38 protein-coding genes are annotated in these 52,175 nt (G+C 66.5%); 13 read left to right on the top strand and 25 right to left on the bottom strand.

The window, feature by feature from the left end:
• Window positions 1–60: 60 nt before the first annotated feature.
• Window positions 61–3,168 (bottom strand): HYR domain-containing protein, encoded by a 3,108-nt coding sequence (locus OEX18_10640; GenBank protein ID MDH4337715.1) that lies wholly within the window; start codon window positions 3,166–3,168, stop codon window positions 61–63.
• A gap of 241 nt (window positions 3,169–3,409) precedes the next feature.
• Between OEX18_10640 and OEX18_10635 the strand changes: the two genes are divergently transcribed.
• On the top strand, window positions 3,410–3,943 hold the full coding sequence (locus tag OEX18_10635; protein ID MDH4337714.1) for a hypothetical protein: 534 nt from the start codon (window positions 3,410–3,412) through the stop codon (window positions 3,941–3,943).
• Window positions 3,944–3,948: 5 nt separating this feature from the next.
• On the opposite strand, the gene OEX18_10630 is transcribed toward OEX18_10635, so the two are convergent.
• Together OEX18_10630 and OEX18_10625 are read right to left on the bottom strand one after the other, a co-directional pair.
• Window positions 3,949–4,632, bottom strand: coding sequence for an MtnX-like HAD-IB family phosphatase (locus OEX18_10630; protein ID MDH4337713.1), 684 nt, complete (start codon window positions 4,630–4,632; stop codon window positions 3,949–3,951).
• A 33-nt stretch (window positions 4,633–4,665) separates the two neighbouring features.
• Window positions 4,666–6,333, bottom strand: coding sequence for a S41 family peptidase (locus tag OEX18_10625; GenBank protein ID MDH4337712.1), 1,668 nt, complete (start codon window positions 6,331–6,333; stop codon window positions 4,666–4,668).
• Between the two features lie 247 nt (window positions 6,334–6,580).
• On the opposite strand from OEX18_10625, the gene tmk reads away from it, so the two are divergent.
• Entirely contained in the window at window positions 6,581–7,213 is a 633-nt protein-coding gene (gene tmk, locus OEX18_10620; protein ID MDH4337711.1) for a dTMP kinase, read from the top strand.
• 1 nt (window position 7,214) lies between these two features.
• On the opposite strand, the gene OEX18_10615 is transcribed toward tmk, so the two are convergent.
• From OEX18_10615 to OEX18_10600, 4 genes are all read right to left on the bottom strand, one after another.
• On the bottom strand, window positions 7,215–7,841 hold the full coding sequence (locus OEX18_10615) for a CDP-alcohol phosphatidyltransferase family protein (GenBank protein ID MDH4337710.1): 627 nt from the start codon (window positions 7,839–7,841) through the stop codon (window positions 7,215–7,217).
• Window positions 7,842–7,889: 48 nt separating this feature from the next.
• Complete coding sequence (rsmI, locus tag OEX18_10610) at window positions 7,890–8,636, bottom strand: 16S rRNA (cytidine(1402)-2'-O)-methyltransferase (GenBank protein ID MDH4337709.1); 747 nt, start codon at window positions 8,634–8,636, stop codon at window positions 7,890–7,892.
• 37 nt (window positions 8,637–8,673) lie between these two features.
• Window positions 8,674–9,699 carry an aminotransferase class I/II-fold pyridoxal phosphate-dependent enzyme gene (locus OEX18_10605; GenBank protein MDH4337708.1) on the bottom strand — a complete coding sequence of 342 codons (1,026 nt, stop codon included), beginning with the start codon at window positions 9,697–9,699 and terminating at the stop codon, window positions 8,674–8,676.
• Window positions 9,700–9,782: 83 nt separating this feature from the next.
• A complete protein-coding gene (locus tag OEX18_10600; GenBank protein ID MDH4337707.1) occupies window positions 9,783–10,061 on the bottom strand; it encodes an integration host factor subunit beta in 279 nt (92 codons plus the stop codon).
• Window positions 10,062–10,509: 448 nt separating this feature from the next.
• Here OEX18_10600 and OEX18_10595 point away from each other — a divergent pair, with 448 nt between their 5' ends.
• Entirely contained in the window at window positions 10,510–10,944 is a 435-nt protein-coding gene (locus tag OEX18_10595) for a fibronectin type III domain-containing protein (GenBank protein MDH4337706.1), read from the top strand.
• An 85-nt stretch (window positions 10,945–11,029) separates the two neighbouring features.
• Here OEX18_10595 and OEX18_10590 read toward each other — a convergent pair whose 3' ends face one another.
• The 15 genes from OEX18_10590 to OEX18_10520 all read right to left on the bottom strand — a co-directional run bounded on the left by OEX18_10590 (window position 11,030) and on the right by OEX18_10520 (window position 32,672).
• Window positions 11,030–12,988 carry a carboxypeptidase regulatory-like domain-containing protein gene (locus tag OEX18_10590; protein MDH4337705.1) on the bottom strand — a complete coding sequence of 653 codons (1,959 nt, stop codon included), beginning with the start codon at window positions 12,986–12,988 and terminating at the stop codon, window positions 11,030–11,032.
• A 35-nt stretch (window positions 12,989–13,023) separates the two neighbouring features.
• On the bottom strand, window positions 13,024–14,979 hold the full coding sequence (locus OEX18_10585; protein ID MDH4337704.1) for a T9SS type A sorting domain-containing protein: 1,956 nt from the start codon (window positions 14,977–14,979) through the stop codon (window positions 13,024–13,026).
• Window positions 14,980–15,005: 26 nt separating this feature from the next.
• On the bottom strand, window positions 15,006–16,796 hold the full coding sequence (locus tag OEX18_10580; protein MDH4337703.1) for an alginate export family protein: 1,791 nt from the start codon (window positions 16,794–16,796) through the stop codon (window positions 15,006–15,008).
• Window positions 16,793–18,043, bottom strand: a complete 1,251-nt coding sequence (locus tag OEX18_10575) for a phosphotransferase (GenBank protein MDH4337702.1) — start codon at window positions 18,041–18,043, stop codon at window positions 16,793–16,795. The genes OEX18_10580 and OEX18_10575 overlap by 4 nt, the downstream gene beginning before the upstream one ends.
• Window positions 18,040–19,377: a phosphotransferase gene (locus tag OEX18_10570; GenBank protein ID MDH4337701.1), complete on the bottom strand. Its 1,338-nt coding sequence runs from the start codon at window positions 19,375–19,377 to the stop codon at window positions 18,040–18,042. The genes OEX18_10575 and OEX18_10570 overlap by 4 nt, the downstream gene beginning before the upstream one ends.
• 2 nt (window positions 19,378–19,379) lie before the next feature.
• Window positions 19,380–21,188 carry an ABC transporter ATP-binding protein/permease gene (locus OEX18_10565; GenBank protein ID MDH4337700.1) on the bottom strand — a complete coding sequence of 603 codons (1,809 nt, stop codon included), beginning with the start codon at window positions 21,186–21,188 and terminating at the stop codon, window positions 19,380–19,382.
• 38 nt (window positions 21,189–21,226) lie between these two features.
• On the bottom strand, window positions 21,227–23,716 hold the full coding sequence (locus OEX18_10560) for a glycosyltransferase family 4 protein (protein ID MDH4337699.1): 2,490 nt from the start codon (window positions 23,714–23,716) through the stop codon (window positions 21,227–21,229).
• A 14-nt stretch (window positions 23,717–23,730) separates the two neighbouring features.
• Window positions 23,731–25,713, bottom strand: coding sequence for a response regulator (locus OEX18_10555; GenBank protein MDH4337698.1), 1,983 nt, complete (start codon window positions 25,711–25,713; stop codon window positions 23,731–23,733).
• A 205-nt stretch (window positions 25,714–25,918) separates the two neighbouring features.
• Window positions 25,919–27,628, bottom strand: a complete 1,710-nt coding sequence (locus OEX18_10550) for a sigma 54-interacting transcriptional regulator (GenBank protein MDH4337697.1) — start codon at window positions 27,626–27,628, stop codon at window positions 25,919–25,921.
• Window positions 27,625–29,481: a HAMP domain-containing protein gene (locus OEX18_10545; protein MDH4337696.1), complete on the bottom strand. Its 1,857-nt coding sequence runs from the start codon at window positions 29,479–29,481 to the stop codon at window positions 27,625–27,627. Before OEX18_10545 ends, OEX18_10550 begins: the two co-directional genes overlap by 4 nt.
• A gap of 6 nt (window positions 29,482–29,487) precedes the next feature.
• Window positions 29,488–30,171, bottom strand: a complete 684-nt coding sequence (locus OEX18_10540; protein MDH4337695.1) for a site-2 protease family protein — start codon at window positions 30,169–30,171, stop codon at window positions 29,488–29,490.
• Window positions 30,168–30,971, bottom strand: a complete 804-nt coding sequence (locus OEX18_10535) for a 7-carboxy-7-deazaguanine synthase QueE (protein ID MDH4337694.1) — start codon at window positions 30,969–30,971, stop codon at window positions 30,168–30,170. Before OEX18_10535 ends, OEX18_10540 begins: the two co-directional genes overlap by 4 nt.
• Window positions 30,971–31,522, bottom strand: a complete 552-nt coding sequence (locus OEX18_10530) for a DUF366 family protein (protein MDH4337693.1) — start codon at window positions 31,520–31,522, stop codon at window positions 30,971–30,973. The genes OEX18_10535 and OEX18_10530 overlap by 1 nt, the downstream gene beginning before the upstream one ends.
• Window positions 31,519–32,181: a 7-cyano-7-deazaguanine synthase gene (locus OEX18_10525; GenBank protein MDH4337692.1), complete on the bottom strand. Its 663-nt coding sequence runs from the start codon at window positions 32,179–32,181 to the stop codon at window positions 31,519–31,521. The genes OEX18_10530 and OEX18_10525 overlap by 4 nt, the downstream gene beginning before the upstream one ends.
• Window positions 32,178–32,672, bottom strand: coding sequence for a 6-carboxytetrahydropterin synthase (locus OEX18_10520; protein MDH4337691.1), 495 nt, complete (start codon window positions 32,670–32,672; stop codon window positions 32,178–32,180). The genes OEX18_10525 and OEX18_10520 overlap by 4 nt, the downstream gene beginning before the upstream one ends.
• A 244-nt stretch (window positions 32,673–32,916) precedes the next feature.
• Between OEX18_10520 and OEX18_10515 the strand changes: the two genes are divergently transcribed.
• Together OEX18_10515 and OEX18_10510 are read left to right on the top strand one after the other, a co-directional pair.
• Window positions 32,917–35,331 carry a tetratricopeptide repeat protein gene (locus OEX18_10515; GenBank protein ID MDH4337690.1) on the top strand — a complete coding sequence of 805 codons (2,415 nt, stop codon included), beginning with the start codon at window positions 32,917–32,919 and terminating at the stop codon, window positions 35,329–35,331.
• Window positions 35,332–35,467: 136 nt separating this feature from the next.
• Entirely contained in the window at window positions 35,468–36,871 is a 1,404-nt protein-coding gene (locus OEX18_10510) for a tetratricopeptide repeat protein (GenBank protein ID MDH4337689.1), read from the top strand.
• 99 nt (window positions 36,872–36,970) lie between these two features.
• Here the strand turns inward: OEX18_10510 and OEX18_10505 are convergent, their stop codons facing one another.
• Window positions 36,971–37,210 (bottom strand): cold shock domain-containing protein, encoded by a 240-nt coding sequence (locus OEX18_10505; GenBank protein MDH4337688.1) that lies wholly within the window; start codon window positions 37,208–37,210, stop codon window positions 36,971–36,973.
• Window positions 37,211–37,643: 433 nt separating this feature from the next.
• Between OEX18_10505 and OEX18_10500 the strand changes: the two genes are divergently transcribed.
• The 3 genes from OEX18_10500 to OEX18_10490 are packed head-to-tail and all read left to right on the top strand — an operon-like array spanning window position 37,644 to window position 41,641.
• Window positions 37,644–39,029 carry an FHA domain-containing protein gene (locus tag OEX18_10500; GenBank protein MDH4337687.1) on the top strand — a complete coding sequence of 462 codons (1,386 nt, stop codon included), beginning with the start codon at window positions 37,644–37,646 and terminating at the stop codon, window positions 39,027–39,029.
• A gap of 17 nt (window positions 39,030–39,046) precedes the next feature.
• The gene (locus tag OEX18_10495) at window positions 39,047–39,778 is read left to right on the top strand and encodes a metallophosphoesterase family protein (protein MDH4337686.1); all 732 of its coding nucleotides are present in this window, start codon (window positions 39,047–39,049) and stop codon (window positions 39,776–39,778) included.
• Window positions 39,779–39,796: 18 nt separating this feature from the next.
• Window positions 39,797–41,641: a protein kinase gene (locus OEX18_10490; GenBank protein MDH4337685.1), complete on the top strand. Its 1,845-nt coding sequence runs from the start codon at window positions 39,797–39,799 to the stop codon at window positions 41,639–41,641.
• On the opposite strand, the gene OEX18_10485 is transcribed toward OEX18_10490, so the two are convergent.
• Entirely contained in the window at window positions 41,619–42,737 is a 1,119-nt protein-coding gene (locus OEX18_10485) for a glycosyltransferase family 9 protein (GenBank protein ID MDH4337684.1), read from the bottom strand. The genes OEX18_10490 and OEX18_10485 overlap by 23 nt on opposite strands.
• A gap of 13 nt (window positions 42,738–42,750) precedes the next feature.
• Complete coding sequence (gene rsgA / locus OEX18_10480) at window positions 42,751–43,674, bottom strand: ribosome small subunit-dependent GTPase A (protein ID MDH4337683.1); 924 nt, start codon at window positions 43,672–43,674, stop codon at window positions 42,751–42,753.
• 143 nt (window positions 43,675–43,817) lie between these two features.
• On the opposite strand from rsgA, the gene OEX18_10475 reads away from it, so the two are divergent.
• The 5 genes from OEX18_10475 to OEX18_10455 all read left to right on the top strand — a co-directional run bounded on the left by OEX18_10475 (window position 43,818) and on the right by OEX18_10455 (window position 52,166).
• Window positions 43,818–44,285: a PTS sugar transporter subunit IIA gene (locus tag OEX18_10475; protein ID MDH4337682.1), complete on the top strand. Its 468-nt coding sequence runs from the start codon at window positions 43,818–43,820 to the stop codon at window positions 44,283–44,285.
• Window positions 44,282–44,641: a hypothetical protein gene (locus tag OEX18_10470; protein ID MDH4337681.1), complete on the top strand. Its 360-nt coding sequence runs from the start codon at window positions 44,282–44,284 to the stop codon at window positions 44,639–44,641. The genes OEX18_10475 and OEX18_10470 overlap by 4 nt, the downstream gene beginning before the upstream one ends.
• Before the next feature lie 126 nt (window positions 44,642–44,767).
• Window positions 44,768–49,213 carry a sigma 54-interacting transcriptional regulator gene (locus OEX18_10465; protein MDH4337680.1) on the top strand — a complete coding sequence of 1,482 codons (4,446 nt, stop codon included), beginning with the start codon at window positions 44,768–44,770 and terminating at the stop codon, window positions 49,211–49,213.
• A 12-nt stretch (window positions 49,214–49,225) separates the two neighbouring features.
• Window positions 49,226–49,990, top strand: coding sequence for a Nif3-like dinuclear metal center hexameric protein (locus OEX18_10460; GenBank protein ID MDH4337679.1), 765 nt, complete (start codon window positions 49,226–49,228; stop codon window positions 49,988–49,990).
• Window positions 49,991–50,012: 22 nt separating this feature from the next.
• On the top strand, window positions 50,013–52,166 hold the full coding sequence (locus OEX18_10455) for a tetratricopeptide repeat protein (protein MDH4337678.1): 2,154 nt from the start codon (window positions 50,013–50,015) through the stop codon (window positions 52,164–52,166).
• Window positions 52,167–52,175: the final 9 nt, after the last annotated feature.

Genomic DNA, 52,175 nt, shown 5'->3' with positions numbered 1-52,175 from the left:
AAGCGGGCCCCCCGCAGGGGGCCCGCTTGTTCTCTTCGAGATGCCGGAGCAGACGGTCGTCTACTTCAGCATGACGATCTTACGCGTTTCGACGTATGACCCCGCGATCATGCGCACGAAGTAGATGCCCGACGTCAACGAACGTCCCGAGTCATCCACCCCGTTCCAGACCGCGTTGTGCGACCCCGCCGGCTGCGACGCGTCCACCAGCAGCCGCACCAGAGAACCCCGCACGTCGTAGATGGCAATCCGCACCCGTGCGGGCCCGGCCAACGTGTAACCCACCGTCGTCTGCGGGTTGAACGGGTTGGGATGCACCGACGAGAACGCCGTCTCCTTTGCAATCACCGGCTCCGGTTGCACATCCGGTGCACCCGGCAGCGGCACGATGCCTCCGCCGCCCGGAACAACCACCGGCGTGCCCAGCGCGAAGATGTCGCTCACCAGGTAGTCGACCCCCGAAACGGAGGTGTAGTGCAGACCCTGCGGGCCGTCACCACGATCGCGTTTGATGGCCGAGTCGGAACCGTCCATGTTGTAGCTGCTCGAACTCGCCGTGAGCGCCTCGGTGGAATAGAACAGCGCCAGATCGGGACGCCCGTCGTCGGTCACGTCCACCACCCGCGCTTCGTTCGCCTTGATGACACCGGCCGTGTTCCCCAGGTAGATCCGCGACACATCCAGCAGCGCCGCGTCCACGTTGTCGGTGGTGGGGATCACCAGCGCGAACTTGTCGCTGTTGCTGCTCAGCGAGCGGCCGTCAGGGCTGTAGCCCAGTGCCGCCAGCGCCGACGCCGACTGGTCGTGCGGCACCCGCACGCACACCGTGTCATAGGCAACGTTGCCCGACATGTCCATCGCCTGGTAGTAGATGGTGTACTTGCGGCCATCGCCGCCACCCTGACGCTCCGAACGCAGATCCAGGCACGGATCCGGCGTTCCGGTCACGTCTCCCTGGATGTCATCGTTGCTGTTGCCATCGCCCTTGCCGTTGTCGGGTTCGTCCGACTCCGCGTTCCACAGCACCCAGGTCGGGTTGGGGTCGCAGATATCGGTCACCGAGATCGTCTCGATGCACACCTCCACCAGCTTGTGGTTGGGCGGCCACAGCACGTCGCGATCCAGCACCACGTCGATCTCCGGCGGCGTGGTGTCCTCCACCGTGATCGTGGCCTGGCACTGTGCAAAATTGCCGGACTCGTCGGTTGCGGTGAACGTCACCACCGTCGGGCCCAGCGGGAAGCAATCCGGGGCGTCGTTGGTCAGGTCCGGATCCGCGTCGCAGAGGTCCTCCGCCGCGAACCCCGCCAGCCACGCGGCCAGCTCGGCCTTCGGAACACCGCAGTGGCTCGTGCACTCCACCGTCATGTCCACCGGACAGTAGGTGATGGTCGGATCCGTGGTGTCCTCGATGGTAACGTCGGCGGTGCAGGTTTCCGTGTTGCCGGCATCGTCGGTGGCCATGAAGGTCACCGTGGTGGTTCCCAGCGGGAACAACGCGGGAGCGTTGTTCGTCACCGGCACGTTGGTGTCGCAATTGTCGGTCGCAGTGACGTTGAGGAAGGCCACGATGGCCGGGTTCGTCTTGGGTACGCCACCGTGCTGTGTGCACTCGAGCGAGATGTCTGAGGGGCAGGTCATGGCCGGTTTCATGCTGTCGAACGCAAACCGGTCGAAAATGGTCTGCTGGCCAATTGCGTTCCCGCCGCCGTCGAAGGTATTTCCGCCCCAGACCGCAAAGCCGACACCGTTGGCCGTGGCCACACCGTTGTATTCGCCGATGCGCAACGTATTGACGGTGTCGAAGTCGCCGCAGCCCACCGGGCCGTAGCGGCAACGCGCCCCTGCGACGGGATCGAAGGGAACGTCGTTGAGCTTGATGCTCGGTCCCCAGGTGACACCGCCGTCACCACTGGCGCGCGCGTAGACGTCCAGCAGGAAGTCTCCCCCGGCGTTGGTGGCACCGCTGCGATTGTCGTACCAGTGCACGACCATGCAGCCGTTCCCCGTGTCGATGCCCGCGCTGGGCATGACCTGGAAGGTATTGCCCGGGCCATCGTCGATCCTCACCGGCGCGCCGAAGTTGACGCCGAAGTTGTTCGATGTGGCGATGTACACATTGGAGGGATCACCCGTGGTGTGGTCGTTGTCCGGATCGTCCGAGGCAACCACGTAAATACGCCCGGCCACGTTGGGGTCGGCCAGCACGTAGGCCTGACCGTTGCCCTGCAGCCAGAACTGGGTGCCCGGAATGGCGCCGGCCTGACTCTGCACGTTGAAGGTCACGTCCGCCTGACCGGCCCCGTACGGGTTGGTCTTCTGCGGGAACGACACGCCGCCGTCGGTCGAGCGAAGCAGGTACACGCGGCCGGCCGTCCCGTTGGAGGCGGGCGCGTGGTAGCTCACGTACACGTCGCCATTGGGCGCAACCGTGTTGTGAACCGGCCACACGAAACCTTCTCCGCCGCCCGAGAGGGTCACCGGAGCACTCCAGTTGAGTCCCTGGTCGGTAGAGGTCACCACGCGGATGGCGGACGCGCCGGTGAGATCGCTCCACGCGACGTACAGGTTGTCTCGGTATGGGCTTCCCGCCCAGTGGTCCACCGCGAGCCATTCCTTGTCATGCGCGTTGGCAGGCGCCGGCAGGCCGATCGCCGCCGTGATGTTGACGGGATAGCCCGGCAGGATCGCGCCCGTCGTGGGGCTGATCTGCGCGATGAACATGTCGATGCCACCGCCGCGGCAACCGAGGTAGGTCCAGAACAGGCGCCCCTGGCTGTCGTAGCCCACCGAGGGGTCACCGCACAGGCCGTGGGTCGCCGGCACCTGCGCCGCCACCGTTGGCTGGAACGTCACACCGCCGTCGGTGGAGACGCGGATGGAGAAGAGCGACGCCGCGGCGACGCGCAGCGGGTTGTTGGGATCAACGGCAACCGTCGGTTCGACCGTGGCGCCAAGAGGGATGTTCGCGCCCGGCGGCGCAAACAGGACCTGAGAATTGAGGGGTTCGTCGGGATTGTAGAAACTGGCCTCCATCGGCCAGTGGCTTCCACCCGCGAAAGCAGGGGCTTCCGCGCGCGTCGGGATTACGAGCGTGCTCGCCAGAGCCAGCACCGGGAGAACTACAAGTAATCGCGTGCGCGGTAGCAAACGCATCCGTGAAGGCATGGCATGCCCTCCTTGGTGGTTCGGGGGACAGGATACTGCTCGCTGATTGAGCGCCGGCGCGCCTGGGGAATGATGAAGCGGGACGCCCTCCGATCAGGCAAGACCTCGGAGGCGTGTATTCTAGCATGTCAACGGGGCGGAATGACAGGAGGGACCACCGCGACAGGTTCCGCGGGATCGCACGCCGGCGGCGGGGTTCATTATTGACGCGCGGGGCTCAATTGGGTTCATTGGAGGCAGCATGAAACACCGCCTTTCCGCCGTCGTCTTCTTTCTCGTCATGACCACGATCGCGCTGGGCCTCGCCTGCCAGAAGGGTAATCCCGACACGAACCGGCGCGGCCGGCTGGTGCGCGGCTTTGTCGCCATCCTGCCCGACAGCATCGACTCCGAACGCCGGCTGGAGGTCGAGCAGCTCTTCAACATGTTCTACCAGCGCGCGGACCGCGGCCTGGTCGCCCCGGCCGACGTGGAACGCATCGACGCGGAGCTGGCTCGATACGTCGATCGTGGCCGCATCATCCCCACCGACCTCGTGCACTTCATGGCCGACGTCGGTTACACCACCTACAAGGGCGACCCGCGCTACAACCTCCCGGACAGTTCGGTGGACCATCCCATCCTGAATCCGTCGTCGGCGATGTACTCGATGCGCTTCAACACGAACGACTACGATTCGGCGTTCTGGGCCGACTTCGACAAGTGGCGGGCCCAGTATCCGGACATGACGGACTCGATGTTGCTGGAAGAGCTGGCGCGGCCGCCGCGGGAGTAAGGGCGCTACAGCTCGCGTGCGGAGGGAGCGTCGCCGTTGAGCACGAGACGCTTCAGGACTTCACGTTCGACGTCACGAAAATTCTTGAACTCCACGTGCGCGATGTTCTGCTTCCGGCAGTGCGCGAGGAGATCCCCCTTGGCGAACACGAGATCCGCGCTCTGGCACGGGCAGCGGTCGGAGAGACCGTCGCCGACGTACACGATGAAGTAGCCCTCTTCCCGGTAGCGCAGCAGGTGGTGGGTCTTGCAGCAACCGCAGTCGGTGCACTCGAGCAGGTTGTACCAGGGGAACTCCACCCGCATCTTCTGCCCTTCGAGGCGCAGCGCATTGGCAAAGAACTCAATCTGTCCCAGGCCGTTGCGAATCAGAATCTGCTCGATGTAGAAATCGAGCCCGTCGCTGAGCACGACGACCTCGATGCCGCGCTGGCGGGCAAAGTCATGAAAGTCTTTGAAGTAGGGATCGAGCGGGCGGGCGTGAACGAACTTTTGCAGTTCCTCGGCGCAACATCTGGCCAGCGAGGCCTCCCGTTCGAGACACTCGCGAGAGGAAATCTCCCCGCGCTCCCACTTCGACACCACCTCCGCCGCGTCGCCATGCGCGGCAAAGGTGCGAAACAGCAGGTTGCCCACGTCGTCCTGGGCAACCGTGCCGTCGAAATCGCAGAGGACGGCGATCTTGCGCATCTCACTCACCAGGGGAAAGGAACCTGACCGCCATTAGCGTTCGACGGCGGCCTTCTTGACGCTCTTCTCCTGCTCCGCGTAGCGGAACATGTCCTTGAGCGTCGGGTTCTTGTCTATCATCTTCAGCGTTTCCTGGATCTCGGGGTCGTGATCCAGCACCACGCGGTACATGGCGGAGCGGCCATAACGTGCGTTCACGGCCTCGCGCGCGATCATGGTGCGGATGTAATCCACATTCTCCTCGGTCAGGTCTTCCTTCTTGTACTCAAAATTCTTGCTCGCAAGGTACTTGTAGAACTCGTTGAGAATCCCGTCCGTGGTACGGAAGTTCTCCGCGATCTCGTGGTCCTTCAGATAGTCGATCGCAAACGAGAATCCCAGCCCATCGCGCTCGAGGCGGCGCATGAGCTCCGTGTAGTCGCGCGGCGCATACTCGACATCGGGCGTGATGCCCCCGCCGCCGTACACGATGCGTCCGCTGGACGTGTAGTAGACCGGCTTCTCCTTGGCCGCCGCGAGCCCCTTGACCTCGGTGGTCTCGGTCTCGTCGGGGGTCAGATCCGAGACATCATCCACGTCCATGCCGCCATCGTTCATCGCCGTCACGCTGTCTTCGCCGTGACGGGCGCGATCGTCCTTGTGGATGCTGCGGCCCGACGGGGTGTAATACTTGGCGGTGGTCAGCTTGACCGCTTCCGTGTCCGAAAGCTGGAATACCGTCTGCACGGTTCCCTTTCCAAATGACGTCTGCCCCACCACGATGGCCTGGTCCCAGTCCTGCATGGCGCCGGCAAAGATCTCGGAAGCGCTGGCGCTGTTGCCATTGACCATCACCACCACCGGGTATCCGCTGTGCACGTGCCGGTTGGATGAGTAGTACTTGCGGTTGGAGTTGGAAAGCCGGCCCTTGGTGTAGACGAGCAGCTTGTCCTTGTCGAGGAACAGCTCGCTCACCTCGGTTGCCGTCTGCAGCAACCCGCCCGGATTGGAACGGAAGTCCAGTACCAGTGCGCGCATCCCCTGGCCCTCGAGATCGGCGAGTGCATCTTCCATCTCCTGCGCGGTCTTCTTGGCAAAGTTGGACACGCGCATGTAGCCAACACCCTCCTCCAGCATGCCGTGGTAGGGCACGCTGGTGACGTTGATGACCTCGCGCGTGAGCACATACTCGATGGCTTCGGTCTGTCCGGGGCGGCTCACCTTGAAGCGGACCTTGGAGCCCGGCTCTCCGCGCAGGTAGCCGACCGCCTTGTCGACCGCCCAGCCCTCGGTGACGATGCCCTCGATTTCGATGATCTGGTCTCCGCCGCGGATTCCCGCGCGCTCGGCCGGCGTGCCGTCGATGGGCGACATGACCGTCGGATAATTGTCGCGGAACGAAATCAGGATGCCCAGCCCGCCGAATTCGCCCCGGGTACTGACCATGAGGTCCTCGTACTCCAGATCGGACAGGTACTGGCTGTGTGGATCGAGGTCGCCGAGCATGCCTTCGATGGCCTTCTGAATAAGCTCGTGCGTGTCGACCTCGTCGACATAGTTCAACGAGACCTTTTCGAGGATCTTGGTGAAGATCTCCAGGTCGTGGTAGACGTCGTTCTGCTTTTCCCGGGCCTTGCTTTGTCCGAAGGAGCCGGCCGCAACCAGCCCAACCGCGAGAAACGCGATGGCGATGACGAGATGACGTGGGGTGATGCGCTTCAAGGTGACCCTCCTAAACTCGGGCAAAACGAGGCCTAACCGGTTTCTTTTCCGTCGTTTGCAACATGTATTCCAGTTCCCCGCGCTCGGGTTCCCGGCGCCACTCCGGGGCACCGCTGCCCCACGCCGTAACCCGCCTAAGCGGGCGAAATATAAATGAATCGCCCCGGGGCGGCAACCGGCCCTTTTCCCGGCGGCGGGGGGCTGTTAGACTCCGGGGACCGCTCGAAGCCGGGCGGTATCACCCAACATGCCGCGGCACGCACGCTTTATCGTCTTCGAGGGCCTGGACGGCGCCGGAACCACCACCCAGGCCGCCAAGCTTCAAGCATTGTTTACGCGCAAGGGAACGCCGAGTTTCCTGACAAACGAACCAACTCCGGATCCGGTGGGGGCATTCATCCGTCGGTTGCTCACTGCCAGCGAGCGCGCGGGAGATGGATCTCCGTATCGGCCGGGCGAGCGCGTCATGGGACTCCTGTTCGCCGCCGACCGCCTGGCGCATTCGGCGGTCATCGAGGCGCGCAGGCGCGCGGGCGAACACGTCGTGTGCGACCGCTACATCTTCTCCTCCATGGCCTATCAGACACTCGACCCCGCGATTCGCGCCGAGTGGGTGCTCGATGTCAACCAGGGGTGCGCCGCGCCCGACGTGACGCTCTTTCTCGCCGTTCCGGTGGATGTATGCCTGGAGCGCCTGGCGGCGCGCCGCGGCGACACCACCATCTATGAGAACCGCTCCCATCTGGAGACGATTGCGCGCAACTACGAGAAGCTGATGCCGCAGTACGAGGCGAGCTTTGGGAGCGTCGTGCGTATCGACGGCACCATGGCCGTGGACGACGTGCACGCGGCGGTGGTGGCGGCTATCGGAATAGACTGAATCAACGGGAATCGCGCGCGGCCGACGAACGGTGGACGTGGCTGATGCGCTGCACGACGGTGACCAGCGACGTTGCCGCCAGCAGAATCATGACCGCCATCAGAAAGCGGTGGCCCGCGATAAGACCGATCGCGAGCAACACGATCCTCTCCGGCCGCTCCATCAATCCCACCTTGCAGTCCACCCCGATTCCCTCCGCGCGTGCGCGCGCGTAGCTGGTCAGCATGGAACCCATCAGCGCGAGCAGAATGACAATCGGTTCCCACAGGGCATAGCCTTCGGGTCGCCCCACCACGTACAGCAGGATACCGCCGAAGAAGACGAACTCGCTGACGCGGTCCAGCGTGGAATCGATGAATGCCCCGAAGGGCGATGCCTTGCCGGCGCGGCGCGCGAGGTCGCCGTCGAGCACGTCGCACAGGCCCGCGATGAGCAGGAAGATCCCCCCGCCCAGCAACGATCCGCGCCCCACCACCACGGCTCCCCATACGCTGAACACAACCCCGAACAGACTGACGAGCAGGGGTGCGACGCCCAGCGACGCGAGCAGCGCGACGATCGGGTCGAGCACCTTTCGCGCGCCCGCCTGCAGCGCGCGCTTGTCCATTCGGGTGGAGGCAGTGTTCATGGTTGATCCGGTGGCGCGCGGGACGCTACCACCCGCCCTTGCCGGACGTCAAGCGTCCGGCGCTGCGGGCGCCTCCGGCGCGTCTTCATCCGGGTGTTTGCGGCCCCGTTTGCGCCAGCCAACACCCTTCACCACCAGCACGAACTCGCCCTGCTCCTTGCGCGGCCCCAGCCGGTCGCGAACCTCCTGCGCGGAGCCACGCACGACCTCTTCGTGCAGTTTCGTCAACTCGCGCGCCACCGCGATCTCGCGTTCCGGGAAGCGCGCCGCGATCTTCTCCAGCACCTTGCGAAACTGGTGTGGCGACACGTAGAACACCGTGGTGCGGGGCTCCTCCGCCAGGGCCTCGATGGTCCTGGCCAGTTCGCCGGGCTTGCGCGGCGTAAACCCAACGAACACGAATGACTCGCACGGGAATCCCGACAGCACCAGCGCGGGCAGCACGGCGTTGGCGCCCGGCGCCATGGTGACCGCGATGCCGGCGGCCAGCGCGGCGCGTACCAGGTAGAAGCCGGGGTCCGAGATCCCCGGTGTCCCGGCATCCGTGACCAGCGCCATGCTGGCGCCACCCAGCATGCGTTCCACCAGCGCGGGCGTGATGCGGGCCTCGTTGTGGTCGTGGTAGCTCTCGAGCGGCGTGGTGATGTCGAGGTGCTTGAGCAGACGGCCGGTGTGCCGGGTGTCCTCGGCCAGAACCACGTCGACCCCCTTGAGCACCTCGATGGCGCGCAAGGTGATGTCGCCCAGGTTGCCGATGGGTGTTGCGACCAGGGTGAGGGTGCCGGGTTGGGACATGGGAAGTCTCCGGGGGACGGGTGGAAACCGTGCCGCTTCAGCGGCCCGCGATCTCGAGCAACGCTTCGCCGGCGTGGTCGACGTCGGCGGCGGACACGTCCAGGTGGGTCACCATGCGCACGCGTCCCGCACCAAAGGCCACCGCCAGCACGTCGTGCTCGCGCAGCCGCGCGAGGAGGTCTTCCACCGTCCATGCCTTCGCGTCCACGCGGAACACCACGATGTTGGTTTCCACGGGAAAGTCCAGCGAGAAGGCCGGGACGCGGCGGATGTACGATTCGAGCCGCTTCGCGTTGTCGTGGTCGTCGCGCAGGCGGGTCACGTGGTGCTCCAGCGCGTACAGCGCGCCCGCGGCCAGGATCCCCGCCTGGCGCATACCGCCACCCAGGCGCTTGCGCAGCCGGCGCGCGCGCGCGATCACGTCGGCGCGCGACACCAGGATGGACCCCACCGGCGCGCCGAGGCCCTTCGAGAAGCACATGCTCACGGTGTCCGCGCAGGCGGCGTAATCGGCGATGGACACGCCCGTGGCCGCGTGCGCATTCCACAGTCGGGCGCCGTCCAGGTGGACGCTGATGCCGCGCGCCGACGCCAGTTCCCGCACCCGCTTCATCTCCTCGAACGGATAGATGCACCCGCCGGCGCGGTTGTGGGTGTTCTCCATGGCGATGATCCGCGTGCCCGGCGTGTGCAACGACTCCACCTTTATGTGCGGCTCGATCATCTCCGCGCGCAGCGCACCGCGTTCGCCGTCGAGCGCGTTGAGTTGCAGGCCGTGCAGCACGGCCACCGAAGACACCTCGTAGTTCATGATGTGGCACTGGCGGTCGAGGATCACCTCGTCGCCCGGGGACGCGGTGGCGGCCAGACCGAGGAAGTTGCCCATGGTGCCCGAGGGCACGAACAGCGCGGCTTCCTTGCCAGCCAGTTCCGCCACGCGCTCTTCCAGCGCGATCACGGTGGGGTCGTCACCAAAGACGTCGTCGCCCACCGGCGCTTCCGAGATGGCGCGGCGCATGGCCGCGGTGGGACGGGTGACGGTGTCGCTACGCAGGTCGATCATTGCTGGCCTGACTTCGTGGTGGAAAGTCCGGCACCGCCCGCGCGGGCGGTGCCGGTTCATTCATAACGGAGGGACGGAAACGCTCAGGCGTTGGCGACGAGGTCCTTCAGTTCCTTGGAAACCTTGAACACGGGAACCTTCCGGTCCGGAACCGGCACCGCATCACCGGTGCGCGGGTTGCGCGCCATGCGCGACTTGCGCTGCTTGACCTTGAAGGTCCCGAATCCGCGGATCTCGTAGTGCTTCCCCTCGGAAAGGGCTTTCGAGATGGACTCGAGAAACATGTCCATCGCCGTGGCGACGTCCTTCTTGGTGAGACCCGTCTTGCTGGCGATGTCTTCTACGATTTCGGCTTTGGTCATCGGGCGAGCCTCCTTCTCGAGAGCCCAGTCTGGAAAATGCCCGCGGGGGGCGAAACCGTCGCGGGCCATATTGCCCCATAACTCGTGACAGGTCAAGGGGTTTTTGACGGAAGCCCGAAACGCGACACCGGGCCTCATTGTGAGAGACCACGCACGCCGCGACGCGCCACCATGGGGATGATCCGGGACGTTTGCGCGCGCGGCACGCCGCGGCGGCCAGGCGGACGCCGCGACGCGGCCGAGAAGTCGGCGTCCTTATGCGGCAGTACGGGCATTGGTACGTCAGTTGCTGCACGAAGCAACCGTGCTGCGGGATAGTCGCCGCACAAGCATCTGTTGTACGTAGTACACCGCACTATCCCGCAGCCATGAGCAATCGCAGGCAAGCAAGAGACGCGATCGGGACGGTCGCCCCGTTTCGCGGCAGCAGACTCAGGAGGCACTCATTATGGCGTTTCGCAAGCGCATCACGCTCGCGTTCGCGCTGCTCGCCCTGACCGCGCTGCTCGCCGGCTGCGCCGATGAAACGGTTGCACCCGTCGTGCAGAACGAAGCGCCGGTCCTCGCACCGACGAACGTCCGGGCCGAGATCGTGAACGGTGGGGACATTCGTGTCAGCTGGGATCCAAGCACGCAGTTGAACGTGCGCGGATACAATGTCTACCGTCTGGATACCGAGAACAGCAACATCGCGCGGCTCAACCCGTCGGTGGTTTCGCAGTCCTCGTTCACGGACGGAAGCGCTGCCTTCTCGCACGAGTACGAGTATCGTGTGACCTCGGTCAGCGTAAAGAACGCGGAGAGCAACTACGCGGCGGTGGTCATCACCAACCGCACACCCGTCCCCAATCGCAAGGGGCAGACTCCCGGGCTGCAGGACTAGTCCTCTCCCGAGAGCGTACGCAGCAGAGAGTCCTCCCGGTCACCCGGGAGGACTTTCTGTTTTTGGGAATACAGTCACTTCCATATCACTTGAGGAGCACCATCTTGATGGTTGCCCTCCCGCCGCCCGCCTCGAGCCGGCAGAAGTAGATCCCGCTGCTCGCCGGGACGCCGTCCTGGCCGCGGCCGTCCCAGGCAACCACGTGGTCGCCTGCCGGAAGCACCCCGCTTTCCAGCACGCGGACCAGCGTCCCCCGGGCATCGTACACGCGCAGGTCCAAGCGTCCGGCGTGTTCCAGACGGAAACGCACGTGCGTGAGCGGATTGAACGGGTTCGGGTGGTTCTGCAGCAGAAGGAACGAGGAACGGGGCGACGCCGCGCCCGTCGCGAGCGAACCGGCCACCATTGCATTCACCACGGTGCGGATCGACACGAAGCTTTCATCGACCACGAGTGTATCCGTGACCCCGCTGGTCGGACCCGGACGGAATGTGAATCGATAGGTGCGCAGCCTCCGCACCACCATTGCGTAGGCGCCGGTTGCATCCGTCACCGCGGACGGCGCAAAGACCGTGGTGGCCGCGTTGATGTCGAACGCCTCGACGCGGTAGTCGGGGATCCCCAGGTAGTGGGAGTCCGTCACGTTGCCGTGCACGACAACGCCGGTATCGAGCTGGACGGCGACGGCCACGTCACCCGCCACGACCTGGCTGAAGCGTTTCGCCACGAGGAGGCTGGCCACGGCAGGCTCCACCTCCACCGTGTAGGTTCCCGGCAGTACCGTCATCACGAAGCTGCCGGCGGCGTCCGTCACGTCGCCGCCTACCGGCAACGAGGCCCCCGTGACCGGGTCCTTCAGGTCGAGGTTCACGCCGGGTGCGGGAACCAGCGAGGTGTTCGTCACCGTGCCGGAAAGCCAGACACCGGCTGGCACGGTGACATTGATCGTCTGATCGACAGCGTAGGCCGCCGGACCCACCCGGACGGGCGCGCGCTTCGTCGGGACCGGCGGGATGTAGTCGATCGTGAGCGACACTCCTGCGGGCACCACGATCGAGTAAGCGCCGGCGAGATCCGTGGTCGAAAACGGCGTGTAGCGCTTCGACCCGCCCGCTTCTCTCACCTCGATCTCGACCTCGGGCTCCGGAGCCGCACCCACCCCCGTGACAACGCCCGACACCGCGACGCCAGGTTCGAGCGAGACGTCCAGCAGCCGGTCGGCCGCCACGGGCACGCTCAACAATTCGACACCGAGCAGGTGGTCGAGCGGCGCGGGTTTCACCCTCACCTCGTAGTCGGCGATGGGAACGTGCACCTGGTAGAAGCCGGTTAGGTCGGTGACGTCTCCCGGCGTGTCGAGCTTGAGGCCGCTGGTGGCGTCTATGAAGTCCAGGTTCACCTCCGCCACCGGAATTCCGCCCGGCCGCGTCACGTGCCCGCTGACGAACACGCCTATCACCATCTGGATGTCAATGACCGTATCGGTTGAGATGATTTCGCGGCGGATCACGCGGATCCAGGGCAGCGCCCCGGGCGCGACCGCCCGCCACGTGATATCGAACTCCCCCGCGGGGATCACGATGTCATAGAAGCCATTGACATCCGTGTTGTCCCCTACCGTGTAGACAACCTCGTTGGTGGCGCGATCCTCCACCTTGAGGTCGACGTTGGGAATGGGCACGCCGGTCGTGTCCGTCACCGTCCCGGAAAGCAGAACGCCCGCGGCCAGATTGGCGTTGAGCGTCGTGTTCGCGCCGCCCACCGTCACCGGCAGGCGGGCGGGCACAAGATGCGTGGCGCTGGGTGGCTCGAACCCGACGATGTAGTTGTCGGGAGGCAGGGGGGATATGGTGTAGAAGCCCGCCGCGTTGGTCAGAATCAGCGGCGTCCCGATCGGGTTCCCGTTGCCGTCCGAGAGCACCACCTGGACGCCCGCCACGGGCGCCAGAGCCGGGTTGCGGACGATTCCAGAAATCGAGAACTGCGCCCACGCCGGCGATGAGACCGCCAACAGAACCATCATACCTGCAAGACCGCGCTTCATGGCCACCCCCGTCTCGTTGTCGTGCAAATCGGCTGCTAGCGAAGTACCAGAACCTTGCGAGTCGCGTCTCCCAGCGAGGTCCGCAGCCTGATGAAATAGACCCCCGTGGGCACGCCGCGCCCGCGATCGTCCGTTCCGTCCCACGAAGCCTCGAACCGGCCCGAAACCGCCTCCTGTCTGCGGAGCACCCGCACCCTGCTCCCGCGAACGTCGAATACATCGAGCGTGACGTCGGTCGTTGCTCCGACTTCGTAGCCGACGGTGGCGAGGTCACGGAACGGGTTCGGAAACGCAGCACCCAGGGACACGGCCGGAGGGCTCGAAGAAATCCGCTGACGCAACACGATCGTGATCGTGGTGTCGTTGAACACCGCCGCCGGTCCCGCCGTCAGCGACTCATAACCGCTTCCCGAGGGCGGCTTCACGCGGATTCGCCACTCGCCCGGCAGCAGCGCAACCACCGTGCTGCCAGCCGCGTCCGTGCGATCGTGCGGAACGAACTCGCGCGAGCTGCTGGCGCCGACGTAGAAATCGAGGTTTGCATTCGCAACCGCGCGGCCGTCCGGACTATTCACCACGATCGTCACCAGCAGCCCGTCCTGCAACGGGATGTTTCCCCACGAGGAGTCGCCGGCAACGGCCACGTTCGCGATCTCGATGCCGACGGACCGCGAACCCCTGGGCGGGGAGAAGTGGACGTTGTAGAGCCCGCCGGGAATGGAGAGGTCCAGGTCTCCGGCCGCGTCCGAGAACGGAGACGGAATGAACACGGATTGCCCGGATGGGCTCAGCCTGGCGTCCACCTGCACGCCTGGGAGCCCGGTGCCGGCAGGATCGGTCAAACGCCCCGTCACGCGCCACCGCGCCACCTCGGGCAGCACGACCGTGATGGTGGTGTCGGCGTCGATTGCGACGCCGGTCAGTTCCACGCGGTCCAGCGTCGTGCCCGCGGGCGGATCGATCCTGAGGTCGTAGGATCCGGACACGAGCGCGAGTTCCGCGGCGCCGGCGGAGTCCGTTCGGTCGTGGGGCGTGAACACCTTGGCCCCGCCGGGGTTCTCCTTGACGTCGATATCGGCCAGGACCACGAACTCCCCGTTGAAGTCCCTGACGATGACCGTCACGCGATGACCGTCCTGGAGCACCTGGTCGCGCTGCGTGTCCGCGCCGATCTGGAACCCGGCAATCGAAACAGCCACGTATGGAGCGCCACGGGGCGGCACGTAACGCAGTTCGAAGGTTCCCGCCGGCACCGCGACGGAGTAGTCACCCGCCGCATCGGTGTCGTTGTTCGCCACGAACACCTTCTCGCCGGTCACCCCGTCGCGCAGGTCGACGGTGACACCGGCCAGCGCCGCCCCGGATCCCGAGCGCACGCGCCCGAAGAGCAGCAGGCCGTCCTCGAGCACCACGTCGATCAACTGGTCCCCCGCCACCGCCACCGAGTCCATCTCGAGGCCGCGCAGCCGCGACCCCGGCACGGGTTCGTAGCGGAAACGGAAGAGGCCGGCCGGAACGACCACGCGGTAATCGCCGTTGGCATCCGTGTTGTCGTCGGGAGTGAATAGGCGGCCACCGCCAACGACGTCGGCGTCGAAGTCCACACCCTCGACCCCCTGTCCGCTCGAGGCCGAGGTGACAGACCCCGACATGACGAAGCCGGTCTCGAGGGTAACGTTGAGTTCGCGACCCACGTTGGCCGTCAGGTCGAGCTGCGGAAACACTCTTCCCAGCAGCCGGGTCCCGGGCGGTGGCGCAAACGTGACGTCGTACACGCCGGGTAGCACGCAGACGTTGTAGAAGCCGGTGGCATCCGTGTTGTCGCCGGGCGTGATGAGCTTCTCGCCGGTGCCGGAGACGAAGAAATCGAGATCGGCCCCCGCCACCGGAGATCCACCGCTCGTGCGCACGAAACCGGACAGACACGGGATGAGCCGCGCGTATACGCGCGGAGCCGCATCCGGCAGGATTCCCGCCAGCAGCGCGGCCAACAGCAATCGTGCGGAAACCCGGTGCATCATAGTTCGAAACGGAGCTCGATGCGGTTGAGGAACGCAGTCTGCTCGCGCGGCGCAAAGGCCGCCCCCGGCAGGAACCACGCGAGGGTCCATACCGCGGAAACATGGTTCCATACATTATACAGGCCCGTCACGACATCCACGCCGTCGCCCAGTTGCGGATCGACGCCGTTGGGGCGTGCCGGCGGGTCAACCAGCCGGCCGCGGACTTCGTCCGCGGGATGATGCTGGACATAATGGTGGTAGATCGCCTCGATGGAAAGGTACGGAAGCGGGCAGAAGCCGGCGCCGGCGGTGAAGATCGTGATGTTGGAGAGCTCGGGGTCCAAACCGGCACCGTAGTATCTGACCAGGCCCAGCCCGTTCATTCGCGCCGTGTTGTCCTCGAAGCCGGACTGCCGGAAGCGGTGGTCGTCCGCGTCGCCGTCGATCGGGTTGCCGGAGCCCACGGCGTAGCCCACGGTGACGGACGGCTGCAGCGGCACCGTTCTGGCCCGGGCGGTGGCCCCCACGTCGAACGCCCACGCGTCGAGGTTGCGGTGCTTGTCTTCGCCGCGCATGGCGGCCAATTCTCCCCACGGCTGCAGCCACCGCGATGAACCGCCCCGGTAGCGCACCCCGGCCCACAGCGGCTCACGTTTGCGCGCCTCGTCGCTGTCCCATCGCTTCCACACGTAGGCCGACGCGAGACCGCCGTAGACACCGGCCGTCAGCATGCCGAGCGCATCCGTCCAGGTCTGGAACTTGTCCTTGTAGGAGTTCCGCCCATCGATCACCGAGGCTTCGAAGGAGAACCGTTGCCAGGGATAGACGCTCACCCGGACGGCATCGAGGTAGTCGTCGTAGAGCCACTCGCGCGGTTCCTTGTAGCGCTGCCTCCCCGCCTGCACGGCGACGGGGGCGCCACCGATGTCACGCGCCAGGGCCACGAGCTGCAACACCTCCAGCTTGATCTCCTCCGAGTCTCCACCACCCTCCGGGGAGTCGACGACGAAGTTCTGCCGCGCGCGCAACTGGCCCAGGAAGCGGAAACGCTGTGACGGGAGAAACGCGGCCATCAGCCGGAGCTGCGGCTCGGTGTCCTCGGTGTCCGATTCGAACGACGGGGACAGATCCTGGTCGGAGTTCGATTCCCACTTGTGCCGGTACTCCGCCGCCAGATGCACGCGGCGATGCGCCAGCGGAACGCCGTGGTCGAAGCTCCCGGCGTCGTCGTGCGCGAGGTCGCGAAAGAGCCGCCGTTCCCTCGAATCGGGGCGGCGGGACTCCTCGTTCACGTCGGCTTCCTCGGTGAGGAGTATCAGGAAGCCGGAACAATCGAGCGTGTCCGGCGGGACCCCGTCGGCCAAAACACGGGTCACAGTCACCTTCACCTTGACGCCGGGCTTCACGTTCAGCGTCTCGATGGATGACGCCTTCCAGCCGCCTTCCCGCACGGAAATCTTGACCTCGATGTGCTGCCCGGTCTTCAGGTCATCGAAGGAACCGCCGTCGAACTCCGTGTCGTCCCTGACCTGGATGGTCATTCCCAGCACCTGGATCGTGCGAGCGCCACGGTCGATCGCCTGGATGGGCGCCCGCAACTTCGGCTTGCGCGCCTCCTCGAGCGGCGTCAGGTCTTCGGCGACAAAGAGTCCGGCCTCGTTCAACTGGCCCTCCACCTCGAGACTCATGCCCGCCTGGAGCTTCAGCTTCTGGTACTCGGGTTCGGGCTTCTTCTTTGCCGCCGTGGCGGTCCCCGCGGAAACCACCAGCGCCACCAGCGTCATGCAGACCAGTCCGGTCCTCATCTGTAGCCACCTCGGTCGAGGGCCTCGTCGGCCTTCGCAACGATCGCGGGAAACAGATGCCTCCATCGTGGTCTCCAGCGATACAGGACCGCGAGCCGCGTCAGAGACGCAGCCCGCCACCAACGTTCCCCTTCGCTGCAACCCGCCAGCGTGGCCAGCAGCCGCAGCCTTCCCGCCTCGATGCCGTCGCCCGCAGCCGGATGCTGCAGCTCCCTGAGCTCGAGGTGCGCCAGAAAGTTGCCCGCATCCATGGCCGGGTCGCCAGCGCATGCGAGGTCCCAGTCGATCATGACCATGCCTCCGGAAGAGAGGATGAGTTGCTTGTCGTAGAAATCACCGTGTGCGACGCGCGGGACCGGCGTCGGCGGGGGGAATCGCTTCAGCCTGGTGATCAGCCGTTCCACCGGCCCCGTGTCCGCCGGGCACGTGCGTGCCATGAGCCCGCCGCATCGATCGAGCGACCTCAACTCATCCGCGGCAGAACGCGCGGGCAGGCCGTTCGGAACGGACCGGGCGTACAGCGCGTTGAGCACCTCGCCCGCGGCCTCACACGCGTCGGCAAAACCGACGTCACCGATACAGTCGTGCAACGAACGGCCCGCAACATGCTCCATCCCGACCGCTCCGGACGCCTCGTTGACGGCCAGGAGGCGGGGCAGGCGGACGTCCGCGGGCCCCGCGCCGGAGAGCGCACGCCAGGTCGACGCCATCGCCCCGCCGCGGCGCGGGCGCACGAGCTTGGTCACGATTCGTTCGATCCTCCCGTCCGCACCGCGCACGGTGTGCTTCAGCACGCATCGGCGCAGCAGGCGGTATCCCAGCAGCTTCGTCTCCACCGCACCCGCATCGGTGACGCCCACGCCGCACTCCCGCAGCCAGGCCACCAGACCTTCGCCGGAGAGCATCCCGCGCAGCGCGGGAAGCCCCGGGTCGAACGGAAACGCGGGAACCACGAGTCCCGAGCCCGGCATGCGGAAGGCCGTGCCCTGACCGGCCCAGTCCGGGAAGGCGTCCTCTTCAAAGGGGAGGAACCCGCACAGGATGACGCGCACCGGCCCGCCGGGCGACTTCCGTTCCGCGACGTACTGGATGCACATCCCGTCGCCCGAAGGGAAGACGCGGGTCACGCGCAGCGATTCGTTGGACGGCGGCAGCGCCATCGCGTCGAGCGCAAAGTCCACCACCGTCCGCGCATGCTCGACATCAACCGCGAGTTCGAAACGTTCCGATGCCGTCAGCAGGCTCATCGCAGTATCGCCTCGCAAAGTGAAAGGCGCGCCGACATCTGTTCGTGCCACGCCGGCTCCTGGGTGCGGAAAGGCTGCACCGCCAGGTTGATCAGACCCGTCGCCGTCCAGAAGCCCGTGGCGCGGGAATCCCGCCTCCACCCGCGGCCGTGTGCGGCGAACATCGCCTCCATGACCGCGTCACAGGCGCCGGCGTCCATTCCACCGGCCGCCAGCAGGTGGGCCCGGAAGTTGCCGAGATCCTCGTCGACTTCACCGAGATGGGCCCGGTCGAAATCAAGCAGCCCGACGTCTTCGCCGTCGGCGAGGATCTGCCCCGGGTGAAAGTCCCCGTGCACGAGGCCTTCCTCCCCGGCCGGAACACGGGCGGAGAGTCGCCGCAGAGTTTCGGTCACGCGGCGCGCGGGTCCTGCCAGTCCCGGCGCCACGGCTGCTATCGAGGCCGCGGTGGCGGCACAGCCGTCCATGATCTTCGCCCGCGCCAACCGCTCGACGCCGCGCGGACGGCACTGGTGCACCCGGTGCAGGGCGGCACCGATTCGTGCCGGCAGCGATCCATCGGCACCCAGAACAGGAACGGTCACCGGCGCGCCCGCCAGACAGTCGACGAGGATCACGCCTTCGGAGGGCAGGCACGCCAGCGCGGTCGGGACGCGTACACCCCGGACGGAGGCCTGCTCTTCGAGAGAACGCATCGCATCGAAGCGGCCCGCGGCCAGACCGGCCGTGTAGGCCCGTCCGTACACGACGAGGTTCCGGCGCTCTTCACCATCGCGCTCGATTGCCTTCGTCTCCACACGCAGCACCGCCCGCTTCTCCGGCTTGTACCGAACCAGGCTCACGCGAAGCCTGCTGTCGGAGATCCGCCAGCGGTCCTCCGGGAAGCGATGGCGCACGTGGGCATACAGGGCGCGCTGCATGCCCTTGGGATTCGCAAAGAGCCGCAGCCCGGGCAGCTCGGCGTCGTGCGGATAAAAGAACAGGATCAAGCGCTCCCGCTCGAGCACCAGATATGCCGGGAGCCCACGCTCGCCCTGCCAGCGCCGGTCCGCAACCTTGGCCAGCGCGATCTCGAAGTCGGAGTCACCGTAGACCTTCGCGTAGCCGGCAAGGGGCGGCTCCGCGCCGCGGAAGGCGAAGGCGTACGCGACGACGCAGCTCGTGCCGGGCTTGTAGCGCACGTATGTGATCCGGACCTTCTCCGGAGGATCCGCACCCGTCGCTCTTCCCGCAAGCGCGTCCATGACGCCATCGGGATCGAACGCCAGCTCCAGACCGGGAAGTCCCGGATCGGCGGGGATGAGTTGCGGGGAGCGGGATCCATCCGACTGCATGGTCAAGCGCCCCTCCCTTCAACCGCAGGGCCGTCGCGCCGCACGACGTCACCGTGCCGCACAAATTCCCAGAACGCGCCCCTGCGACCGGCGAGTTCCTGCGGGTCTCCCTGCTCGAGCACTTCGCCGTCCCGCACGTACACCACCCAGTCGGCCAGTTCCAGGAAATGCAGGCGGTGCGTAATGACGATCAGCGTCCGCCCCTCGCGGGTGCGGGCGAGCAACTCCTTGGCGGCGGCCTCCGCGTGCACGTCCAGCCCCGTTGCCGGCTCATCGAAGATCATCAATGGGGAGTTTCGCAGGAGCGCCCGGGCGAAACTCACGCGCTGCCTCTGCCCACCCGACAGGGTCGCGCCTCCCTCGCCCACCAGCGTGTCGTAGCCATGCGGAAGCGTCTGGATGAAATCATCCGCCCCCACGCGCGCGGCCACCTCCTGGATCTCCTCGGCCGTGGCGTTTCTGGCCCCGAACGCTATGTTCTCCGCAATCGAGCTCCGAAACAGGAAGGATTCCTGGGTGAGGGGCGAAATGCGCTTGCGCAGGCTGTCGATGCGATAGTCACGGATATCGTGTCCGTCGAGCAAAATGCGCCCGCCCACCGGCTCGTACAGCCGCAGGATGAGCTTTGCGATGGTCGACTTGCCGGCGCCGGTCGCGCCGACGATCATCGTCGTCCGGCCCGCCGGAATCCGGAAGGTCACATCGCGCAGCGCCTGCTTCCCTCCGGAATACTGGAACCGCACGTTCTCGAAGGCGATGTCCCCGCGGATCTCCCGCGCCGACAAGGCCGATTCCATGTCCTGCGTTTCCGGCGCGATGTCCAGCAGTTCAATGATCTTGTCGGCACGGACGACCGCCTTGGCCGCGTGCGCGGTGAGCTTGGCGAAGTCGCGCAGCGGCCGGTACATGCTGCGCAGGTACGACATCACCACGAGCACGTCTCCCGGTGTTATCAGGCCCGCCATGGCGCGGTAGCTGCCCACGATCAGGACGGCGCAGGTCCCGGCGGCGCTGATCATATCCACCGTGCGCGCGTAGTTCTCCGTCAGCCGCGCGGTGCGCACGTTCGCCTTGGCGTCCCTTCCCACCGATCTACCCACGAGCTTCTCGCGGCGCTTCTCCTGCGCGAAGCTCTTGACCTGTGCTATTCCGGCAAGGGATTCCTGCACCGCGGACACGATCTCGCCGTAGGCCTCGCGCTGCTTGCGCGCGGACGAGCGAATACGGCCGGAAAAGCGAAACGCGGCCAGCGCAAAGATGGGGATGATGACCAGCCCGATCACCGCCAGCAGCGGATCCAGCCACAGGAGCACCGCCAGCATTCCAACGACCAGCAGCGTGTGGCTGACGAGGCCGATGGACGTCGTCACCAGCAGTTCCGAGAGCAGATTGATATCGCCGGTAATCCGCGTCAGGAGGTCACCGGTCTCGCGATAGTCGTGGTAGGACTGCGGCAGGCGCTGGACGTGGGCGAACACCCGCTGCCGCAGCGTGGCCGTCATCTGGTGCTCGACGATCTTCGACTGGATGCTGAACACATACGTCAGCGCGCCGCGGAGCACCGCGATCACCAGGAACGCCAGGGCGGAAACCCACAGCGTGGTCACGGGGGACCATTCCGCGGGCGGGAAACCGGCCGGACCGGAAACGCGGCTGCCGATGAGCACGCGGTCGAAAACGAACTTCAGCGGCCACGGCTGCAGCAGCGTCATCAGCGACGCGCCGGTCAGGCCGGCCATCGCCAGGAAGATTCGCCCGCGGTGCGGACGCAGTTCCTCCCGGAAGCGGGCCGCAACGCGTCGTGCCGCCACCGGGTCAATCCGGGACAGACTGTACTTGATCGAGCCCATCATGAAACCCGCGATGTCGCGGCCTTCCCACCCCGCACCGAATCGAAGAGTCCCAGCACGACGCCCATGCGATGCTGCCACGTGTGGCCGGATTCAACCGCCGCTCGCGCGTTTCGTCCCAGCCTGTTCGCGAACTCCGCATTCGACGCGATGCGCCCCAGGGCTCCCGCCATCGCCGGCACGTCCCCCGGCGGCACCAGCAGCGCGGTCTCGCCGTCGCGCAACAATCTTGCGACCTGGCCGATGCGCGACGCAACGATGGGTTTGGCCGCCGCCATGTATTCGAACAGCTTGAGCGGCGAGAAATAGAAGTCACTCATATCGGGGTACGGTGCCGCCAGGATGTCCATCGCGCCGAGCACACCCGGGATATCCTCGAACCGGACCTCGCCCAGGAGCGTCACGCGCCCGGCGATGCCGCGCTCGCGGGCGCGTTCCACGATCGCATCGGCCTCCCCATCTGCGTTGCCGACGATACACAGGCGCAGCCGCGGGTGGGCCTGCAGGGCGAGCGACAGCGCATCGACCAGCCGGTCCACGCCGTGCCACGGTCTTACGCGCCCGACGAATCCGACGATCACGTCGTCCTCTCCGCCCAGGCGCCTGCGCCAGCCATCGCCGGGGCGATCGAACCGGGACGGGTCGACCGCGTTCGGAAGCACGCTTACCGGCGCTCCAGGAACGATGCCCAGCACGTAGTCGCGAACCTCCTCCGACACCGCAATGACGTGATTCGCGGATCCCAGCACCAGACGCTCCACCCGCCGGGCCAGGTCGCCATCCCGCAGGCCGCGGAAGCGCTCGGCCTCGAGTACCAGCGGTGAGTTTACCTCCACCACGAACGGCAGACCACTCGCGCGCGCGAAGGCGCACCCGGCAACGCCCAGCAGAGAGTAGCGTTCGTAGACGACATCGAAGGAACGTCCCCGCGCCTCACGTTCGATCGCATCCAGCATCGCGCTGTTACCGCCGAAATCGAGCACCTCGCCGAATCCCTCCGCGCCGGCCCCCAGCGCCGACGCCAGGCGCGAGGAGCGCGCACCCGTCGCGACGACGACCGGGTAGGGCGGCGCCAGCATGGACTTCGGATCGCGGCGCGCGGTAACCAGCGTCGCGTCGCAGCCCGACGCGTCCAGAGCGTCCAGGAACTGGCGGACGTGCACCGCCGCCCCCTTGGACCCGCCGAAGGGTATGCCCGGATCGCCCGAAACGTAGAGCACGCGTGCACGACTACCGCCCCCTGGTGTCGCAGCACTAGCCCCGCTCCGGTGCGGATCCGGGCTCCCCCCTTTGAACATCGTGTGCAGGCTCGCAACGTTCTTCTCCAGGTCAAAACAGCGCTCCGCCTTGTCCCGCCCGTTCACGCCGTAGCGCAGCCGCAGTTCGGGCGACGCCAGGATCGTTTCGAGGGAGCGGGCGGTTGCGTCGGCGTCTTCCGGGTCCACAAGCACTCCGCTGAGGCCATCGTCGATGATTTCCGGGATCCCCGACAGGCGGGTGGATACCGCGGGAAGGCCGGTGGCCAGCGCCTCCAGCAGGACGGTGGGAAGTGCGTCCACGTTGGCATCCGCGGAGACCCGGCACGGAAGACAGAACACCGCCGCCCGCCGCATCAACCGACGAACGTCCTCCGAGGTCACCGGCCCCGTGAATTCGACGCGATCCTCCAGCCCCAGCGCCCGCGAGCGCTCGCGCAGGCTCTCCAGTTCCGGGCCCTCGCCCGCGATGATGCAGCGGAAGCGCGCGCCTCGCATTGCGAGCAGGCCGCACGCCTCCACCAGCACGTCGAATCCCTTCTTCGGCACCAGCCGCCCGACGCCCAGGATGAGATCCTCTTCCCGGCCCTCGGCATCCGGCGGGGTGAACGTCGCGAGGCTTACCCCGTTGTGCAGCACCCGCACCTTCTGGTGCACCTCGGGCGGGAGTATGGAAAGCATGTGGCGGCGGTTGAATTCCGTCACGGTTATGCCGAAATCCGCAGCCGCAAGCTTCTCCGCGAGCAGCGTTTCCTCCGGCCGGTACACATAGATGTCCTTGGCGTGCGCCGTGAAGCTGAATGGGATCCCCGCGATACGGTTCACGAGGTAGGCGAGCGTACTTGGAAGCGTGGCGAAGTGAGCGTGCATGCGCTCGACCCCGAGTTCCTCGAGCCTGCAGGCCATCCACGCGCTCTGCCAGACCAGATCCACCCGGCGCGGGTCCCCTGCCGCGATCGCGCTCTCCAGTTCGCCAAACAACCGATCGCGGCGTGATGCCAGTCGAGACCACAGGGGAGCGATCCACGCCGCCCACTTCTTCGGATCGAGATCCTCCAGGTAGACGACCTGCGCTTTGAGTAGCGCGAGCTGGGGATGGAACCGGCCCTCGTTGGGCTTGAGCGCGGAGAAGACGACGACCTCTGCGCCCTGCCGTTCCAGTTCGAGGATCTCGTTGAGCACAAATGTCTCCGACAGGCGCGGAAACATCTTCGCCACGTATGCAATCTTCAACGCCGGATTCCCGTTCACGTCCTCAACTCGCTCCTTCCCCGGATGACCCCGTGTTCGGCGCAATAACGCGCCACGTTTTCGGCGCCGTCGAACTGAAGCAGGGCGCGCGCCTTCATCTGGGCATCCGGCCCCGCGGCCAGTTCACGACGGATGGTGGCAGCCAGAAGATCCGCCGTCAGTTCGTCCGGATGGATGAGGCCGGCCATCCCGCGTGCGCGCAGACACTCGGCGCGAACGAGCTGCTCCTTGCGGTGGGTAATGCGCGGGATTATCACGACTGACCGCGCGTGGCGCATCGCCTGCGCGGTGGTGTTGTAGCCTCCGGTGCAGATCACGAGGTCGGCGCCCCGCATCGGCGCCGACGTGGAATCGACGAACTCGACCAGGCTCACCGACGGCAGCGCGGCCGCGCGGGTCTGGAAACTGCGCAGCAGCTCCTCGTCCACCAGCGGCCCCGTCACGATGGTGGCGTCGAATTCCATCGCGCCGCCCAGGCGCTCGGCCATTTCGAGGAACGTACCCACCACCAGCTCGCCCGCGCCGTCTCCCCCGCCGATGGTGACGAGAACGCGTCGCCGCTGCTTCCCCTCCGTGCGGTTTCCGGCAGAGGGAGGGAGTTCCGCGGTCTCACCGACGTAGTTCATGTACGCCACCCGCGACGCCAGCGCCGGCGAGAACCGGTAGGCGCTCGCCGCGTCGAAGACCTCGCGCATGCCGTAGACGAAGACATGGTCGTAGCTGTCCTCGACCAGCCGGTAGAGGCCATCCTTCGTCCAGATGCTCAGCACGGACTCGGGGTCGTCGATGACATCGCGCAGGCCCAGCATTCTTGCGCAGCCGGGGCGGTTGGCCGCGAGCCACTCCAGGCTCGGAACCAGCTCACCTTTCATTCCCGCCGGTGAATGATCCACCAGCACCGCGTCGGGGTCGAAGTCCTGTACCGTTCGCAACAGCAGGCTGGCCCGGAATTCCACGATGGTGGCGTCGGACATCGCCAGCGACCGCGCCTGGTAGCGTTCGGACGCCACCTTGCGCACCGCCGGCAGCTTCACGTAGTCGACGCGCGCCGGCATGCGCATGCGATGGGCTACGGACGATCCGGTCACGATAAGCACCGACAGTTGCGGGAAATGCTGTATCAACGCGGATGCGAGGTTGACGCTCCGGCTCAGGTGCCCCAGGCCGAAGGTGTCGTGCGAGTAGATGAGCAGCCGCGCGCCGGTATCGTCCCGGGGGGATGCCAGCTGGAATCCGGCCTGGCCGCTCCGGAACGTCGCCACCAGGCCTGCGTCGGACGGGATCTCCGGAAACAGTGGCGTCAACTCACCGCTCAACTCCGCCGTGCGGGACTGCATCTTGACGCGGATCTGGAATGGCGCGGCCTCGCTGCCACCCATGACCCGGCTGACGGCGGCTTCGAACGCCACCCGCTCCGACGGATCCACGCGCAGGGCCTCTTCGAGCGGCAGGCCGATGACGTCTGCGGGCGCCCAGCCGGTGGCATCACAGGCGCCGCGGTTGGCGAAGGTCACCCTGGCCTCGGTGTCGGCCACAACGATGGCATCGGAGCCCCCGAACAGGACTCTCGCAAGCGTGCGCTCCCGCGCCCGCAACCGTCGCGCGCGGCGGTGGGTTCCCAGCGCGGTCGTGATCACCGCCCGCAGTTCCGGCTCGCTGAATGGCTTCACGATGTATCCGACCGCGCCGACCGATTCCGTGGCCCGAACGGTGTTCTCGTCGGCGAACGCGGTAACGAAGATCAATGCTGCATCCACGTCGAGGGAGAGTTCGCGCGCCGCATCGACACCCGTACGCTCTCCGCGCAACTGGATGTCCATCAGGATGAGGTCTGGCGCTTCCCGGCGCGCCGCTTCCACAGCCTCTTCCGCGGTTGCAACCGAGGCGACCACCTCGTGACCGATCGCCTCCACCGTCGCGCGCACATGCATGCGGACGATGGACTCGTCCTCGACGATGAGAACACGCGCTCGGGTCATGAAGCCTCGAATGGGTTGCGCCCGCCGCAGCACCGCCGGAAGGCCGTCAATGGGTCATGGGACGAGGAAGTGTGCGCAAGCACCACGCCAACGGCGCCTCATTCTTAAGATATTTTTTTGCAATTGGTTATGGGCCGGGGCGCGGGCGAGTGGCGGGTGGTGAGACACGCCCGCTGTCTCACGCGTGTCTCAGCGGGACACGGGGCTAGTCGTCGGCGAGACCGAACTGGGCGAGCCGCCGGTAGAGCGTGGCACGGCTGATGCCGAGCAGCGCCGCGGCTCGCGACCGGTTGCCTCCCGCCCGCTGCAGCGCGTTCACGAGACGGGAGCGATCGTCTCCCGGTTCGGCCGGGGCGCCGGCCAGAACCTCGGCGGGCAGATCCGTCCGCGCGATGACCGCGGCCACGCTCGCCAGCGCCGCGTGATCAATGGCGCCGCGCAGCTCGCGGACATTGCCCGGCCAGGAGTAGCGCTGGATTGCGGCGAGCGCCTCGGGAGAGAAACCGTCGAGGCGTTTGGCGAGCGTGCGCGCGGCGGCGGCAAGAAAGTGCTGCGCGAGCAGGACGATGTCGTCGCCGCGCGTCCGCAGGGGTGGCAGGATCAGCCGCGCGCCGCGCAACCGGTACAGGAGGTCGGCGCGGAAGCGGCCGGCTGCAATCTCCTCGTCAAGGTCGCGCTGCGTCGCGCAAACCACCCTCACATCGACCCGGCGCCCCTCCGTCTCCCCGACGCGTGTCACCACATTATCATCGAGCACGCGCAGGACGGACTTCTGCAGGGCGGGCGAGATGTCCCCGATTTCGTCCAGGAAGAGCGTTCCCCCGTTCGCGGCTTCGAACACCCCCACCTGGCTCTCGACGGCGCCGGTGAAGGCGCCGCGGCGGTGGCCAAAGAGCTGGCTTCCCAGCAGCGTGTCCGTGAGTCCGGCACAGTTGACGGCGACAAACGCCCCCCGGGCGCGGGGACTCAGGGTGTGCAGGGCCCGCGCCGCCAGTTCCTTTCCGCAACCGGTCTCCCCTTCGATGAGAACGGTCCACGGGACACCGGCCAGCTTCTCGATGCGCTCGTACAGAGCCAGCATCGCGTCGCTGCGGCCGATGATGCCGTGGAACTCGCCACCGGGCGCAAGGCGTTTGCGCAACGCGGTCCGGTCGGTTCCCGGTCCGGAGGTGGTCGCGTGTACGAGCACCGCCCAGCCGGACGCAGCGCCCGCCCCGAACCGCAGCGGCAGAATCTCCACCTCCCCGCGAATCATCCCGCCGTCGCCGCAGCGAATCTCCACCGGCTCGTCGCCGAAGGGAGGAGATCCGGACGCTCCGTCGTCCAGCCAGCGGCGCAGGGCGTCCCGGATTCCCGCCGGCGACACCTGGAGAACCCTGTCCAGGCGCTCGCCGGGAAGTCGAATTCCCTCACGTGCGAACATTTGCTCCGCCAGTGGATTGGCGAACGTCACGTGTCCTGAAGCGTCGATGAGCACGACGCCGTCACCAAGGCGTGACAGAACGCCGCGCAGCGCCTCGCCCCCCAGCGAACCGGCAAGACGCCCGCGGGCGGCGAGCGCCGTGGCGAGGGCGGCTTTCAACTGAGCCTCGCTGAACGGCTTCACGACGTACCCGTGCGACCCGATATCACCGGCCCGTGCAAGCGTCGAATCGTCCGCAAACGCGGTGACGAAGATGACCGTGGTGCCGTAGCGCGACTCGATCTCGCCGGCCGCGGTGATGCCGTCCACCTCCCCCTCGATGTTCACGTCTATCAGGGCGACCTCCGGGCGCGCGTTCGCCGCGAGGCTCAACGCCTGTCGCGCACTCGTGGCCACACCCACCACCTCGTGCCCAAGCGACGTCACCAGCCGGCGCAGGTGCACCTGGACCACCGCTTCGTCTTCGACGATCATGACACGGGCGCGGCTCATGCCCGCTCCGCCTCCCTCAACGCTTCCGGAAAGACCACCCGGATTTCCGTGCCCTTGCCGCCGACCATCTCGGCGCGGCCACCGAGTTGCCCGGCGAGTGCCTCCACCAGATCCAGGCCCAGGGATCCGTCCCGCCCGGCGGGACCCATCCCGGGCCCGTCGTCGCACACGACCAGTTCACAGAGGCCATCCGGGCATCGCCCGACGGTCACGACCACGTTCCCCCCCCCGGAGGACAGGGCGTGCTTGATGGCGTTGGTCACGAGTTCGTTGACGACCAGGCCGCACGAGATGGCCCGGTCGATGTCGAGGTGCAGGTCATCGGCCTGAATCCGCACGTCGAGGTTCCCCCTCGCAGGGGCGAGCGATTGCGCCAGCCCCGCGACGAGCAGACGGATGTAGCTTCCGAGATTGATCCGGTCCGACGCCGAGGACTGGTGGAACTGTTCGTGTACGAGCGCCATCGCACGTATCCGGCTGCGGCTCTCCGCGAACAGCTCGTGCACGTACGGGTCCGCGGCCCGTCCGGCCTGCAGGTCGAGAAGGCTGGATACGATCTGCAGGTTGTTCTTTACGCGATGGTGGACCTCCCGCAGGAGCAGCTCCTTCTCCGAGAGCGAAACCCGCAGCTTCTCCCTGACGGCGTTCAGATTGTCGATCGAAACGGTCGACGCCGCGAGCGCCTCGGCCATCTGGTTGAAGGAGGAGGCGAGCACTCCGAGTTCGTCGTTGGTCGTCGCCGTGACGCGCGTATCGAGATGACCCTCCCCGATCCGCGTGGCCGCCTCGGAGAGCGACGCGATCGGGCGCGAGATCGAGCGCCACATGTACCCCGCCAGCAGCACACCCATGAGCACGGCTCCCAGGCTCACGCCCAGCACGAGTTTCACGGTTCTCTCGGTGCCCACCACCGTCTCCCGGATTTCCTCCGCGAACTCATCCTGGGCGTCCAGCAGACGCGCGTCCGTGTCCGGAATGACCCGCTCGGTCAGGATTGACCTCATGTCCGCCGCCACCAGCGCCCGGCCACCCGGGCCCGGGGACTCCGCCAGAGCGCGTGCCTTCGCCGCGAGCAGGAGCAGAGACTCGTTGCTGGATCCGCCGGTGTCCGCCATGGACGTGGGATCGTTCACGAGCCGGGCCAGGTCGTCAACCTCGTCCCGGATCGCGGCGACATCCCACGACATGGAGTCCGGCGGTACCCGCTCCAGCGAGCCCAAAACGCGCCGCGCAATCTGTCCGGCCTCGGTTGCGCGCTCGACTCGATGCAGGCGGCTTGGCTCTCCCCGCCACTGGTTCTCGCGGCCGACGAGAACCGGGATGCCGGTGACTTCCAGGGTGTCCGGCCAGACGCCGTCGGCCTGGTAGGAATTCACGACCCCCTTGATCTTGTTGCTATCCTTGATGTCACCCACGCGGATCTTCCGCGCATACCAAGTGCCTCCCTCGTCGACGCGTGCGCTGATCTCCGCCCGCTCCCCGGCGCGCAGATCCGCCAGCGATCCGATATGCTCGAACTCCGTGGTCGAGTCCGTCATCATGGCAATGCCGTACATGCGCACCACGCCGGTAGCGACGTCAACCTCGCCCACCGGTCCGCGCAGCTTGGGCCGGCGCGGACCCGGCAACTCCTCCAGTTCCTCGGCCACGAAGGCGCCGTCCTCCCACTCGCCTTCCACTTCGAGAACCAGTCCCAGCGGCGAACGGTCATCCAGCATGAACCCGGAATGCCGCGAAAGTTCGGACACCTGCACGCGGAGCTTGCGGCTCGTGACGAACGCGATAACACCCACGATCACCACGAGACCGACGATTACCAGATACGACATCGACAGCTTGAAGCGGAGACTCATGGCACTTCAGAACGCCCTGATTGCGGTTGTCACGAGAGAGTGGTACCCGCCCACCACCAGCGCCAGCGGCGGCCCGATGATGCGCCACAACATGCCCGTCCACAAGAGCGCAATGAGGATGAAGAAGCCCCAGCGCCCCACCGAGCGCAGCGCCTCGCGCGGCCCCGGAGGGAGGTAGCGCATCATGATCCAGTGCCCGTCCAGCGGGGGAATGGGCAGCAGGTTGAAGATCGCCAGCACGCAGTTGAGCGTGATCATGCTGTTGCACAGGGTATTGAAGAAGAGAAACGAGCGCTGTCCGTTTTCGGCCAGCCCCGGCACGTACTTGAACGCCACGCCCACCACGATCCACAAGAGCGACGCGGCAAAGGCCAGCAGGAAGTTGCTCGCGGGTCCGGCCGCCGCCACGTAGGCGTTGTGGACCACCGGGTTGCGCAGGTTGGCGGGATCCACCGGCACCGGCTTGGCCCAGCCCAGGAACGGCAACCCCGATATGAACGCGGCAATTGGAAGCAGCACGCTCCCCACCGGATCCAGGTGCGGCAGCGGATTCATGGTGATGCGCCCCATGTCGCGGGCGGTGGTATCCCCAAAGTGCTCCGCGGCGATGCCGTGCGCGTTCTCGTGCACCACCACCGAGAACACGAACACCACCAGGCTCACCGCGCCGGTCAGGAAATCGGGTGTCATCGGATGTGCAGCACCTTGTGGGTTTGGGGTATGACACGAACCGTGTCCAGACGGGCGCCCGCAGCGCCGGCACCGGCGTCCACGAGCGCGAGCAAGGCCCGTGTCCTCTCGCGCGTGGTGCTCCGCCCGAACAAGGCTTCGCTCTCGGGCTGGATGATCAGGGCGATACTCCGGTCGAACTCCGCCACCAGTTCCGCCGCCTGCTCGATCTCCGCCAGCGAGGCGTTGAGATCCACCACCACCTTGGCGAAGACCACCCGCGCGGGATTGCGGCGCTCGCGGATGGTTTCCAGGAAACCCCGGTGGTCGCCCCAGTGCCTGATGCCGGTGGCGGACGGCAGTTTCACGTCCATGGCAACCACGTCCACGTGATCGATCACCCTGCGCAACGCCTCCCCGTGCAGACCCGCCGTTTCCAGGTGGATGCGCAGGCCTGCGGCGCGCAGCCCGCGCGCCAGCGCGGCAACAAACTCCGGCTGTTCCAGCGGTTCCCCGCCGGTAATGCTCACATTCGTCACCCCGTGCCCGCGCGCAAACGTTGTCACGTCCGCCACCACGTCGTCCAGCGCAACCGGATTGGGACGCCAGCGCTTCCTTGCTTCGTCGTCGTGGTGGGTGACGAAGCGCGGGGTCTGCACCTTGCTGTACACCGTGTCGCACCACGAGCAGGTGGCCACGCAGCCGGCGGTGCGCACGAAAACCTGCCGCTCCCCCACGAACAGCCCCTCGCCCTGCAGCGAACAGAACATCTCGGAGAGGTGCCCGGTGAGTGTCTTCGTGTCTGGTTGCTTCGTTTCCACTACCGCACCGTCTTTACCTTGGTCTCCGCGTGTGCCATGGTGGCGAGTTCGCGCGCGTAGCGCTGCAGCAGTTCACCGAGAACGCTCGCCGCGTCCAGCTTGAGTTCCTCCAGCCCCACCGCCGGGACCGGCGCGCCGGTGGGGTCCACGTTGATGCCCAGGTGGATGAGGCTCCCGGCGGGATAGGGGGCCGCGATGGAAACGGTGAGCTTGCGGCCCTCGAGGTAGAGATCGTCGCCGTCGCGACGCAGCCTCCGCAGACCCACCACCTCTTCCAGGATGCACACCAGCAGGCGCTGGCGCGCCACGCCCAGCGCCAGCGGGCACGCGGGGTGCTCGGCGATCACGTGCGCCATCGACGCCGCGACGATGGTGTGCCCCGCGCGCACGTCGTCCAGGTCCACCAGGTGCTCGGTGGGCACCAGGCACGGCCCCACGAAGCCGGCGGCTGCGTCACCGGAGAGCCCGGTGTTCTCCCCCACCCAGCCGCTGCGCAGCTCGAGCCCGCTGTACGGCACGCGGCCGTCGAGGATGCTCCACGAGAACGTCACGCGGCAAACTCGATGACGGGGCGTTCCCCAGAGGAGAGCGAATCCAGCGCGGCCCGCAGGCGCAGGCAGGACGCACACGCGCCGCACATGCGTTCTCCGCCGCGATAACAACTCCACACGATGGACAGTGGCGCCTTGAGCCGCATTCCGAGCCGGATGATCTCGCGCTTGTCGAGGTCCACGGTGAAACTCTCCACCCGCACGCCGGTGCGCGTGGACAGCGCCAGCGCCGCGTTGACGCGTGTCACGTACTCGCCGCTGTTATCCGGAAACTCCGCGGCTTCCTCACGGTTGAACCCGGTGACGATGGTGTCGAACCCGCGTGCCTCGGCGTACGAGGCAGCGATGTTTATGAACACGCCGTTGCGGTTGGGAACCCACACCTCGTCGAGCTCACGCAGCGCCCCTGCGCCCGTGCCGCCACCGCGCATGCCGGCGGGTGAGAGCGACTCCAGCCAGCGGATATCCACGTCTGCGAAGGGAATCCCGTAGAAGTCCGCCGCACTCATGGCGGAGACGCGCTCGCTCTCCCGGGAGCGCTGCCCGTAGTCGAGGAACAGCACCAGGCGCACGTCGCGCTCGGTGGTGGCGCGGGCCAGGGAAACCAGCGAGTCGAGTCCGCCGCTCACCAGTGCAACGCTGCTGGGCTTCGCGTTCATGATTCGGCGTAGGCCGCGCACGCCTCGGGCCCTTCCCAGACCTCCACACGGGCCAGCCGACCGCGCGGCCCCGGCACGGGTCGCTCACGCAGGATGGCAAATACCTCCCGCGCCAGGTTCTCCGCCGTTGGCGGCACCGTGTCGAACGGGGCGATGTCGTTGAGGTGGCGATGGTCGAACTTGTCGTGCACTTCGCGCCCCAGCAGCGCCTTCAGATCGCGGAAGTTCGCCCCCATCCCGTGCTCGTCGAGACCGTTGAACTCCCAGAAGGCGCGCACGGTCCAGGTGTGGCCGTGCAGCCGGTCGCACGGGGGGCATCCCGGCAGAACGTGCGACGACGCCAGCCGGCACTGGACGGACAGGGTGAATACTCCACTCACAATGAAAACGTCGAGTTCGAGGTGGTGTGCGGGGCCCGACGGCGGCTCAGCAACCCGGTATAAGATGATGGCCCGGCGGGGGGCGGTGCTGCCACCGGATCCGCCCGGCATTCGCAACTGTTTGAAGGAATAATACTTGAAGGCGCGCCGCGGGCGCAACGGCGCCGAACCCGTCGCGTGCAAATTGCAGCCGGGCGCCGTGGCGGCCGGCGGAAGCCCGGTCGCGCGACCGTCGCCGTATCCATATATCTGACAATATATTGCGATATAGACCCACGATCGCGGCCCGGCGGCCGGCTCTGGTATGCGATTCGCTTAGACCAACCGCGCACGGCACGTGACCGATCGACATACCATGAACGAAAAAGCAGCATCCGCACAGCAGAAGGCCCTCCAGGAGCGCAAGCGCGGCCAGCACGCCAAGGCCGTGAAGCGCCTGGAGCAGGCCATTGCTGCCTACCCCGACGAGCTGGACCTCTACCTCGACGCCGTCGACGCATGCCTCGAGGGCGGCGAGGTATCGCGCTCCACCCAGTTCTTGAAAACGCTGCAGGAGCGCTTTCCCAAGGAAAAGGATCGCATCGCCCAGTTTGTCAAGGACCGGCTCGCCGCGGTACACGACCCGGCGCTGGCGCGCTTCGTGGTGGAAAACTCCATCAAGCTGCGCGACCTGGTGGCGTCTCTCGATCACCTGGACCTGATCCCGGACCACACCGTGCGCGATCTGCTTTCGCGCACGCGCACCAAGAAGCAGTCGCTCAAGTCGGCCAGCCACGGCGGCTACTCGCTGAGCAGCGAACTGGTGACCAACGAACTCATGTCGGCGCTGCTGTCGATCCGCATCGGCAACATGAAGGAGGCGGTGACCGCGCTGGTCCAGATTCTCGACGGGAAACCGGTCGAGCAGGCCATCCTGACGCCGTTCCTCGCCTCCCTGGAGAACAAGCATCCCAAGTCCGGCCGGGTGCGCTTTGCCCACGCGGTGGCGCAGGCCACCTCCGGGGCGGAACTGGAATCCATCGGCCGCTTCGTCGAAGCCGCGCGCCTGGAAGAGCCGGTGGCCACCATGTGTGTCGACCGCCTGCGAATTCTGCGCGAGACCAGCAAGGCGCGCGCGCGCGTGGAACGCGCTCTGGCCGAGGTATACCTGATCAAGGGCGACCTCGACGACGCCGCGGAGGTGCTGCGGGACTACCTCGCCGCGGAAAAGGACGCGGGGCGCGAGGTCATCCTGATGGTCAAGCCGTTCATCGACCCCGCCAGGGGCCTCAACGCCTGCACGTGGCTGGCGCTGGACGCATCTCTCACCCTGGAGCAGAGCAACGTTGCACTCGAGATTCTGCGTCCGCTCCACCAGCGCGCCGACTGCGGGGAGGCGCTGCTGGACTGGTTCGAGACCAAGGCCAGGAACGCCTCGCTCACCGTCGAGATGCTCACCTTCCACGCCACGCTGGCGCTGGATCTCAAGAAACACGAGCGCGCCGCCGAAATTCTGCGCGCGGTGTGCGTGAAGGCGCCGCTCGAGGTACCCGCGGTGCTGGCCCTGCTGGATCGCCATCGCAAGGATCACGATTCCATCGAGACGCTCTACCGCGAGTACGCCGCCAAGGACGTGGAAGCCGGCGGCGACGCCACCGACATCGACGACGACGGCTTTCAGAACTTCGACAACCGTGAGTTCAGCATGCCCGGGACCGCGCCCGGCACACCCAGCGCACCGCGTGCGCCCAGCGCGCCCAAGTCCGCGTCCGAGCAGGACAAACCCATGGACTTCGCCGCGCACATGCGCGGCAAGGTGGAGAAGAAGTCGTTCGTGGAAACGCGCGAGATTTCCTTCGACGACGACGGCGCCCCCGCGCCGCGCCAGCCCGCGGAACCGGAAGCGTCGGCCGAAACCGCCGCGCCGGCGGACACCGACGGCTTCGAACTCAACTCGGGACCGGCCATGATGCGGCCGCGCCTGTCCGCCATGAAGAAGGACGAGGCGCCGGCGGTCGCCGAGAAGAAGAAACCCGTGATCGCGGAGGAGAAGACACCGGTGATCACCGAGGAGCACGTCGTCAACGTCGGACAGAAGCTCTACGAAACCGGCGCTGCCGCGTTCTTCCACGTGGACGCGGAAGACGCCGCACCGCAGGCGGAGGAACCGGCACCGAAGCCCGCGCCCGCGCCAAAGGCGAAGACGGCCGCTGCGCCGCCCGCGAAACCGGAAACGAAGACCGCGCCGAAACCTCCCGCAGCGCCAGAACCGAAAGCGGCGCCCGAACCGGTGGCGGTGCCCGAAGTCGAGCCGGAAAGCGTGGTTCCGGCCACGTTCGAGGCGCAGTTCGCCCAATTCCGCAACGGGTGCCTGGACGGCGCACGCGTGATTGCACTCATGGAGACCGCGGTGGCGGAGGGACGGGTGGATGCACTGCAGGAACTGCTCAAGTACGAAGCAAAGAACGACGCGGAATCTTTTTCCCGCAGCTACTTCGAGGCCGAGCACCTGATCATGAGCAGCCGCCCGCTGCCGGCCATGAAAATACTGGCGGGCCTCGACACGCCGGGGCTTTCCGACGACCAGAAACGCCGCCTGTGGTTCCGGCTCGCCGCCTGCCAGCGGGCCATTCACGATTTTGCCGCCGCCCAGGAAACGCTCACCCGGCTGGTCGAAGCGTTCCCGGACCGGGAAGAATATGCCCGCCTGGCGCGCACGAACTTCGAGCAACACCTGAGCGAGCAGAGCCGCCAGACGCCCGCGCTCCAGAAGACGAGTTCGCTCGACTGATCCGCGTCCGCCCGGGCACATCCCCGGCACGGACTATGCTAGGAATTTCCGGAAATCATGCGACGTCATCGCGACTCGCGACGACGCTCCAATATTCGCCGACTATTTCGTCCTGTGGGGTTCAAGGAGCACTATCATGAAGATCTGCCCGTTCATGTCGCACATGCTGGGTGCCGACAGCAACGTTCTCGAGATCGATTCGCCGTCACCGCGTTCCACCGGTGAGGTGGTCGAACTCGGCTACGACGAAGGAGAAGGAAGCGTCGGCGTCAAGACCGAGCGCAAACCCGGCCGTTCGGCCACCAGGGCGAAATCAGAGCCCAAGACCTCGTCGCACCTCTACTGCCTGCGCGAGACCTGCCGCTTCTACCGCGCCCGTGACGGCGAGTGCACCTTCGACACGATCCTGGAGAGCGTCAGCGCCCAGTCCAAGGCCATCAACGAGCTGAACGCGCGCAGCGACAAGGACAAGAACGAGAAGAACAAGAAGGACAACAGCGCGGAGACGGTGGCCCGCGAGCTGGACAAGTTCTGGAAGTTCCAGACCAAGAGCGTCACCGAGTTGATCTCCGGCTTCGGCGAGAGCGAGAAGCGTCAGAGCGACGCCTACGCGAAGTTCATCTCCGACGTCGAGAAGCGCATCATCGCCTTCATGGACGAAGAGGACAGCCGTGACGAGCGCATGAACACCATCCGCGACGGCGTGGCCGAGATCAAGGACACCATCGACGCGCGTAACGATGGCTTCGACAGCATGACCACCACCGTCTCCGACCTGGTGATGTCCTTCGAGGACAACCTCAAGGAGATCAAGAACACGTGGCAGTCGCTGGCCGAGCGCCTCGACAAGTTCGAAAAGGTGGCGTCCAACATGAAGGCCATCGAGGGCATCGCCACCCGCGTGGACAGCGTCGCCAGCCGCATCGAGTCCTTCGACAAGATGACGAGCAAGATCGACACCGTGGACGCGAACGTCTCACGCACCAACAGCAACCTCGACCGCCTGGAGCGCAACTGGGCCGAACTGATGGACGTCGTCAAGGCTTCCAACAAGAAGAAGGCCGACGATCCGGCCGCACAGTCGCGCCGCCGCGAAGCCATGAAGTTCAACAACCTCGGTGTGACCAGCTTTCACAACGGGGACTTGACGCTGGCCCGCGACCAGTTCCTGGAAGCGGTCAACCGCGACGACACCTTTGCGGAGTGCTACAACAACCTGGGTCTGGTGTACACGGAACTGGGAGAGTCGCGCCCCGCGGCCGACGCCTTCTCCAAGGCGATCAAGCTCAACCCCGAGCTGCACGCGGCCTACAACAACCTGGGCTACGTGTTCTACAAGCAGGGCGAATACGACCACGCCATCGAAATGTACAACGAGGCCCTGGCCCGCAGCTCGAACAACAGCTCGGCCTATACCAACCTCGGCAACGCGTACTTCAAGCTGGGTGACCGCAAGGAGGCGCGCAAGGCGTGGGAGAAGGCAATCGAACTCGACCCCGCCAACGAGACCGCCCAGCGGAGCCTCAAGAACCTCGGCTGATACCCCGCGGTACGCGGGGCCTGAAATGCAAGATCCCCGTAGCAGCGACGTGTCGCTGATACGGGGATCCGCGTCCTAGCAGAACAACGATCTGTAGAACTAGGCGGCCTCGACGCTCGGCGTCGCGTCCTCTCCGCGCTTCTGACTGCGCAGGACGCCCTTCGCCTGTGGACCCTTCGGACTATCCATCAGCTCGTACTCGACGACTTCCCCCTCCGCAAGCGTGCGGTAGCCGTCCTCACGAATCTCAGAGTAGTGAACGAAGATGTCCTTCCCGTTGTCACCGAGAATGAAACCGTAACCCTTGTTTTCGTTGAACCACTTTACTTTACCAGTTATCCGCAAGCTTCGGGTCCCCCTTTCAAAAACAAAAACCCACCGCGCAACTGAGTGCCCGGTGGATTCCCCTGGATGCCGATTAAGACCTGGATGCAAACACGTTAGTAATCCTTGGCGTGAGGACTCGGCGATTATAGCACGGTAGCCGGAGGCGCGTCAAGAGACAGGACGGCCTTGTGGGCCTGCGGACGCCACATTCCCCCACTATTGGAAACCAAAGGGAAGCAACGGGAAGCACTTCCGCGCGCGCGCACGCCGTTGCATTCCGCGAGCACGGCCGGCCGGCGCCAGCGCGGGCACGGCAACGGGCGCGCCGGGAGGCCCTTTCGACCCGCAAGTCACCATTCGGAATGCGGCGCGGCGTGGCATGGAATTTGCCCTTTCTCGTTGGCTGACAAGGCGTTTCCCGATCGTCCGAAGAGGAAGGTCCCTCTTGAAAATCACGATTCCGCACACGAAGCAAATAGGCGAGAGCGGCGAAGTCACGCGGGCGACTCTCAACGATCTCATTCGTGCCACCATCGACGCCAGCACGGCGAAACCGACGGCGCTCGAGATCTATGACAGCATCAGCCAGCGCTTTCTGTTCGTACGCGAGCGGCAGATATACGCGGCCGCGGAGTTGACCGGCGGGCAGTTCACGTCGACGTCCATCCGCGACTTCCTGCTGGGCGCCACCAACATGAGCTTTCCGCGCGCCACCTGGTACGAACTCAACACCAAGATCGTCCACTCGGTGCTGGTGGTCTCGCAGAAGAAGCCCGCGCTACGGGTCATGACATCACTCGTCGACCTGGACCAGCTTCTCGACCGCATCGAGAAGGAGGGCAAGAGCTGCATCGTGGCCGCCACGCGGGAGGACTTCTTCGCCCTGCTCCGTTACGAGAAGGGCAAGAGCGCGGCCTTCTGCTGGGAGCAGTGTGCGGCGACACCGCGCGAGCCTTCCTTCCGCGAGGAGTTCCTGATCAAGGTATACTCCAACGCCGCCGACCGTCCCATGAACGTGAGTCTGTTCGAGGACTTCCTGGTGTCCTACGCGCCGGACGCCAAGAACCTGCCCGACACCTTCAACGGGCGCTACTCGGACGTGTTTCTCTCCAAGCCGCCGGTGGCGATCCTGCGCTTCAAGGATCGCGAGATCGGCCGCTGGGAGATCGATCGCCCGCGCCTGCGCATCGGACGCACCCCGGACAACGACATTGTCATCGATAACCTGGGCGTATCCCGCCTGCACGCGGTGATCGAGGAGAACAAGGGCGCCTACTCGGTGAAGGACTGCGAGAGCCTCAACGGCACCGTGGTCAACGGCGAGCGCACGCCCGAGAAGACCCTGCAGGACGGCGACGAGATCTCCATCGGCAAGCACACCATCGTGTTTCGCGTGTCCAGCGGCCACGCCGTCCCCGAGCCGGAGACAATTGCCGGTTTCGACCAGACCATGATCATCAGCCGCACCGCGGCGCAGCAGGCGCACCTGTCGCAGAAGACGCAGGAAGCGCCCGCCACCCCGGCACCAGCCCGTCCGGCCGGCGCCGGCAGCCCGCGCCTGGTCATCCACACCGACTACGGCGACCGCGTGGTGGAGATTGCCGACGAGGCGGTCACCATCGGCCGCGACGTGGACTCCGACGTGCGCGTGAACGGGCTGTTCGTGGCCTCGCGGCACGTGGAGATCACGCGCGAAAACGGCCGCGTGGTGCTGCGCCGCCTGGGTGGTCTGCGCTCGGTCAAGGTGAGCGGCAAGGCCGTCAAGGAAGTCGAGCTCAAGGACAACGACGAGATCCAGATCGCCAGTGAGTCTTTCGTCTTTCACGAGTAGAGCGGTGGAGGCACCGAATGCGCTACGTCTTGCTGTCTGACATCCACGGAAACCTCGAAGCTCTGCAGGCCGTCCTGGAAGCCGCGCGGCGCTTCGAGCCGTACCAGCTCATGTGCCTCGGCGACTTCGTCGGCTACGGCGCCGATCCGGAGCCGTGCATCGAGCTGGCCGGCGACAAGGCCAACCTGATGCTGGCCGGTAACCACGACCTGGCGGTCGCGGGCACCATTTCCACCGACGAATTCAATACCATCGCGCGCGAGTCCATCGACTGGACGCGCGAACAGCTGACCGCAGAGGACCGGGAGCTGCTCTCCAACCTGCCGCTGCAGTACATCGACGGCGACTATTGCTACACGCACGCGTCGCCCATCGACCCCATCAAGTTCATGTACATCCGCACCCTGGAGGACGTGGCCGAGGTGTTCGGAAGCATCGGCCAGCGCTTCTGCTTCGTGGGACACACGCACCTGCCGGTGCTGGTGGCCATGAACAAGCTCCACGGCCGCATGGAAGTGGTGCGCGACATGCGCATCGAGATTCAGGACAACTGCCGCTACTTCGTCAACGTGGGATCCGTGGGGCAACCGCGCGACTCCAACCCGGACGCGTGCCTGGTGGTTCTCGACGAAGAGGCGGGCTCGCTGGAGTTCCTGCGGGTTCCCTACGACGTCTCCAAGTCGCAGGGGAAGATTCTGTCCAACGGGCTTCCGTCGTATCTGGCGGAGCGCCTGGTGCTGGCGAGGTAGTCTGCAGGGGGCCGTGCGGTGAACGACAGCAAGAACTACAGGATCATCCAAACGGTTGCGTCCGGCGGCACGGCCGTGCTGTACAAGGCCATCCAGGTCTCGCTGGACCGGGTGGTGGCCATCAAACGCCTGCACCAGCACCTGACCACCGACGAAAACTTCACGCGCCGCTTTGTTCTGGAGGCCAAGGCGGCCGCATCGCTCGACCAGGAGAACATCGTACGCGTCATCGACTTCGGCGTCGAAGACGACTGCTACCAGATGGTGATGGAGTTCGTGGAGGGCGAGAGCGTGCGCGAAGTGCTCGAGCGCTGGCGCCCCATCAACCACGAGATCGCCCTCGCCCTGGTCCACCAGATCTGCCGCGGCCTGGAGCACGCCCACGCCAAGGGCATCGTGCACCGCGACATCAAGCCCGGCAACGTCATGCTCACCAGGGGCGGCGCGGTGAAGATTGCGGATTTCGGGCTGGCGAAGCTCATCCAGGGCAGTTCGGTCAACACCGCCGTGGATTCCATTCTGGGAACGCCGCTGTACATGTCGCCGGAGCAGGCCTTCGGCGAGAGCGTCGACCAGCGCAGCGACCTCTTCTCGCTGGGAACGGTGCTGTACGAACTCCTCACCGGAAAACAGCCCTTCGCGAGCGAGAACTACATGGGGGTCATCCAGAACATCATCAACAAGGAGATCCCCGGCATCCGCGACGTCAACTCCGCGGTTCCGGAGGCGGTGGAGGAAATCGTGGCGCGCGCGCTGGCGCGCAACCGCGAGGAGCGCTTCCAGTCCGCGCGCGAATTCCGCGAGGCCATCGAACAGGTGCTGGGGCTCGAAGGGCTGAACCGCGCGCTGTCGGCCGTACCCGTGCTGCTGGAAAGAAACACGGATACGCGCATGATTCCCGTGTCACCGACCGCAATGACACCCAACAGCATCAACATGCGCAAATCGCCCAGCTCGGCCATGGCGCGAAAGAAAACGCGCCGTCCCCCGTGGACCACGATAGGGCTGGTGGCGGTGGCGGTCTGTGCGGCGGCGGGTTACTTCTTCTTCGGCCCGGGAACGATTCCGGGGCTCGACTCGCTCAAGTTTTCCCCAGGGGCCGTGCAGCAGTCAACGATGGGTGACGAGTGGACCGACGTATTCGCCGCGCCGGATACGGTGCGCACGGGCATCGTCGACGCGGCCGCACGGCCCGCGCCGGACACCACCGCGACGCGGCCGCCCATCGACGATGCATCCGCCACGACGACCGTCGACGAGACCCCGGCGCCGACCAAACACTCCAATGCCGCGCCGGCCATGCCCTGGGTGGACCCGAATGTGAAGGCCGCGCAGGCCGAAGAGACGCCCGCGCCGGTGGAAGAACAGAAGCCGGTGGAGACGGCGCCGGAACCGAAGCCGGCGAAGACGCAGACCGAGGAACCGGAGCGGTTCCGCGAGGGCTACCTGGTGGTGAATGCGGAACCGTCCGCGCAGGTGTACGTGAACGGCGTCTACCGCGGCCTGGCCAATCCCCGCCTGCGGCTCACCCTGAACGCGGGCATGCACACCATCGAATGCCGCGGCGAGAGCTACGCGCCCTACTCGGAGTCGTTGCGCATCATTGCGGGCGAAACCTCGCAGCGCACGGTAATTCTACAGAAGCTCAAGGGGATCATCAGCCTCGCCACCAACGAGGGCGCGGAGTTCTACGTGGACGGCGCGCTCATCGGCATCACGCCCATCATGCGCCCCATCGAAGTCACCGCCGGCAAGCACACCCTCATGATCCGCAAGGACAACCACTTCACGTGGTCGTCGGATGTGACCGTGGAAGCCAACGCCACCCTGCCGCTGCGCATCACCCTGAGTCCGCGCTACTAGCCGGCTTCCCGTCCAGCACACGGGCCGCGCGCGCGGCTACCTCATCCGCTTCCAGCGACAGCAGTTTTCCCCCCGGGGAGCGCACGATCTCGAGGCCGGGGCAGCGCGGCGCCCAGCGGAAGGGGTCGGTGGGACCGAACACCGCCAGCACGCGCGCGCGCGCGGCGGCGGCCACGTGCATGACACCGGTGTCGTTGCACAGCACCAGGTCCGCGCGGCGCATGAGTGCGGCTGCGTCCAGGATGGGCCGGCCACGGATGACGGTTCCCTGCACACCGCACGCGGCCTGAAACACCTTCACCGACGCGGCATCCGCCGGCCCTTCGATGACCGCCATGCTCAGCGCGCGCCCGCGCGCCAGTGTGTCCACCACCGCGGCCCAGCGTTCGGGTGGCCAGATGTTCTCAGTCTTGCCCGCACCCGGGTGCACCGCGAGCCGCGTTGTCCCCTCGCGCCAGCAGCTCTTTGCCATCTCTTCCGCCCAGCGCTCGTTCTCGGGCGCGGGCATGATCAGCGGGGCGATGTCATTCGTCGTGATCCCCACCACCCTGAGAGGATAGAGATTGTGCTCCGCCTCGTTCATCGTCGCGAGCTCGTCGTCCGTGGGCAGCGGCAGGGTGATGTTGAGCCAGCTGCCGGTGAGCGTGTCGCCGATGCGCGCCGAGGTGGAACCGATGCGCACGCGCGCACCCGAGAGCACCGCCAGCGCGATGCTGGTGAACGAGAACGACACCGTGTGCAGCACGATGGCCAAATCGAAGCGCCGCGCGCGCAGGCGGCGGATCAGCCCCGGCGAGCCGAGCGGGTTCTTCTTCTCGTAGGTGAAGACCTCGTCGGCGAAGGGGCTGTTGGCCAGCACGCCGCGGTTCAGGTTCGACGACACCACCGCGACGTAGGCTCCCGGATAGCTCTCGCGGATGGCGCGCAGTGCTGGCACCGCCAGCAGCATGTCGCCCATCTGGTTGTGCTGGCGGATGACGAGGATGCGCCGGAAGTCCATCGCCCGGAATTCCTTCGCCGTGGTGGGGCGCGCGCGCAGCACCTTCCCCACCCCGGCCATGAGGGCGCGTTTGCCCCTGCGTTCGAGTGTCTTCACGCGTCCCATGCGCTCACCACTGCTTGTTGGCCGCGCGTTCCTTGAGGTCGCGCACGATCTCCTCGTAACTCGCGTAGCGGGTGGCGTCGATTTCGCCGGCCTCCAGGGCCGCCTTCACCGCGCAACCCGGCTCGTGGGTGTGGCTGCACGGATTGAAGCGGCAGCGGTCCTCAACGCGCGCGATCTCCGGAAAACAGTCCGCCACCTCGCCCGGGTCGTCGCCCGGGAAGCGGAAGGTCTGCATGCCAGGCGTGTCGGCCAGGAATCCCCCGCGGAAGGGAAACAGCTGCGAGTACGCCGTGGTGTGGCGGCCGCGGCCGGTGCGCTCGCCCACTTCGCCCACGTCGAGGTCGAGACCGGGGTCCAGGCGGTTCAGGAGCGAACTCTTGCCCACGCCCGATTCGCCCACGAAGGCGTAGACGCCCTCGCCGAGCCGCGCCTCCAGCGTCTCCACACCCCCGCCGCGGGTGGCGCAGGTCTCGACCACCTCGTAGCCGGCCTTCTCGTAGGCCACCCGGAATGCGGCCGCCTCGCCGGGTCCGCCGGTGTCGATCTTGTTGAGGACCACCACCGCGGGGGCGTGGCCCCACTCCGCGGCCGCCAGGACACGATTGATGAACTCCGGGTGCGGCGGGGGCTCCCCCAGAGACGTCACCACGAACAGGTACTCCACGTTGGCCACGATCATCCGGCTGCCGCGGCCCCGTTCGGCGTGGCGGGACAGCCACGACGAGCGCGGCAGGACCTCCTCCAGGGCCGCACTGCCGGTGGCCTCGCGGCGGACCAGCACGCGATCGCCCGCCACCACGCGCAGATCCCGGTCCTTCACCCGAAAGCGCCCCCGCAGCGTGCAGGGCACCACCCGGGGCCCGATCCGGACCCAGACATCCCCGCCGGTCACCCGGATGACGAGGCCGTTTTCGGTTCCAGCGTTCATGATGGCTTCACTCTTGAAGGAGGAATGCGAGACCCGGGAGAATTGGTGTTGAGCATAATCCGCGAATCTGCTAGTTTCCAAGAGTTCATTACACTTACCTTGGCGTGCGCAGACATCGACGCCCGAAAATGGCTACACCGTTGATGACGGCTCAAGAGCTCGCTTCATACTTCCGCGAACCTCTCTGCATCTTCGACCTGAAGGCAACCGCCAAGCGCGACGCGCTGGCTGAACTGGTCGAAGCGGTGTGCGCCGACCGTGAAATCCGCGACCGCGATCTGATTCTCGAGATGCTGCTCAACCGCGAGAGCCTGGGCAGCACGGCCATCGGCAAAGGCGTCGCGTTTCCCCACGGCCGCACGCTGGCGGTGCGGGATCTCTCCATCGCCTTCGGGCGCTCGGTGGCCGGCGTGGATTTCGACTCCATCGACAAGAAGCCGACCCACGTATTCTTCCTGATCATCGCCCCCCCGCAGGATCGTGACAATCTCTACCTCCAGGTCCTGGGCCGGGTGGTCGACCTCATCAAGGATGACGCGTCACGCGAGCGCATCATGGCCGTGACCAGCGTCGAGGAACTCAAGACCATCGTCGAAGGGCAGGGTTCGTGAGCGAGATTCCCGCAAAGAAACAGGACCAGGCACGCCTGCTGGTCGCGCTGCAGGACATCGACCACATGATCAAGGAAGCGGAGGACGCCAAGACCTCCGCCAAGTTCCAGGAGATGGGGTTTCCCCTGGACGGCATCGTCGAGTTGAAGAAGGCCCGCGACGAGATCGCGGCCGCGGTCAAACCCCAGCTGCTCAACCGCTACCAGCGCGTCTCCAAGAACTTCGAGCGCAGCGTGGTGCCGGTGGTGGGCGAACTGTGCACCGGCTGTTTCGCCAAGGTTCCCACCTCCTTCCGCTACGAAAAGAACGCCGTGGTCGCCTGCGAGAACTGCGGCCGGATCCTCTACTTCACCTAGTTCCCCCGCCCCGCCGCCCTTGCTTTTCGACGGCAATCTGGTAAAATATTTTTACTCTTTTTCGGAAACGTACTGTTTCTTGCCCATTTTGCTGGCGGTTTCCCCTGACCGGCGGCAGGAGCGTCGATGGAATCCTCGGTCCGAACCTTTCGCCGCAACCTCGAGCCCGTGGGGGCCGAGCGGGCCGCGGGCGTCTGGCGGGTGGCCGAGTACGTCGATCTGGTCAGTGAGCGCCGCTTCCTGGTCTGCTCGGCGGCGATGGACCCCACGGGCCGGGTCGACGCCGACGTGCTGGGGTTTCGTTGCGAAGCCGCGACCGCCATCGCCCCCGACACGTGCCTCCCCGCGCTGGATATCGCCACCGGAGACGGCCGCGCCGAGATCCTCACCCCGTTCGTCGGACCCATTGACAGCGTCAACTGGTCCGACACCGATATCGAATCGGCGTTTCTCTCCCTGATCGACACACTGGAGCGATTCGACGCGCACGCGTTCCGCGCCGCCCATCTCGACGCCGGCCTGCTGGGCGTGGATGAGAGCAACCGCCTGGTGGTCTTCCCGGCGGCCTATGCGTTCCCGCCCGACGCCATTGCGAACCTCCCGGACGGCGACGGCACGACACCACCCGGACCGGACGCGGCGCACCTGCGCGCGCTGGCCCGCGTGGCAGACTTGCTTTCGCGCCGCGCCTCCCCCGCGCTGGCCGAACGGCTCCGCGCCGTGGCTGCGGCCATCGAAGCGGGCGCGGTGGCACGGGCCGGCGACGTGCACGCCGTGCTCAACGGCACCGCCGCGGACACTACGCACCGCACCACGCCCGCCGGGCGGCCGGCGGTCCCGTTCGACGTGGAGAACGCGCTGCGCGCGGTTGCCGACGCCAGGCCGGTGGAGATCGCCGGGGCCGCAGGCAGCGGCCGCTCCGCCGTGCTGGAACGCTTTGCGGCGCACGCGCGGCGCTCGGGCTTCGACGTGCAGTGGCTGGACGAATGGGAGATCCCTGCCGCATCGCGCAAGAAGGGCGGCGCGCGCGAAGCGGCGCGCGGCACGGTCTGGATGGTCGACGACGCGGACGAGCGGCCACTGCTGCACGCGCACATCCTCGAACTGGTGTCCGAACTGGAACGCCGCCCCGGCTCCGGTGTGGTCATCGCCACCCGGTCCGACGACCGGCCCAGCGCGTTCATGGCACTCCTGCGCTCGCGCAGCCCGCACGGCGTGTGCACGGTGGCGCTGCCGCGCGCGGCACAGTCCGAACGTCCGGGCCCATCGCTCGAGATCCTCGACCCCGACGCGCGCCAGGTGATCGAGTTGATCGCCGTGGCCGGGTGTCCGTTGCCGATCGACGTGGTGCTGTCGGTTTATCCCGGCACCGACCTCGCGGTGCACCGCCACCTCTTCGCCCTGGCGGGCGCCGACCTGATTGCGATGGAATCGCGCCGCCTGGCCGCCACCGGCTCCGCGGCCCTGCTGGTGTCGGTCCCCAGCGCGTCGTTGAGGCGGCTGATACGGGATCATATTCCCGAGTCGAGGCGGCGCAACCTGCACCGGACCATCGCCCGCATTGCGGAGGAACGTGGCTACCTGCCACCCATGTTTACCTACCAGCACCTCCTCCAGGCCGGCGAGGGCCGCGAGGCGGCCACACGCGCGGCCGCGTTCGTGCGCGAGTCCATGAGGCCGCAACGGGCACCCTTCCTGGACAGTATCGTCAACGATGTCATCGTATGCGGACTCGATCGCGACCTCGCCTACGGCGATCGCATGGCGCTGCTGGTGCGCGTCGGCGACGACCTGCTCGCACAGGGCAAGCAGAAGGAAGCCGAGGCGTTGCTGCTGCGCGCACGCGGTTTGCGTGCCGGCGCAGACGACGTGCGCGCCAACGCCCCGCTGGCCAGCGAAGCCATGCGGCTGCTGGCGGACGCGTGGGCGGCGCGGGGACAGCTGCGCGAAGCACTCGAGTTGCTCGAGGACACCCGCGAGGATCTGGCGCCCTACCTGAACCTGGCCGAACAGGCGCAACTGCTCAACGACATCGGGTGGTTCCAGTACCGGCTGGGTGACTACTCGAGTTGCGTGGACGCGTGCAAGTTCGCCATCAACACGCTCAATCCCAACGAGCACCCGCTGGTGGTGGCGCAGGCGCTCAACCTGATGGGCGTCATCTCCTTCAACACCAGCCGCTACGACGAAGCCATCTCCTACTACGAACAGAGTTCGTTCCTGCGCGAGCGCGAGAAGGATCTCAACGCGCTGGCCGGTTCCTACAACAACCTGGCGCTGGCCTACCAGTCCAAGGGCGAGTACGACAAGGCGCTCAGCTACCTGGACCGGAGCATCGGCATCAAGAGCCGGCAGAACAACGAGGCGGGCATCGCCGGCGGCTACTTGAATCTGGCCTTCCTGCACCTGGAGGTGCACAACTTCGACGAGGCGGAGCGCCGCTGCCGCGAGAGTCTGCGCATCAGTTCCGAACTCGGCCTGGCGCAACTGATCGCGGAAAATCTGAACACGCTCGGCGACATCGTGTTTGCGCGCGGGCGCCTGGACGACGCCGAACGCTACTACCGCGACTCGCTGGAGAACGCGCGCCGGCTGTCCACCGTGAACGAGGAGATGGGGGCGCAGAAGCGCCTGGCCAAGCTCTACATCCGCAAGGGCCGCGCGGACGACGCGCGCACCGCCATCGACGAGGCCGCGCGGCTGGCCGCGCGCATCGGTTCGCGCTACGAGCAGGCGCAGGCCGAGGAGATCTACGGGGATCTGCACGTCTCCGAAGGCGACCCCGCCGCCGCGGTGGACCATTTCGAGAAGGCGGCCACCCTCTACGCCACGCTGTCCAAGTTGCGCCCGGCGTCGGCGTGCCTGGCCAAGGCGGGCATCGCGCACGCCGGCAACCAGAACACCCTTGACGCCAAGCGCTGCCTCGACCGCGCCCAGGACCTCATGAAGTCACAACTGGGCCACGAGATCCCCGAGGAGATCGTGACCCTGCAGCAGGCGCTGCGCGAAAACCCGCTGCCGGCGGCGGTCTCGGGCACCGCGTCGCAGAAGATGATGTACGCGTTCAACGAGCTGTCGTCCCTTTCCGACTACGCCGACGACAAGGTCGCGTTCTTCCGCCGCGCCATCGACGTGTTCCAGACCCTGCTGGGCGCAACCCAGTGCACGCTGGCGCTGCGCAACGAGGACGGTTTCATTGGGATCAACGAATCCGGCGAAGAAGAGCCCATTGCTGATCCCATCATGCAGGCCGTGCTGGCGCGCGCGCTGCAGCTCGGCATGGTGGTTCACTGCGATTCGCCCGAGATCAAGGACATCCTCGCGCGCGGGCCGAAACCGGATTCGGGCCTGCGGCTGGTGATCGTGCCGATGAAATCCATGGGCAAGGAGCTGGGCTGCGCGGTGCTCAACGTCCCGCCCGCCGCGGTGCCGGCCGGCAAGGAAGACGTGGACTTCATCACCTCCATCGGACGCCACGTGGCGGGGGGGCTGCGCCTGAGCCTGCACCTGGACGAACGCTCCAGCGCCGAGCAACGTTTCGAGCGCGACCTGGACCGCCTGGGCACGCCGGCGGCCGACGTGGACCGCTTCCAGAAGCTCATCGGCCGCGACGAATCCATGAAGAAGGTCTTTCGCGTAATCGACAAGATCAAGGACATGGATACCGGCATCTTGATATTCGGCGAGAGCGGAACCGGCAAGACCGAGATCGCTCGCGCCATCCACAACACCAGCCCGCGGCGGCGTCATGTGTTTCAGTCCATCCACTGCGCGGAGATCCCCACCAGTCTGCTGGAGAGCGAGCTCTTCGGCCACGAACGGGGCGCGTTCACGGGTGCGGCGCAACGCAAGCTGGGCCGCTGCGAGGTGGCCGACGGCGGCACCGTGTTTCTGGACGACGTCAACGTGATGCCGCTGGACACCCAGGCCAAGCTGCTGCACTACCTGGAGACCAAGAGCTTCATGCGCCTGGGTGGAACGCAGAAGATCACCACCGACGTGCGCCTCATCGCGGCGAGCAACGAGGACCTGGAACGCCTGGTCAAGGAGAACCGGTTTCGCGAGGACCTCTATTACCGGCTCAAGGTCATCCAGATCGATCTGCCGCCGCTGCGGGAGCGCAAGGACGACATCCTGCTGATCGCGCAGGAGTTCGTGAAGAAGCGCTGCCAGCAGCAGGGCAAGACGGTGAAACGGCTGGCCTCGGAGACCATCAAGCTGTTCCAGCAGTACCGCTGGCCGGGAAACGTGCGCGAGTTGCAGAACGTTCTCGAACAAATCGTGCTGCTGTGCGACGATGACATTGTTGAACCCACTTCGCTGCCGGAGGACTTCCTGCGCCGCGCGGCGGGTGGCGGCAAGACGCGCTGGCAGTCACTGGAACAGCTGGCGCGCCAGATGGTGGAGAGCGGCGGGTACTCGGAGGCCAATCCGCTCATGCCGCAGGTGGAAGCACTGCTTGCGAGCAAGATGGCCGAGTACACCGACAACAAGAGCAAGGCGGCCAACCTGCTCGGCATCGCCAAGCCCACGCTTTACACGCGCCTGCGCGGGTACGACCGCCTCAAGTAAGGAACATCCCTCATGCCCAGGACCATCGCGCGCGACGAACTGGCCGCCTACCTGGACCAGTACCTGCGTGTCGCGGATATCCCAGACGCCTCTCCCAACGGCCTGCAGGTGCAGGGGGCGGATCAGGTGCGGCTCATCGCGTACGCGGTGGATGCGTCTGTGCAGAGCATGAAGGCGGCCACGCGCACCAGGGCCGACATGCTCATCGTCCACCACGGCTTGTGGTGGGGAAAGCACGAACAGATCGTGGGCAACATGCACCGCCGCGTTTCCACCCTGATCAGGAACAACGTCTCCCTGTACGCGGCGCACCTGCCGCTCGACTGTCACCCCGAGGTGGGAAACAACGCCGAGCTCGCGCGCCTGTTGGGCGCCAGGGTGGAGCGTCCGTTCGCGACCTACCGGGGCGTGGAGGTGGGTCTGATTGCGGCACTGACACGCGCCCAGAAGCGGGAGCAATTCGTGGCCGCGGTGGGCAAGCACCTCGAAACCGAACCCACCGTGCTGGCCTTCGGGCCGGAGTCGGTCAAGCGTGTCGGGATCGTCTCCGGGGCCGGCGCGTCCGCGGCAGAAGAGGCGGCGCGTGCGGGTTGTGATACACTGCTCACCGGAGAGACATCACACTCGGCCTTCCACCCCGCCCGGGAGGCCGGTATCAACCTGGTGTTCGCGGGACACTACGCCACCGAGACGGTTGGGCTGCGCGCGCTGCAGGGACACCTGCGCAAGCGCTTCGGCGTCGAGGGAACGTTCATAGCCGCGCCCACCGGTTTCTAGGCGCGCTCGCCAGGGCGGGTTCATGAGACTTCCCAAAGCCGTCGTCTTTTTCATACTTCTCGGTCTGTTCATTGCGGCCATTGCGGCACGCGTGGCCACCACCAACCGGCTCGACTCCCCCTATTTCGACGGCGTGTCCGCGATGAATCACCGCCACGCGGCGGGCGTCGCGGACGGAATCTCACTGCGCGCACCGGACCCCAAGGCCAACCACCCGGCGGGTTACGTGCCGGCGCGCATCGCGCCGCAGGGCTCCGAGTTCGTGCTGGGCTGGACCATGCGCGCGGCACACTTCTTCAGCGAGGCCGATCCGCGCACGGTGACGCGCCGCTTCGTTCTCGTTCTCTCCGCTCTGTGCGTGTTCACCGCGTACGGTATCGCGCGCCGGCTGTGGGACTGCCAGGCCGGCGGCCTGCTGGCCGCATCGCTGGTGGCATTCCTTCCCCCGCTGGTAGCGGCCAGTAACGGCCGCGAATACACCCACGCTACCATCGCCGCGCTGGTGGCAAGCGTGCACGCCTTGCTGCTGTTGCGGGCACTGACGTCGCGCACACCCGTGGGCAGGGCGGCGGGCGCGGTGCTGGCGGCGGTGGCCTCCTGGGCCCTGCTGGCGGTCTGGGACGGGGCCGGCATGCTGCTGGCACTGTGGATGATCGGAATACTGGTGTGGCGGCCGCTCCCCTTGCGCCACCGCATGCTGATGGTGGGCATGCACGTGGGCGCCTGCGTGGTGGCGCTGCTCACACTCCCCCACCTCACTTCGGGGGCGTCCTTCCCGGCACTCGGGTACGTCGCCACCCGGGCGCGCTTTCTGATCGAGCGCCCGCTTTCCGCCACGATGCTCTCCGACCGGATGCGCCACGTGTGGTCGCTGGATCACGCGCCCCTCACCCCGCAGGCGTGCATCCAGCTGTTCCTGCCCATGCTGCTGTTCGCCGCCGCGCTGGCCATCAATGCGGAGTGCAGAGCGCGCGGCCGCGTCTTCGTTGTCGCGTGCGGCGTGGCCGCCGCAGCCGGCTTCATTTCGCTCGTGGACCGCGCCGCGCTTCCTTTGGCGGCGATGGCCATGATTCCAGTGGTGGCGGGCGGCGTGCGCTCGCTGGGCCGCGACTGGCGGGTGCGGGCGCCGTTGCTCGCGCTGGGTTTCTACTGCGTCTTCGCCGGGGTCGTCCTGCGCGAGAAGGGCGCGGATGTCTCCTTCCAGATCGCGCGCGCGCTCAACGTGGCGCACCGCGACCCGGATGCGTTTCTGTGGGTGAGCCTGGAGAACACCGACCGCGAGCTGGTGCGCTTTATTTCGTCGCGCACCTCGGTGCGCGATGCCGTCCTTGCACCCAACGATCTCTCGGCGCTGCTGCTGACCTTCACCGGCCGGTCGTCGGTGCTGCTGCCCGGCGGCAACGGCGCGGTGGCGGCGGAGAAGCACGTGGCGCTCACGCGCGCGCTCTACGGCACCGAGGAGGCCCTGCACCAGGCGTGCGCGCACCAGCACATCGACTACGTCGTCTACTCCATCGACGTTCTGCTCGACTCCGGCCGCTATTCGCCGCGCTACCTGGCGGCGGTAGAGTCGATCCCCCAGGACGCCGTCGCCTTCCAGATGCATTTTGCGCCGGAATCACTGCGCCACTTCACGCTGCAGTACGAAAACGACCATTATCGCCTCTTCAGGGTCAGCTCCGGCCCGGAAATGATCTTCCTCACCGACCATCCCCCCGTGTACCAGCCCTCGTTGTTGCGTGCATCCGGCGGCGGGCTGGAAACCTTCAGGCAGAACATCGAAATGCTGATCTACAACTATGCCGCCGGCGTGAGTGCGCGCGGCCGGGGCGACCTGGAAGGCGCCGCGCGCAGGCTGCGCTCATGCGTGAACAGCGCACCGCGGTTCACCCGCGCGCGCCTGGCCCTGGCGGACGTCTACATGGACCTGGAGCAGTTCGAGGAGGCGCGCCGTGTCATCATGGAGGTGGTGGCCTACGCCCCCGACAACTCGCTGGGGACGTACTACGCCGCGTACATCCACGCGCGCCTGGGCCGCTTTGAGGAGGCAAAGGCGTTCCTGACCGTTCTGTTTTCGCACGAGCGCGACCCCGACCTCCTGGAAAAGGCGCGCCTGCTGGAGGCATACATGGACCAGGGGCTCCCGCTGGAACCCGGCGCACCCGGCGGGCAATAAAAAACGGCC

It is taken from the genome of Candidatus Krumholzibacteriia bacterium, from assembly GCA_029865265.1.
GTDB lineage: Bacteria > Krumholzibacteriota > Krumholzibacteriia > WVZY01 > JAKEHA01 > JAKEHA01.
Note: the sequence above shows the minus strand (reverse complement) of the source record. Positions and strands in the feature narration are given on the sequence as shown.

What these genes read in the sequence shown, in the direction of transcription:
- rsgA (MDH4337683.1), bottom strand. Translation starts at nt 43,674, where the DNA reads ATGAACGCTGGAACCGAAAACGGCCTCGTCATCCGGGTGACCGGCGGG.
- OEX18_10545 (MDH4337696.1), bottom strand. Translation starts at nt 29,481, where the DNA reads ATGAGTCTCCGCTTCAAGCTGTCGATGTCGTATCTGGTAATCGTCGGT.
- OEX18_10630 (MDH4337713.1), bottom strand. Translation starts at nt 4,632, where the DNA reads ATGCGCAAGATCGCCGTCCTCTGCGATTTCGACGGCACGGTTGCCCAG.
- OEX18_10515 (MDH4337690.1), top strand. Translation starts at nt 32,917, where the DNA reads ATGAACGAAAAAGCAGCATCCGCACAGCAGAAGGCCCTCCAGGAGCGC.
- OEX18_10595 (MDH4337706.1), top strand. Translation starts at nt 10,510, where the DNA reads ATGGCGTTTCGCAAGCGCATCACGCTCGCGTTCGCGCTGCTCGCCCTG.
- OEX18_10570 (MDH4337701.1), bottom strand. Translation starts at nt 19,377, where the DNA reads ATGCAGTCGGATGGATCCCGCTCCCCGCAACTCATCCCCGCCGATCCG.
- OEX18_10635 (MDH4337714.1), top strand. Translation starts at nt 3,410, where the DNA reads ATGAAACACCGCCTTTCCGCCGTCGTCTTCTTTCTCGTCATGACCACG.
- OEX18_10525 (MDH4337692.1), bottom strand. Translation starts at nt 32,181, where the DNA reads ATGAACGCGAAGCCCAGCAGCGTTGCACTGGTGAGCGGCGGACTCGAC.
- OEX18_10465 (MDH4337680.1), top strand. Translation starts at nt 44,768, where the DNA reads ATGGAATCCTCGGTCCGAACCTTTCGCCGCAACCTCGAGCCCGTGGGG.
- OEX18_10520 (MDH4337691.1), bottom strand. Translation starts at nt 32,672, where the DNA reads ATGCCGGGCGGATCCGGTGGCAGCACCGCCCCCCGCCGGGCCATCATC.
- OEX18_10590 (MDH4337705.1), bottom strand. Translation starts at nt 12,988, where the DNA reads ATGAAGCGCGGTCTTGCAGGTATGATGGTTCTGTTGGCGGTCTCATCG.
- OEX18_10475 (MDH4337682.1), top strand. Translation starts at nt 43,818, where the DNA reads ATGACGGCTCAAGAGCTCGCTTCATACTTCCGCGAACCTCTCTGCATC.
- OEX18_10455 (MDH4337678.1), top strand. Translation starts at nt 50,013, where the DNA reads ATGAGACTTCCCAAAGCCGTCGTCTTTTTCATACTTCTCGGTCTGTTC.
- OEX18_10495 (MDH4337686.1), top strand. Translation starts at nt 39,047, where the DNA reads ATGCGCTACGTCTTGCTGTCTGACATCCACGGAAACCTCGAAGCTCTG.
- rsmI (MDH4337709.1), bottom strand. Translation starts at nt 8,636, where the DNA reads ATGTCCCAACCCGGCACCCTCACCCTGGTCGCAACACCCATCGGCAAC.
- OEX18_10555 (MDH4337698.1), bottom strand. Translation starts at nt 25,713, where the DNA reads ATGACCCGAGCGCGTGTTCTCATCGTCGAGGACGAGTCCATCGTCCGC.
- tmk (MDH4337711.1), top strand. Translation starts at nt 6,581, where the DNA reads ATGCCGCGGCACGCACGCTTTATCGTCTTCGAGGGCCTGGACGGCGCC.
- OEX18_10605 (MDH4337708.1), bottom strand. Translation starts at nt 9,699, where the DNA reads ATGATCGACCTGCGTAGCGACACCGTCACCCGTCCCACCGCGGCCATG.
- OEX18_10640 (MDH4337715.1), bottom strand. Translation starts at nt 3,168, where the DNA reads ATGCCTTCACGGATGCGTTTGCTACCGCGCACGCGATTACTTGTAGTT.
- OEX18_10600 (MDH4337707.1), bottom strand. Translation starts at nt 10,061, where the DNA reads ATGACCAAAGCCGAAATCGTAGAAGACATCGCCAGCAAGACGGGTCTC.
- OEX18_10550 (MDH4337697.1), bottom strand. Translation starts at nt 27,628, where the DNA reads ATGAGCCGCGCCCGTGTCATGATCGTCGAAGACGAAGCGGTGGTCCAG.
- OEX18_10460 (MDH4337679.1), top strand. Translation starts at nt 49,226, where the DNA reads ATGCCCAGGACCATCGCGCGCGACGAACTGGCCGCCTACCTGGACCAG.
- OEX18_10540 (MDH4337695.1), bottom strand. Translation starts at nt 30,171, where the DNA reads ATGACACCCGATTTCCTGACCGGCGCGGTGAGCCTGGTGGTGTTCGTG.
- OEX18_10580 (MDH4337703.1), bottom strand. Translation starts at nt 16,796, where the DNA reads ATGAGGACCGGACTGGTCTGCATGACGCTGGTGGCGCTGGTGGTTTCC.
- OEX18_10575 (MDH4337702.1), bottom strand. Translation starts at nt 18,043, where the DNA reads ATGAGCCTGCTGACGGCATCGGAACGTTTCGAACTCGCGGTTGATGTC.
- OEX18_10615 (MDH4337710.1), bottom strand. Translation starts at nt 7,841, where the DNA reads ATGAACACTGCCTCCACCCGAATGGACAAGCGCGCGCTGCAGGCGGGC.
- OEX18_10510 (MDH4337689.1), top strand. Translation starts at nt 35,468, where the DNA reads ATGAAGATCTGCCCGTTCATGTCGCACATGCTGGGTGCCGACAGCAAC.